General features: G+C 54.2%; 49 protein-coding genes and 2 pseudogenes (1 of these 51 running past the window's edge). 39 read left to right on the forward strand and 12 right to left on the reverse strand.

The window, feature by feature from the left end:
• Window positions 1–684: 684 nt before the first annotated feature.
• From LKX83_RS34400 to LKX83_RS15485, 7 genes and pseudogenes are all read left to right on the forward strand, one after another.
• Entirely contained in the window at window positions 685–1,380 is a 696-nt protein-coding gene (locus LKX83_RS34400; RefSeq protein ID WP_227883185.1) for a glycosyltransferase, read from the forward strand.
• A gap of 122 nt (window positions 1,381–1,502) precedes the next feature.
• Window positions 1,503–1,603, forward strand: a pseudogene (locus tag LKX83_RS34405) (sugar phosphate nucleotidyltransferase); the annotation flags it as partial.
• 58 nt (window positions 1,604–1,661) lie between these two features.
• A complete protein-coding gene (locus tag LKX83_RS15465; RefSeq protein ID WP_227883186.1) occupies window positions 1,662–2,609 on the forward strand; it encodes an SDR family NAD(P)-dependent oxidoreductase in 948 nt (315 codons plus the stop codon).
• Window positions 2,610–2,956: 347 nt separating this feature from the next.
• The gene (locus LKX83_RS15470) at window positions 2,957–4,189 is read left to right on the forward strand and encodes an aminopeptidase (protein ID WP_227883187.1); all 1,233 of its coding nucleotides are present in this window, start codon (window positions 2,957–2,959) and stop codon (window positions 4,187–4,189) included.
• Window positions 4,190–4,863: 674 nt separating this feature from the next.
• The gene (locus LKX83_RS15475) at window positions 4,864–5,907 is read left to right on the forward strand and encodes an aldose 1-epimerase family protein (protein ID WP_227883188.1); all 1,044 of its coding nucleotides are present in this window, start codon (window positions 4,864–4,866) and stop codon (window positions 5,905–5,907) included.
• A gap of 124 nt (window positions 5,908–6,031) precedes the next feature.
• Window positions 6,032–6,418, forward strand: a complete 387-nt coding sequence (locus tag LKX83_RS15480) for a DUF488 domain-containing protein (RefSeq protein WP_227883189.1) — start codon at window positions 6,032–6,034, stop codon at window positions 6,416–6,418.
• 117 nt (window positions 6,419–6,535) lie between these two features.
• Window positions 6,536–8,224: an ankyrin repeat domain-containing protein gene (locus tag LKX83_RS15485; protein WP_227883190.1), complete on the forward strand. Its 1,689-nt coding sequence runs from the start codon at window positions 6,536–6,538 to the stop codon at window positions 8,222–8,224.
• 686 nt (window positions 8,225–8,910) lie between these two features.
• Here the strand turns inward: LKX83_RS15485 and LKX83_RS15490 are convergent.
• Window positions 8,911–9,144, reverse strand: a complete 234-nt coding sequence (locus tag LKX83_RS15490; protein WP_227883191.1) for a helix-turn-helix transcriptional regulator — start codon at window positions 9,142–9,144, stop codon at window positions 8,911–8,913.
• 241 nt (window positions 9,145–9,385) lie between these two features.
• On the opposite strand from LKX83_RS15490, the gene LKX83_RS34705 reads away from it, so the two are divergent.
• From LKX83_RS34705 to LKX83_RS15545, 12 genes and pseudogenes are all read left to right on the forward strand, one after another.
• Window positions 9,386–9,574, forward strand: a complete 189-nt coding sequence (locus LKX83_RS34705) for a hypothetical protein (RefSeq protein WP_465249333.1) — start codon at window positions 9,386–9,388, stop codon at window positions 9,572–9,574.
• Window positions 9,520–9,765, forward strand: a pseudogene (locus tag LKX83_RS15495) (phosphorothioated DNA-binding restriction endonuclease); the annotation flags it as partial. The gene LKX83_RS34705 and the pseudogene LKX83_RS15495, both read left to right, overlap by 55 nt.
• Window positions 9,766–10,011: 246 nt before the next feature.
• Window positions 10,012–11,238 (forward strand): multidrug effflux MFS transporter, encoded by a 1,227-nt coding sequence (locus LKX83_RS15500; RefSeq protein WP_227883192.1) that lies wholly within the window; start codon window positions 10,012–10,014, stop codon window positions 11,236–11,238.
• 247 nt (window positions 11,239–11,485) lie between these two features.
• Window positions 11,486–14,569, forward strand: a complete 3,084-nt coding sequence (locus LKX83_RS15505) for an efflux RND transporter permease subunit (RefSeq protein ID WP_227883193.1) — start codon at window positions 11,486–11,488, stop codon at window positions 14,567–14,569.
• 103 nt (window positions 14,570–14,672) lie between these two features.
• Window positions 14,673–14,912 (forward strand): hypothetical protein, encoded by a 240-nt coding sequence (locus tag LKX83_RS15510; RefSeq protein WP_227883194.1) that lies wholly within the window; start codon window positions 14,673–14,675, stop codon window positions 14,910–14,912.
• A 21-nt stretch (window positions 14,913–14,933) separates the two neighbouring features.
• Window positions 14,934–15,617 carry a response regulator transcription factor gene (locus tag LKX83_RS15515; protein WP_227883195.1) on the forward strand — a complete coding sequence of 228 codons (684 nt, stop codon included), beginning with the start codon at window positions 14,934–14,936 and terminating at the stop codon, window positions 15,615–15,617.
• Complete coding sequence (locus tag LKX83_RS15520) at window positions 15,610–16,977, forward strand: sensor histidine kinase (RefSeq protein WP_227883196.1); 1,368 nt, start codon at window positions 15,610–15,612, stop codon at window positions 16,975–16,977. The genes LKX83_RS15515 and LKX83_RS15520 overlap by 8 nt, the downstream gene beginning before the upstream one ends.
• 306 nt (window positions 16,978–17,283) lie before the next feature.
• Window positions 17,284–19,083: a sensor histidine kinase gene (locus LKX83_RS34410; RefSeq protein WP_227883197.1), complete on the forward strand. Its 1,800-nt coding sequence runs from the start codon at window positions 17,284–17,286 to the stop codon at window positions 19,081–19,083.
• Window positions 19,080–20,168, forward strand: coding sequence for a response regulator (locus LKX83_RS15530; protein WP_227883198.1), 1,089 nt, complete (start codon window positions 19,080–19,082; stop codon window positions 20,166–20,168). The genes LKX83_RS34410 and LKX83_RS15530 overlap by 4 nt, the downstream gene beginning before the upstream one ends.
• Before the next feature lie 128 nt (window positions 20,169–20,296).
• A complete protein-coding gene (locus tag LKX83_RS15535) occupies window positions 20,297–22,027 on the forward strand; it encodes an extracellular solute-binding protein (protein WP_227883199.1) in 1,731 nt (576 codons plus the stop codon).
• 82 nt (window positions 22,028–22,109) lie between these two features.
• Window positions 22,110–23,000: an ABC transporter permease gene (locus LKX83_RS15540; protein WP_227883200.1), complete on the forward strand. Its 891-nt coding sequence runs from the start codon at window positions 22,110–22,112 to the stop codon at window positions 22,998–23,000.
• Window positions 23,001–23,014: 14 nt separating this feature from the next.
• Window positions 23,015–23,902 (forward strand): carbohydrate ABC transporter permease, encoded by an 888-nt coding sequence (locus tag LKX83_RS15545; RefSeq protein ID WP_227883201.1) that lies wholly within the window; start codon window positions 23,015–23,017, stop codon window positions 23,900–23,902.
• Between the two features lie 96 nt (window positions 23,903–23,998).
• Here the strand turns inward: LKX83_RS15545 and LKX83_RS15550 are convergent, their stop codons facing one another.
• Window positions 23,999–25,111, reverse strand: coding sequence for an SGNH/GDSL hydrolase family protein (locus tag LKX83_RS15550; protein WP_227883202.1), 1,113 nt, complete (start codon window positions 25,109–25,111; stop codon window positions 23,999–24,001).
• Window positions 25,112–25,227: 116 nt separating this feature from the next.
• On the opposite strand from LKX83_RS15550, the gene LKX83_RS15555 reads away from it, so the two are divergent.
• The 12 genes from LKX83_RS15555 to LKX83_RS15610 all read left to right on the forward strand — a co-directional run bounded on the left by LKX83_RS15555 (window position 25,228) and on the right by LKX83_RS15610 (window position 34,933).
• On the forward strand, window positions 25,228–26,076 hold the full coding sequence (locus LKX83_RS15555; protein WP_227883203.1) for an AraC family transcriptional regulator: 849 nt from the start codon (window positions 25,228–25,230) through the stop codon (window positions 26,074–26,076).
• Between the two features lie 106 nt (window positions 26,077–26,182).
• A complete protein-coding gene (locus LKX83_RS15560; RefSeq protein ID WP_227883204.1) occupies window positions 26,183–26,662 on the forward strand; it encodes a DUF6530 family protein in 480 nt (159 codons plus the stop codon).
• Window positions 26,663–27,742: 1,080 nt separating this feature from the next.
• A complete protein-coding gene (locus tag LKX83_RS15565; protein WP_370639086.1) occupies window positions 27,743–28,117 on the forward strand; it encodes an MFS transporter in 375 nt (124 codons plus the stop codon).
• The gene (locus LKX83_RS15570; RefSeq protein ID WP_227883205.1) at window positions 28,104–29,207 is read left to right on the forward strand and encodes an AAA family ATPase; all 1,104 of its coding nucleotides are present in this window, start codon (window positions 28,104–28,106) and stop codon (window positions 29,205–29,207) included. Before LKX83_RS15565 ends, LKX83_RS15570 begins: the two co-directional genes overlap by 14 nt.
• Window positions 29,208–29,218: 11 nt before the next feature.
• Window positions 29,219–30,310, forward strand: coding sequence for a vWA domain-containing protein (locus LKX83_RS15575; RefSeq protein ID WP_227883206.1), 1,092 nt, complete (start codon window positions 29,219–29,221; stop codon window positions 30,308–30,310).
• A gap of 235 nt (window positions 30,311–30,545) precedes the next feature.
• Window positions 30,546–31,406, forward strand: a complete 861-nt coding sequence (locus LKX83_RS15580; RefSeq protein WP_227883207.1) for an aminoglycoside phosphotransferase family protein — start codon at window positions 30,546–30,548, stop codon at window positions 31,404–31,406.
• Window positions 31,407–31,529: 123 nt separating this feature from the next.
• Window positions 31,530–31,952, forward strand: a complete 423-nt coding sequence (locus LKX83_RS15585; RefSeq protein WP_227883208.1) for a cupin domain-containing protein — start codon at window positions 31,530–31,532, stop codon at window positions 31,950–31,952.
• 42 nt (window positions 31,953–31,994) lie between these two features.
• A complete protein-coding gene (locus LKX83_RS15590) occupies window positions 31,995–32,411 on the forward strand; it encodes an MmcQ/YjbR family DNA-binding protein (RefSeq protein ID WP_227883274.1) in 417 nt (138 codons plus the stop codon).
• Between the two features lie 187 nt (window positions 32,412–32,598).
• Window positions 32,599–32,985 (forward strand): hypothetical protein, encoded by a 387-nt coding sequence (locus tag LKX83_RS15595; protein ID WP_227883209.1) that lies wholly within the window; start codon window positions 32,599–32,601, stop codon window positions 32,983–32,985.
• Window positions 32,986–33,067: 82 nt separating this feature from the next.
• The gene (locus tag LKX83_RS15600; RefSeq protein ID WP_227883210.1) at window positions 33,068–33,922 is read left to right on the forward strand and encodes an ABC transporter ATP-binding protein; all 855 of its coding nucleotides are present in this window, start codon (window positions 33,068–33,070) and stop codon (window positions 33,920–33,922) included.
• Window positions 33,915–34,568 (forward strand): ABC-2 transporter permease, encoded by a 654-nt coding sequence (locus LKX83_RS15605; RefSeq protein ID WP_227883211.1) that lies wholly within the window; start codon window positions 33,915–33,917, stop codon window positions 34,566–34,568. Before LKX83_RS15600 ends, LKX83_RS15605 begins: the two co-directional genes overlap by 8 nt.
• Window positions 34,568–34,933 carry a GntR family transcriptional regulator gene (locus LKX83_RS15610; RefSeq protein WP_227883212.1) on the forward strand — a complete coding sequence of 122 codons (366 nt, stop codon included), beginning with the start codon at window positions 34,568–34,570 and terminating at the stop codon, window positions 34,931–34,933. Before LKX83_RS15605 ends, LKX83_RS15610 begins: the two co-directional genes overlap by 1 nt.
• Window positions 34,934–35,008: 75 nt before the next feature.
• Here the strand turns inward: LKX83_RS15610 and LKX83_RS15615 are convergent, their stop codons facing one another.
• The 4 genes from LKX83_RS15615 to LKX83_RS15630 form a co-directional block, all read right to left on the reverse strand.
• The gene (locus LKX83_RS15615; protein ID WP_227883213.1) at window positions 35,009–36,520 is read right to left on the reverse strand and encodes an ABC transporter substrate-binding protein; all 1,512 of its coding nucleotides are present in this window, start codon (window positions 36,518–36,520) and stop codon (window positions 35,009–35,011) included.
• 54 nt (window positions 36,521–36,574) lie between these two features.
• Window positions 36,575–37,471, reverse strand: coding sequence for a carbohydrate ABC transporter permease (locus LKX83_RS15620; protein WP_227883214.1), 897 nt, complete (start codon window positions 37,469–37,471; stop codon window positions 36,575–36,577).
• Between the two features lie 14 nt (window positions 37,472–37,485).
• The gene (locus tag LKX83_RS15625) at window positions 37,486–38,445 is read right to left on the reverse strand and encodes an ABC transporter permease (RefSeq protein ID WP_227883215.1); all 960 of its coding nucleotides are present in this window, start codon (window positions 38,443–38,445) and stop codon (window positions 37,486–37,488) included.
• Between the two features lie 195 nt (window positions 38,446–38,640).
• The gene (locus LKX83_RS15630; protein WP_227883216.1) at window positions 38,641–41,910 is read right to left on the reverse strand and encodes an Ig-like domain-containing protein; all 3,270 of its coding nucleotides are present in this window, start codon (window positions 41,908–41,910) and stop codon (window positions 38,641–38,643) included.
• Window positions 41,911–42,274: 364 nt separating this feature from the next.
• Between LKX83_RS15630 and LKX83_RS15635 the strand changes: the two genes are divergently transcribed.
• Entirely contained in the window at window positions 42,275–42,703 is a 429-nt protein-coding gene (locus LKX83_RS15635) for an SRPBCC family protein (RefSeq protein WP_227883217.1), read from the forward strand.
• A gap of 56 nt (window positions 42,704–42,759) precedes the next feature.
• Here the strand turns inward: LKX83_RS15635 and LKX83_RS15640 are convergent, their stop codons facing one another.
• Window positions 42,760–45,126, reverse strand: a complete 2,367-nt coding sequence (locus LKX83_RS15640; protein WP_227883218.1) for a helix-turn-helix domain-containing protein — start codon at window positions 45,124–45,126, stop codon at window positions 42,760–42,762.
• Between the two features lie 396 nt (window positions 45,127–45,522).
• Here LKX83_RS15640 and LKX83_RS15645 point away from each other — a divergent pair, with 396 nt between their 5' ends.
• A complete protein-coding gene (locus LKX83_RS15645; protein ID WP_227883219.1) occupies window positions 45,523–47,139 on the forward strand; it encodes a methyl-accepting chemotaxis protein in 1,617 nt (538 codons plus the stop codon).
• Between the two features lie 244 nt (window positions 47,140–47,383).
• Here the strand turns inward: LKX83_RS15645 and LKX83_RS15650 are convergent, their stop codons facing one another.
• The 4 genes from LKX83_RS15650 to LKX83_RS15665 form a co-directional block, all read right to left on the reverse strand.
• Entirely contained in the window at window positions 47,384–48,535 is a 1,152-nt protein-coding gene (locus tag LKX83_RS15650; protein ID WP_227883220.1) for a glycosyltransferase family 2 protein, read from the reverse strand.
• A gap of 138 nt (window positions 48,536–48,673) precedes the next feature.
• Window positions 48,674–49,330, reverse strand: a complete 657-nt coding sequence (locus tag LKX83_RS15655; RefSeq protein WP_227883221.1) for an SGNH/GDSL hydrolase family protein — start codon at window positions 49,328–49,330, stop codon at window positions 48,674–48,676.
• A 230-nt stretch (window positions 49,331–49,560) separates the two neighbouring features.
• Window positions 49,561–51,306 carry a sulfatase-like hydrolase/transferase gene (locus LKX83_RS15660; protein WP_227883222.1) on the reverse strand — a complete coding sequence of 582 codons (1,746 nt, stop codon included), beginning with the start codon at window positions 51,304–51,306 and terminating at the stop codon, window positions 49,561–49,563.
• 234 nt (window positions 51,307–51,540) lie between these two features.
• Window positions 51,541–51,786 (reverse strand): hypothetical protein, encoded by a 246-nt coding sequence (locus LKX83_RS15665; RefSeq protein WP_227883223.1) that lies wholly within the window; start codon window positions 51,784–51,786, stop codon window positions 51,541–51,543.
• A gap of 343 nt (window positions 51,787–52,129) precedes the next feature.
• On the opposite strand from LKX83_RS15665, the gene LKX83_RS15670 reads away from it, so the two are divergent.
• Both LKX83_RS15670 and LKX83_RS15675 read left to right on the forward strand, forming a co-directional pair.
• The gene (locus LKX83_RS15670; protein WP_227883224.1) at window positions 52,130–53,821 is read left to right on the forward strand and encodes an SWIM zinc finger family protein; all 1,692 of its coding nucleotides are present in this window, start codon (window positions 52,130–52,132) and stop codon (window positions 53,819–53,821) included.
• Window positions 53,822–53,894: 73 nt separating this feature from the next.
• On the forward strand, window positions 53,895–54,146 hold the full coding sequence (locus tag LKX83_RS15675; RefSeq protein ID WP_227883225.1) for a hypothetical protein: 252 nt from the start codon (window positions 53,895–53,897) through the stop codon (window positions 54,144–54,146).
• A 220-nt stretch (window positions 54,147–54,366) separates the two neighbouring features.
• Here LKX83_RS15675 and LKX83_RS15680 read toward each other — a convergent pair whose 3' ends face one another.
• A complete protein-coding gene (locus tag LKX83_RS15680) occupies window positions 54,367–55,131 on the reverse strand; it encodes an ArsR/SmtB family transcription factor (RefSeq protein ID WP_227883226.1) in 765 nt (254 codons plus the stop codon).
• Between the two features lie 151 nt (window positions 55,132–55,282).
• Here LKX83_RS15680 and LKX83_RS15685 point away from each other — a divergent pair, with 151 nt between their 5' ends.
• The 4 genes from LKX83_RS15685 to LKX83_RS15700 all read left to right on the forward strand — a co-directional run.
• Complete coding sequence (locus LKX83_RS15685; RefSeq protein WP_227883227.1) at window positions 55,283–55,834, forward strand: NADPH-dependent FMN reductase; 552 nt, start codon at window positions 55,283–55,285, stop codon at window positions 55,832–55,834.
• A 60-nt stretch (window positions 55,835–55,894) separates the two neighbouring features.
• The gene (locus LKX83_RS15690; protein ID WP_227883275.1) at window positions 55,895–56,161 is read left to right on the forward strand and encodes an ester cyclase; all 267 of its coding nucleotides are present in this window, start codon (window positions 55,895–55,897) and stop codon (window positions 56,159–56,161) included.
• A gap of 79 nt (window positions 56,162–56,240) precedes the next feature.
• Window positions 56,241–56,732, forward strand: a complete 492-nt coding sequence (locus LKX83_RS15695) for an ester cyclase (RefSeq protein WP_227883228.1) — start codon at window positions 56,241–56,243, stop codon at window positions 56,730–56,732.
• A gap of 136 nt (window positions 56,733–56,868) precedes the next feature.
• Window positions 56,869–57,671 carry the 5' portion of a cell wall hydrolase gene (locus LKX83_RS15700; protein ID WP_227883229.1) on the forward strand. The gene runs 181 nt beyond the window's last position, so the window shows 803 of its 984 coding nt (coding positions 1–803); it begins with the start codon at window positions 56,869–56,871; its stop codon lies beyond the right edge, outside the window.

The following is a 57,671-nucleotide window of genomic DNA, read 5'->3' on the forward strand; positions in this document are numbered from 1 at the left end:
CCGTGACTACACCCGTAGAAGCCTGTGTGCCGTTATCTTCGGACAGGGGTTCGACCGCGCGCAGGGAGCGAAGCGGACGAGCACGGCATCTGATTCCACCGCTGCGCTCTGCTTCGTCGAGTAGGCTTCGTCAGCAAATTCAATCAGGAATCATATACTCCCCTCGCCTCCACCATCATCAAAGCCAGCCGCATGAGGCTGGCTTTTTTGCGTGGAGCGAGAGGGACGTCGCTGAAACCGTATCCGAAGGAGGACAGGGGTTCGACCGCGCGCAGGGAGCAAAGCGGACGAGCACGGCATCTGATTCCACCGCTGCGCTCTGCTTCGTCGAGTAGGCTTCGTCAGCAAATTCAATCAGGAATCATATACTCCCCTCGCCTCCACCATCATCAAAGCCGACCGCATGAGGTCGGCTTTTTTGCGTGGAGCGAGAGGGACGTCGCTGAACCCGATTCCGTTCCGCACGGACGGAGCAAAGCGGAGGAGTACGCTCCAAACACTTTGCGTTTACGTATTTTGTCTTTGCTGAATCCTTTTGGATTCGATGATCGAGGAAATTCTTGTGTCGAAACCGGTACAATGCATTGGGTTACAATCGGGTACAGCCGCCGTTGTTTTGTAAAAATGATTGCATAAAATAAAATTGATTCAATTTCATCCATGGGGAGAAAGGGATGGTAATCGTTGGTTTCCATAATCGTTTGTACGGAGCGGCCTTCATTTATAAACAACGTATTCGCGAATTATAAACGGCAAAGTTATAAAAATAAAGAAATGATCATTGTTTTAAATCGGGATGATATGGACATTAACAAGTGGAGGAGAAAAGCGAGTCAATATAAGAACGTGTCTGTTTATCGGGTCCCTCAGAGATATGAGGTGGGCAAATGTTTAAATTATGGCATTCAGAGGGCGAAACATAGCATTATCGCAAAATTCGACGATGATGATTATTATGGCCGCTACTATTTGGCAGAATCCGTCAATAAAATGCGAAGAAAAAACGTTCCCGTCGTTGGGAAAAATGCCAGCTTTATATATTTTGAAGCCAAAAAAGCACTTATGTTATATCGAGGAGGCGGACAAAACCGATATCTGGACAGAATTAAGGGCGGTACGTTGACGTTTAAGAAATATGTGTGGAGGAATGTCAAGTTTAACGAAAAAAAGCTGCATAGTACCGATGTTGCCTTTTTGCGCGGATGCAAAAAAAGAGGATATAAAATTTATTCCGTGTCGAAATATAATTATGTTTGTGTAAGGAGAAAAAATGTAAATTCCCATACGCAAACAATATCCACAAAAGAATACATGGGCAAGTGTAAATTAGTCAGGTATACAAAACGCTATATTCCATATGTAACTAGAAAAGTTTTGTAGCGGCAGGTGCCACGGTCCAGTCCATCTGGGCCGATTTTTTTTTGTCGGATTGTCCAAGCCATTATTGTGGCTGTTCATAAAGTAGTAGCAGACAAAATTGAAGTGAGTAGGAGAAATGTACAATGAAAGGTCTTATACTATGCGCTGGCAAAGGAACAAGACTATACCCTTTTACTCTCGCGTATCCAAAACACTTATACCTGTGGCCAATAGACCTTTTATCAAACGGAACCTGAAGGCATTTCACATGTGTTTAGGGGGGAAGGGAAAGGTGAATCAACATGAAAACGTTAGTCACTGGCGGGGCGGGATTTATCGGCAGCCATCTGGCGGATTCGCTTTTGGCGGATGGTCATGAGGTGACGGTGATCGATCATTTTGACCCTTTTTATAGTCGCTATATAAAGGAACGGAATATTGCTCATCAGCAAGGTTCCGCGAACTACAAATTTATTGAAGCTGATATTCGCGATCGGGAGCGGATATTCGGCATTTTTGATGAAGAAAAACCAGAGGTTGTGGTGCATCTCGCGGCAAAGGCGGGGGTACGTCCGTCGCTCGAGAATCCGCTGCAATATGTTGAAGTCAATATAAACGGTACGGTGCATTTGCTGGATGCGGCTGTTCGGCGCGGGGTGAAGAAGTTTATTTTTGCTTCGTCCAGCTCGGTGTACGGCTTGAATGAGAAGGTGCCGTTTGCCGAAGGCGATCCGATTTTGCAGCAGGCTTCTCCTTACGGCGCGACGAAGGAGGCTGGGGAAGCGCTGTGTCGGAGCTATAGCCATTGTTTTGGACTGCCGATTGTGGCGCTGCGCTTTTTTACGGTGTATGGACCGCGTCAGCGGCCGGATTTGGCGATTCATAAGTTTGCACGGAGCATTTTGCACAACGAGCCGATCACCTTGTTTGGGGATGGCTCGACTTCGCGGGACTATACGTATGTGTCCGATACCGTCAGCGGCATTCGTTCGGCGATCGATTACTGCAGCTCCGGCTATGATGTGTTTAACCTCGGCAATGACAATCCGGCGAAGTTATCGGAGCTGGTCGAGGGTATTGAACGCGTGCTGGGCAAAAAGGCGATCATCCGCTGGCTGCCGGAGCAGGTTGGCGATGTGCCGCGAACTTGGGCGAGTCTTGAAAAGTCGTGGGATTTGCTTGGCTATGCCCCCAAGGTTGATTTGGCTACCGGTTTGCAGAGGTTTGCGGATTGGCTGAACGGCAAATGAACTTACTGATATATGGAAATATGGCCCTAAAATTCAACAAACCCAGTAGCTACTCGGCACTGGGTTCATTTTGCAAATATTAGGGGCAGGGCTCTCCTAAAAAGTGCGGTCCATCGTGAAGAGTAACTAACGATTTGGAATGCTATTTTACCTGAGACCGTTCGGACTTGACAGCCAAGCTTGCTATGCGGCACCCAAAAATAGTACCCTCGGCAGAAAGGTTCGACCGCGCGCAGGGAGCGATAAATGGGGACCCCGCAAAGTTGTGGATTTTGCTTTTTCAAAGCTTGTTTTGTTACTGGCGTTGGTTAAGATATAGTTAGGAAGGATTTAAAAGGAGATCGCGAATGAAGACATTTGAACTGATGTTAAACAAGTATGCAGAATTGGTCATTAGGGTTGGGGTGAATATTCAAGTTGGGCAAGTGCTGATCGTGCATGCCCCGATTGAAACGGCTGAATTAACTCGGTTAATTGTAGCAAAAGCCTACGAGGTTGGAGCGAAATATGTAATTGTGGAATGGGATGACGACGAGATTACTCGAATTAGATATGAGAAGGCGTCGGACGATTCGTTCGATTATTATCCGCAATGGTTGGCAGACAGCATGGTGCATTTTGCCGAAGAGGGCGGAGCGATCCTGCATATTAAGGTGCCTAATCCGGATTTGTTCCAAGGGATCGAATCTTCTAAAGTATCGGCGGCAGTTAAGTCTGCGGCTATCGCAAGAAAGGAATATTCAACGTATACTCGAAACAGTAAAATCAGTTGGTCGCTGATCAAAGCGCCTACTCGCGCGTGGGCAAATAGAGTGTTCGCCGATCTTCCGGAGGAGCAGCGAGTGGATGCGATGTGGGAAGCGATTTTCCAAATGGTACGCGTGAATACAGACGATCCGATTTCCGCTTGGCGTGAGCATATTGATCAATTGAAGCTGAGGCAGAATCTGTTGAATGCGAAAGGCTACAGAAGTCTCCACTTTCGAGCGCCGGGAACGGATCTGCGCGTGGAGTTGCCCGAGAGACATATTTGGCTTGGCGGTGGCGGCGAGAATGAGAAGGGGATATACTTCGTCGCGAATATGCCAACCGAAGAAGTGTATACCATGCCTCATCGTACCGGCGTGAATGGGACGGTCAAGAGCACCAAGCCCCTCAATTTGAACGGCAGACTTGTCGAAGGCATCACCTTTACGTTCAGGGACGGCAAAGTGGCGGCTTATGAGGCCGAGTCGGGTCGGGAACATCTGACCTCTTTGCTGGATACGGATGAAGGTGCATCCTATCTCGGTGAGGTGGCCTTAGTGCCGCATGATTCCCCGATCTCCAATCTGAACAGAGTATTTTACAATACGGGCATTGACGAGAATGCTTCCTGTCATTTGGCGCTTGGAAGTGCTTATCCCGTTAACCTGGAAGGCGGGACGAAGCTATCCGGCGAAGAGCTTCTGGAGCGGGGCGCTAATATAAGTCTTACGCATGTAGACTTTATGATCGGCTGCGCGAATCTTGATGTGGATGGAGAACTTCCTGACGGAACCATCGAGCCTGTCTTCCGACAAGGGAATTGGGCCTTCTAGGAAGACTGTTCGTGATGGATGTTAAGAGGTTGTTGAAGGGACTGCGTTGAGTCTGAGGATGTAACATGAAGAGCAGGAGGGATGACCTCGCTGCTCTTTTATTCGTTCTACTGCGACTGGCTCTGTTTCGTCGAGTAAGCTTCGTCAGCAAGTTCAATCGAGAATCCTATATTCCCTTCGCCTTATCTTTACTGGTGGGTTTTGTTTGTTTATGATTAGTAGAAACCGCCCAATTTTTTCAAATTAAGGATCCCTCACTCCAAGGCGAAAAGCGTTATTGATTTGGCATATTTAAACGTCTTCTGATCAAGCGATGACATCTGTTTATGACGAACTGTACCAACTCCTTCCATGGTGCACCTCACCTCATCTTATGTTCTACGAGAACAGGCTTCGTAGAAGAGTGTCTCCCACCAATGTTTCACTTGTAAGCATAGGAGTCTTCACTTATGGAAGTTCTAAGCGAGATTATAACAAAGAACACCACCAGGCGTATTGTGAAAAATCGACGTTTTTTTGTGGGCGTAGCTTTTCGCGCAAAGAAAAATTCATACACTCCGTAGGCAAACCGTGTTGTTTGTTTTATGATAATGTTCGAATATAACTTTTGAAATGTATTAATCAAACAAATTTATCGAGGACGAGGTCGCTTAAAGCGAGGGAGGGATATGTTAATGCGGCTGTATGGTCGGAACTGGACACGCCGGGAGCTGGAAGCCCGCGTGGGCCATATCGGGCAGATCGGCGGGGTCAGACGGATGACGCTGACGGAAGGGAAGGAAGCGGGAACGGAGATCGTCCGGGTGCGGACAGGAGCTGGACTCGCCTTCGACACCGTTCCTTCCAAAGGACTGGATATTTCGTACACGGAAATATGGGGGGCGCCGGTCTCCTGGCAATCTCCGAACGGCGACGTTCATCCTATGTATTACGAACCGGAAGGAGCGGGGTGGCTCCGAACGGCGTCCGGAGGCCTTCTCATGACCTGCGGTCTTACCCACGTCGGTTCGCCTTCCGAAGACGCTTCAGGAAGCTACGGCTTGCATGGAAGGGCTCACCATACACCGGCAAGGCATGTTTGCCTCCGCGAAGAGTGGATAGGCGACGAGCTGGAGTGGAGCGTGTCCGGCATGGTAGAGGAAACGGCCGTGTTTGGAAGCCAGCTTAGATTGACGCGCGATATCTCCGGCCGACTGGGCGAGAACCGGATTCTCATTCAGGACCGGGTTGAAAATGTCGGCTTTCGCCCAGCCCCGCACATGATGCTCTACCATTTTAACTTCGGGTTTCCGCTGCTGGGGGAACAGACGGTCATCAAGCTTCCTTTCGCCGACAGCGATGCGCGCGACACCCATGCTCCGCTGAGCCACTGTACCACTTGGGAAACGCCAAGAACAGGAGTGTCCGAATCCGTCTACTATCACCATCTCCGAAAAGAAGCCGAAAGTTCGGATGGCATGGCGGAGGCGAGCCTGCACAACCCGGCCTTTCCTGCGGGTGGTACCACGCATCCGGCTACGGTAAAGCTGCGCTGGTCGGCGGATACGCTGCCGATACTGGTTCAGTGGCGGATGCCCGGAGCAGGTGAGCATGTTCTTGGTCTAGAGCCGTCCAATTGCAAAGTGGAAGGTCGCGCCGTGGAATCGGAACGGGGCGGGCCTCTTATGCTGGAGCCCGGAGCGTCTGTCGCTTATCAATTGGAGTTGATCGTATCCTGAATACAGGCGGTGATAGGGTCAGGCTGCCCGACCGGTTTTGCAGCAGGATTGACGTGGCATAAGTCGTTTTTTTTGCTTTATAATAAACATCGGATGAGATCAAGAACGGGTGAGGGTGACAAGGATGATTCGTGTAAAGCGCATCTATGATCCCCTTGAGGAGTCCGATGGAAAGCGGATTCTAGTGGATCGACTGTGGCCGCGAGGCGTTTCACAGGAGAAGGCGGCGATTCACGAGTGGATGAAGGAGGTTGCGCCAAGTCACGAATTGAGGGAGCGGTTTCATCAGCATGGGAACCTCGACGAGTTTGAGGAAAGCTATCGAAAAGAGCTCATGGGGGATGATTCGAAAATTTTGATATTAAAGCAATTGCAGAAATGGTCGGACGAAGGCACTGTAACGTTGCTGTATTCAGCCAAAGACAAAGAGAGAAATCAAGCCGTAATACTAGCTGAAATAGTTCGCGGAATGGATCAAGTTGAAAATACATCTGGGCCATCATCCTCATGAGGATGATGGCCCTTCATTATTTTATTTGATTACCATACTTGTCTTTGACGTTACGTCATTGGTTATGGTTATCTTGAAGGTAATGAGCTGACGGCAAAGGACGGTGGTGTTTTAGTTATGAAGGATGAAATCATGTATTATCGCACCGGCCAGTTTGCGGAGATGTCAGGAGTTACGGCCCGTACGTTACGTTATTATGACCGCATCGGATTATTAAAGCCCAGTGCAATATCCAACGCAGGCCAACGTCATTATACCGATGACGATCTTGTGAAGCTGCAACAAATTGTGACGCTAAAGTTTATTGGATTTTCGCTTGAACAGATTATCAGCATCACGCGGATGCAAGATACGAATGTAAATGCACTCCTGGCCATGCAGCGGGAATGGATGGAGGAAAAAATCGCACACATGCAAAGTGTCGTCCAGGCTATAAAAGAGGCTGAAAGAGTAGCCGGATACGGAGAGGGAAGTTATTCGGAAAAGATTAAAAACATAATCGGAGTGATTGAAATGGAAGCTAACAAAGATTGGCTGCATGAATTTCTAATTGCAGTCATTAACGGAAATGAGGAAAAGGCAAGGACCATTATAACCGCCAATAAAGACATCCCCCAAATCAGCATCTTTGCCGCCGCGGCGCTAGGAGAAGCTGAAATCGTTGGCGATATGTTGATGCGGGATCGCGCTCTTGCTGCCAAGTCGGGAGGTCCGGAAGGCTGGGAGCCGTTACTTTATTTATGCTTCTCCTGTTTTTTAAAGAATCCTTCTCACAACGAACGATTCGTTCAGACGGCCGAGCTGCTGCTTGAACACGGGGCAAATGCCAATGCTTTCCATGTTCAAAAGGATGATTCCTTTAAACGTAAGCTCAGTGCATTATACGGTACGGTAGGAATAGCAGGGAATGCGGCAGTAGCCAAGGTGCTGCTTGAAGCAGGAGCCGATCCGAATGATGGGGAGTCCTTGTACCATGCGGCAGAATTGCCAAGTCATGAATGCTTGGATTTGTTATACCAGTATGGCGTAAATCTAAATGCTACCCCCGCATTATTCCGGAAGCTCGATTTTGATGATTACTTCGGCGTGAAGTGGTTTATGGAACATGGGGCAGATCCGAACCGGACGTTGGGGGACCATGGTACTTCCCTCCACTGGGCCGTCATTCGGGGGCGGTCGCCTTCGACGATCGAGCTCTTGATTCAATTCGGCGCGGAAGTGAATGCAAGCAGGCCTGACGGTAAAACGCCTTATATGTTGGCTGTACGATATGGACGGGCCGATCTTGCCGACATCCTGCGCATACACGGTGCATTCACCGATATCGATAGGATCGACTCTCTTATTGGAGCGTACGCCACTGCGAACAAGGCAGAAGTGTTAAAAATCATAAAGGATGAACCTGTTGCGCTTTCAACCCTGACTTATAATGACAGGATCATGCTTCTGGAATTTGCGGAGCTCAATAAGGCCGAGTCCGTGAATCTAATGCTGGAAACAGGCTTTGATCGTTCGGTAAAAAAAGAAGAAGGAACCGCACTGCATATCGCGGGGTGGTTTGGACACATTGAAACGGTCCGTGTGCTAACTTCGCATGGCGCTTCGCTTTCGAAACGAAACGAATACGGAGGAACGCCGTTGGATAGCACTGTCCATGGTTCCATACATTGTCCTCACCGCCGGCGAGGAACACATGCCGCGGTTGTGGAAGCCTTAATAAAAGCAGGGGCTGCAGTTCCGGAGAAAGCATCCGGATCGAAAGACGTTTATGATGTATTATGCAGGTATGGGGCATCCGAATCCTAATGGCTGCAACCCGCTCCACGGACAGAACGGGCTCCTCGACCGACAGGATGTTTTGCAACTTCGTGGACATCAGACTATGGGTACGCGTGTAGTGAGACGGATGAGGTGCTGGATGCGCACTCAGAGACGATTGACGTGCTGGATGCGCACTCAGAGACGATTGACGTGCTGCATGTACTGAAGCCGATCGGGGTGTGCATGGCAGGAGCGGACAGTTCGATCCGTATAAGGATTAAAGGATAAGAGACCGGTTTGTGACGGTCTCTATTTGTATATTTGGTCTAAAATGAGGATGTATCTGCAGCGAGGATTTCATAGCTATATAGCCGCCTATATATCGTTGGCCGTGTAGGATCCTCCTCTGAGAACAGTTGATTTTAAAATTGAAGTCTAATATTGCTTGCGTATGTAGTTGTGAGAAATAACGGAAAATACGTTAGATATCATCAATATACATCCAATGGATAACTTGTAAAGTTCAGCTGTAAAACCGAATGCAAGATCGAATAAGATCAAAAAAGAAATAAGCCCGCTTAAAACAGAGAATGAGTATATGGCAGAGCGTCCGCTGATCTGGGATCCTCGTTCATCTTTACTTTCACTTTTCCTAAACTTAGTCAAGTAAATCACATTTATCGTGCATGCGATAAGGGCTAGCATCCACACTCCGCTCTCGATCCACTTCATCAGTTCTCATCCTCCTCGGTAATTTCCGTATATTGAAACACTTCATTGACGTCGACTCCAAACAATCGTGAAATCTTAAAGGCGAGTATTAGCGAGGGGTTGTATCGGTTCACCTCGATTGAAGCAATGGTTTGCCTGCTCACACCTAACCGGTCGGCGACTTCTTGCTGGGACCACTTGCGGGTTGCCCGCAAAATATGCAGTTTATTTTCCAACTCTCCGTTAATTTCCATCTGATCACCTCTGATGTCATTGTAATTTATTTTTGTTATACTGTAAATTATTTTTAACATAATGACTAAAATATTATACAACAACTGCGAAGGAGTACTGTGGGGCCATGCTTGTGGAGGAATAACTCAAGAAAGTCTTCTAGTTGTACAACAGGGTAAATGGAGGTTATTTCCTGCTGACTGTCGAATAAAGGGATATCGGCATGCATTACGTCAGCAGACAATCCCAGGGGTATATTAAATGAAAGATGAGGAACTGCGGAAGAGGATCGCTAACCTTTCGATATGGAAAAAGAACGGCCAACGGGCTCCACACAAGCCGTTGCTGCTGCTTCTTGCACTGGCTCAGCTACAGCAGAACCAGACCGTTTTGCGCTTGCTTTGTGCGCACTGCATCACAAACTGTTCGACCGTGGAGTGTTTACGATAACCGGGGAACGGGAAATGCTCGTTGCCGAGGAAGCGCATGGAACGCAAGGTTTCGAAGAGTGGCTGATGAGATTTCATGGAAGACGTATCCGGGCACCTATTCGTCCGATCTATTCGCCGAAGGAAACGTTTATCGAGTGGCATGTTCGGGAGGTATTTAGAGGGCCTGCCAGATATAACATGCTAGTATAAATCGAATATCAAAGACTTTGAAGTGCGGCCGTTTCAAGGTAATCTACCGGGAAGCGGTCTTTTTAGCAAGCACATCATCCCCCCCATCATCTGTTGCCGAAAACGGTACAGTTGTGATAGGATGGACAACAGACTCTACGCTTCGAATCTACAAAGCCTCGTACGATTCGAATGCAATAAATAGAAATATAGAGAAAAAGAGATAAAGAGTTATACAGATGGATAGGAGAATAGGAGCCACACTTGATGACGACCAACAAGAACCGTTCGGCTGTTAGGCTAGCATTGCTGCTAGGCTTGTTTTCGACGCTCGGCCCTTTTACCATCGATATGTATTTGCCGGCGTTTCCGGAGATCGTAAAGCAATTCGATACGACAGCTTCGCTCGTACAGCTCAGCCTGACCGCTTGTTTGCTCGGACTGGGCATCGGCCAGATCGTCATGGGTTCGCTGAGCGACGTCCACGGCAGACGCAACCCGCTGCTGATCTCCATGGCCGTCTATGCCGCGGCCTCGTTGGCTTGCGCGTTGTCCCCGAATATATGGCTGTTGATCGCATGCCGGTTCATACAGGGATTTTCCGCTTCGGCGGGCATTGTCATTTCCCGCGCGATCGCGCGCGACCTGTACAGCGGTCACGAGCTTACCCGATTTTTCTCATTGCTCGTGCTCGTCGGGAATTTGGGTCCGCTCGTGGCGCCGGTTACAGGCAGCGGAATCCTCTCTTTCACGACGTGGATCGGCGTGTTTATCTCGCTGACGCTGCTGGGCATCTGCCTGTGGACGATGACGAAATGGGGGCTGCAGGAGACGTTGCCCGCCGATCAGCGCACGCCCAGCAATTTCGTGCAGCAGCTGCGGAATTACGGCATGCTCTTGCGGGATCGCCAGTTTGTCGGCTACATGCTGGCACAGGGCATTATGATCGCCGGCGTCTTCGCCTATGTTTCGGGAACGCCTTTTATCTATCAAAATATTTACGGGGCATCGCCGACCTTGTTCGCCTTTTTGTTCGGATCGAACGGCATCAGCTTGATCATCGGCTCCCAATTGGTCGGACGGATGACGCACCGCATATCCGAACGCGCCTTTCTGTTGTTCGGCCTATGGCTTGCCTGCTTGGCCAGCATCATGGTCTTGGTGGTGGTCACTGTCCATGGACCGCTTTTCGCCTTGGTGATTCCGCTGTTTTTCTTCGTGGGGGCGATCGGCATTACCTCCACGGCGGCATTCCCGCTTGCCATGGAGAGCCAGAGCCATATGGCGGGCAGCGCCGCCGCGCTGCTAGGCGTCATTCCCTTCTTGCTCGGAGCGGTCGTCTCCCCGCTGGTCGGCATTGCGGGCGAAGACACCGCCGTGCCGCTGGGCGTCATTATTTTGTTGACGAGCCTCGCGGCGATGCTGGCTTACTTCTTTCTGATCAGAAGAAGCCCGGGGGAGCCGCAGCGCGTGGCTTCTTCTAGTGACCTTTGATTGTAGCCATTTCAATTGTGAATATAATAATCCCCTTCTCAGCAAGCATGAAGCCGACCGCATAAGGTCGGCTTTTTTACCGTCTGTCTCACGACTGCAGATAAATTCGCGTGAATGTTTTGCCAAACCCGATGGCGAACCGCCCTAGACGCGTATTTCATCCTCTTCATTCGTCCTCTCCAGTACACACTCCGTACAAATTGGAATTGTATAATGCACTCCAGATAGAGGAGAGGAGAGAACGCAATTGAGCGGGTTGACCAGAATCAGCTTGAAAAATGGCGTTGCAGTCGTTATCTTATGTTTGCTTATATTGGGGTACGGATTCTATTCGGCTACGCAAATCAAGCAGCAGACGTTCCCGGATTTGGAGTTTCCGGCGGTCTTTGTCCAAGTCGTGCAGCCGGGCGCGTCGACAGAGGAGATGGAGACGAGCGTCGCTAGGCCAATAGAAGACAGTATGAAGAGCATTAAGGGCTATGACTCCCTTACCAGCACTTCGTCGGAGAACGCCGCGAGCATCGTGATCCAATTCCCGTTCGGCTCGAATATGGACAAGCTGTCCGGCGATGTGGAAGCCGCCGTCCATAAGCTGAATTTGCCCGCGAATGCGAAAGTCAACGTTCAGCGATTGTCGATTAACGCCCAGCCCATCTATCAGGCCGCGATCTTCTCCGGCAGTGGAGACCCGCAGGCATTGGCGAAGAAGCTGGAGGGAGAAGTCGTTCCCGACATGCAGAAGCTGGACGGCGTCAGCTCCGTCGCCTTGAAGGGGACGACGTCCGAACAATTGAACATCGTCGTTGACCGGGAAAAAGCCGCTCAAAAGGGCATCAGCCTAAGCGCCATCCAGAGCGCCCTGCAGTCGCTGAACTATGCCCTCCCGCTCGGCACGGTCACGCAGGAGGAGACGACCATCCCGATCCGTCTGACAGGCAAAGTCGGCTCGTTAAAGCAGATCGAGGCGTTAAAACTGCGAGCCGCCGGCGCGCAAGGGATGGGGGCCCCTGCTTCCGGATTGCCGGGAAGCGCGGCGAACGGCGCTACCTTGCTGTCGGACATCGCCGAGATCAAGACCGTGACGACGAAGGACCAGATCACCCGCTACAACGGAGAACCTAGCTTCGTTGTCGAAGTCATTAAGGATCAGGATGCGAACACGGCAGACGTCTCCGACGAAGTCAAAGCGCTGTTGGCTTCCTATGAAGACAAGGGCGACATGAAAGTCCATGTCATCTCCGACCAGGGAGACGAGATCAAGAAGTCGGTTGCCGATCTGGTTCGCGAAGGCTTGTTCGGCGCTTTGTTCTGCGTCATTATCATTTTCCTGTTTTTGCGGAATGTTAGAGCGACCCTCATTTCGATTCTTTCGCTGCCCATTTCGATTTTCGCGACGATCGCGATCATGAACCAGATGGGGTACACGCTCAATATTATGACGCTAGGAGGCATTGCCGTCTCGATCGGACGGATCGTGGACGACAGCATTGTCGTGATCGAGAATATTTATAGATGGCGTCAGGAGAAGGGAGACCAGCTCCAAGGCAAAGAGCTGGCTTACAAGGCGACCCGGGAGGTCATCGGCGCGGTCGCTTCGTCTACCGTGGCGACGGTTGTCGTATTTGCGCCGCTTGCCTTTGTCAGCGGGATTATCGGGGAGTTTTTCCGGCCGTTCTCGCTTGCGGTCGTCATTTCGATCCTGACCTCCCTGCTTGTGGCGATGATGCTCATTCCGGTGATGGGGAGCCGTTTCTTCCGCAGCGTGAAGCCGCATCATCAGGTCAGCCGGATGGCCAACGGATTCGAGAAGATCATCCGAGGCGCTTTGAAGCGCAAAGCGATCGTGCTCGGCACGGCTGTCGTGCTGTTAATCGGCTCGCTTAGCATCATTCCGCTGCTGGGGGTGGCCTTCATTCCGGGGGCCTCGATTCCGACGGCAACGATCGATCTTACCCTGCCCTCGAAGAGCGGCATGGAGCAGACCGATCAAGTCGGCGCCCAAGTGGAAAGCTATCTGAAAGGGATGTCCGGCATCGAGAGCTATGAGGTGTCGATAGGCGGCTCGGGGAAAAATCCGTTGCGATCCTCCGGCGGCAAGAACAAAGCCACCGTAACGGCCCAATTCTCGGAAGGAACCGATATGAATCCCATCGTCGACCGATTGAACGCCGAGCTCCCGGCGCTCGTGAATGCGCAAGTGCCGGATACGAAGCTTAACGTTCGGGCAGGTGCGCAGCAAGGGGCGCCGACGGGCGACAATATCGACGTGGGCCTCTATTCCGAGAACGCGGATGAATTGGCCAGCGCATCCAAACAAGTCGAAGATCTGATGAAGCAAAACGGCGACTTGAAGGATGTCTCGAACAATATGGACGAAGTGACGCCGAAATGGGTGCTGACGCTTAATCAGGAAGGCCAAGACGCCAATGTCAGCCCCTATCTGATCATGCAGACCGTAAGCGAATTGCTGCGTCCGGTTGATGCGGGCACGTACAAGCTCGACAACGAAGACCGGGCCATCACTTTGTCCTATCGGCAGCCCATCGCCACCCGAGAGGAATTGGAGAACGTTCAAATCCTGACCGCAAGCGGGATGAAGAAGCTTAAGGATGTCGCCGATATTGCGGAGCAGAAAGCTTGGATCACGGTGAATCATGACGATGGCAAGATGTATGCCAAGATTAGCGGTACGGTCAAAAGTGGCGATCAGGTATCCGTAGTGACCAAGAAAGTCCAAGACGATATCAAAAGCCTGTCGCTGCCAAGCAGCGTAACGCTGAATTTCGGCGGCGGCCTGAAAATGATTAATGAAGGCTTCGCGAGCATAGGTATCGCGATGGCGTCGGCGGTCGCGCTTGTCTTTCTCGTGATGAGCATGACGTTCGGCGGGCTGTTGACGCCGCTTATCATCCTGTGCTCGCTCGTGTTCATTCCGGTCGGTTCGCTTAGCGCGCTGCTGATCACCGGGCAAGCGTTGTCGATGAGCGGGATGATCGGGATGCTGATGCTCGTCGGAATCGTTGTCACGAATGCGGTCGTCCTGCTGGACCGGGTCGAGAAGAATCGCAAGTCCGGCATGCCGATTACCGAAGCGATCGTGGAGGCGTCCAAAACCCGTCTTCGTCCGATTCTGATGACCGCGTTCGCGACCATGCTGGCCTTGGTTCCGCTCGCGCTCTCGGGCTCCTCGACGAGTCTCATCTCCGGCGGTCTGGCGATTACGGTCATCGGCGGGCTGTTTACTTCCACGATTCTCACGCTGGTCGTCATCCCCGTCATTTATGAGATGGCATGGAAACGGCGTAAAGCGAAAGAAATCGAATCATTCTAAGGTTGCGATTGCGGCGAGGACAGATGAGCTTCAACCGAAGCTCGTTTGTCCTTGGTCATGACGGCGGAGCCGTTTTTACTTGAGAAACGGGAGGAGAGGATTCATGATGAAGAAGCGGCTGAATTCGACGGGGACGAAGCCCCGTTTCAAGCTGCTGCGCGCAGCGTCCGTCACGGCTGGCGTGCTGATTGTTCTCATGGCTAGTGTCCTTGGATTGCATGTGCCGGAAAAACAAGGCATCGAGGTCGCATTGATGCCGTTTGTTCTCATCGTGCTTGCGGTCGCCGTATTGCAGGTATTACAAGGATGCAAGCCTTCGCATGGACGCTCCCGCAGCGGATAATGAGGATAGGAGGCTAACCCGATGACCACCGTTATGGTCGTGGACGACGAGGCGCATATCCGGGAGCTCGTCCGGCTGTATCTGGAAGACGAAGGCATGGAGGTCGTAGAGAAGGCTAACGGAGAGGAAGCCTGGCAATATTACAACAATCAAACGGTCGACTTGGTCGTTCTCGACATCATGATGCCCCGCATGGACGGATGGGAATTATGCCGCCGGCTCCGGGAGGCCGGGGACAAGCCGATTCTGATGATTACGGCCAAAGGGGAACCCATGGAGAGGATCAAAGGCTTCCAGCTAGGAACCGACGATTATTTGGTTAAGCCCTTCGAGCCGATGGAACTGGTGATGCGCGTCAAAGCGCTGCTCAAACGATATCGGATCTCGATCTCGAAGATTGTCAAGCTGGGCAGCGTTACGCTTGACCAAACGAGCTATCAAATTCGGTACAAGGATTCCGGGCTTAGCGAAACGATTCCCTTGAAGGAATTCGAGCTGCTCTTTACGCTCGCGAGCCATCCGGGCAAGCTGTTCACGCGCGATGCGCTCATTGAACGAATATGGGGCTATGAATACGACGGGGACTCGCGGACGATCGATACGCACGTGAAGCGGCTCAGAGAACGTTTTTACCCGTATGAGCACCACTTCAAGATCGTGACCCTTCGGGGGCTCGGCTACCGGCTGGAGGTATACAGTGATTAAGTCCCTCTATGCGCGGATGATATTTGCCTTCCTGGGATCCGTGCTGGTCAGCTTGGTGCTGAGCTTTATGCTGAACAGCTCGCTCTACGTTGGCCAGCTTCGAACGTATATGCAGGAGAATCTCATCGCCAGCGGAAAGACGATCATCCAATCGTACAAACAATCCTACCCGAATAACTTGGATGCCTTGCTCCAGGGACTCACTGCGCTTCCGAATTACTCCATACGGCTATTCGACCAAGAGGGAAAGCCGCTGCATGAGACAGGCGCCCCGTCGCAGGACAAGTTCAATGTGAGAGCGGACCAACTCCGCGTCGTGCTGAACGGAGGCGTCTACCGGGAAACCGAGAAGCATGGATTCGAGCACATGACGATCGGCCTTCCCTTCCAGATCGGTGGGAAGCCCTATGCCTTGTTTATCGCCTCGAAGTTTGGCGGCTTTGCGAAAATGCTGTCCGGGTTTTTTCGAAATCTGCTGCTTATCGTTTTGTTCTTCGGCAGCTTGTTCATCGTCGTCTCGGCCCGCTTCATCGTCCGTCCTTTGCAGCATTTGAATCGGGCAACCCTAAAAATGTCCAAAGGCGATTTCAGCATCCGTTTGAATACGAAACGAAAAGACGAAATCGGCCAATTGACCAGAAGCTTCAACCATATGGCGTACGAGCTGGGAATGCTGGAGAAGATCAGGCGGCAATTTGTCTCGGATGTCTCCCACGAGATCCAGTCGCCGCTGACGTCTATCAAAGGATTCACGCAGGCGCTCAAGCATAAGAAAATGGATGAGGCCAGCCGATTGCGACTGCTCGATATCATCGAAGAGGAGAGCAACCGGTTGTCGCGTTTGAGCGAAGATTTGCTTCAGTTGTCTTCGCTGGAATACGAGCATCTTGCGTTGAATATCCGCCCATATCGATTGGACGAGCAAATCCGCAACGTCGTCATTGCCTCCGAGCCGCAGTGGTCGGCCAAGCATTTGGAGATCGAGCTGGCGTTGGCGGAGATCCAAATCCAGGCGGACGAAGACAAGCTTAGTCAGCTTTGGACGAATCTGCTCAGCAACGGCATTAAATTTACGGCCGATCATGGCAAAATCCAAGTAAAGGCCGTCGAGGCCGATGGAGGCGTCGAGATCACAATCACCGACAACGGGCAGGGCATTTCCGAAGAGGAGATCGGCAACATTTTTAAACCCTTTTACAAGGTGGACAAATCTAGAGATCGAGCCGTCGGCGGGAACGGCATCGGCCTGTCTATCGTTAAGCGTGTCGTCGATTTGCACCATGGCGACATTCAAGTGACGAGCCAAGTCGGCCAATGGACGACGTTCCGTGTTTATCTGCCTAAGATCGCAATGAAATAACAACTCCACATTCGCCGCATCCTCAAAACGCTGACCCCTGCGGCCAGCGTTTTTTTGAGTCATACAGAATGTATAAGTTTTATCCTTATCCATATCTGTATGACCTCCGATAAAAACGTGCCGCCATCTTCCTTGAAGACGGCGGAGCCGTTTTTACTTGGGCATGAGGAAACGTTCATCCACCCGAATCCCCCGCCTCCGGCAGGAGATCCCCAAATCGCGCCGAATACTGTTTGCAGTGAAACGTAAGATGAAGTAGAGTGACCGCTTCCGTCAACAAGGGACTTCAACCATGGGGTGATGGGCGTGCGCACCAATCGTTCGATGGATGCTTTGGCGGCAAAGGCCATTCATGGGAAAACCGTTCTCCGCAAATGGCTGCTCAACGTTTTCGGCATTTCCTCGCTCCGCAAAAGAATCGTGGTTTTCCTGACGGCGGGTATTTTGGGCTGCTCCGTGTTAATGGCGGCGGTCTCGTACAACGCCATCAGCACGATGCAGCAGAACAAGATCAAAACCTCCATGGCTTTCGATTTGTACCAGCAATCCATGAAGCTCACCCAAATCTATAACAACCTGCTCCAAGTGACGCAGCAAATGACGCCGGAAGGCAACGTCGGCCACTTGATGGAATCGTACTCCTCCGCCAGCGATTCCTACAGCCGCTATCTCTTGAAGCTCAACATCTCCTACAATATCGGGCTGATCACGTTTTCGAATCCGGCCATGGAGCTGGTGATGTACTACAGCCCCGAAGACAAGCAAGCCGCGTATGCGAATCTGCCGCTGCGCGAAGATTTTGCGATGCGCGCTCTGCCCAACGTGGCCGGATACGCGGATATCCAGTATCAGCCGCCGCATTTGTCGCTATGCAGGTTCAGCGATGACCAAGTTGTTTCGGTTACTCGTGAAATCGCTTTCTCCGACGGCACGCGCAAAGTCATTTACGTCGAGGCCAGATCCGATATCGCGACGGACATCAACGCCCTGTCCAACAGCGTGAACATGCCGTACGTGCTGGTCTTGACCGACCGGGAGGGGGAGGTGCGGTACAGCAGCAACCAAGAGGTCTTTGCGCCCGGCCGGAGCCTGGTCCTGAAGGGAACCTCGGGCACAACGGACGGCTACCTATGGAACCGGGCGGAGAGCGAAAACGGATACGGCATGACCCTCCTGCTTCCCGTGACCAGCTACAATCACGAACTGTACGCTTGGAAAAACCACATGTTTTTGATCCTCGGCCTCGCCTTGTTGATCATGCTGTCGATCGCGCTGCTGCTGCTGCGTCTGATCAACCGGCCGCTGCGCATGTTCGAATCGGAAATGGAGGCGCTCGGCCAGGGCCATATGGACGCCATGTCCTATCGCACGGGCATCTCCGAGTTCGATAGGCTGTTCGACCAGTTCGATCACATGAAGCGGCAGATTCAGCAATTGATCGTCGACGTGGAGCAAAAGGAAAAGCGGCGGCATCAGCTGGAAATCGAGAAGCTCGCCTATCAGATCAACCCTCATTTTCTGATGAACGCGCTGAATTCGGTTCGTTGGCTGGCGGTCATGCATCGGCAGGCGGACATCGACAAGTTCGTTTCCTCGCTCATTTTTTTGCTGAACTACAATTTAGGGAAATCCCAGGAGACGGCGACCCTCCGGACGGAAACGAAGGTCATGCGCGCCTATCTGGACCTGCAGCAAATGAGGTACGACTTCGAAGTGAAGCTGGACCTGGTGGAGGGCAGCTATCTCGATTGCCCGGTCGCCCGATTCATCCTGCAGCCGATCGTAGAGAATGCGGTCTGCCACGGCCTGGACGAACACGGCAAGCTGGAAATCAGCATCTCGCCCGATGAAGCGGCTCATATCGCCACCGTCGTCATTCGCGACGACGGCAAGGGACTGAGCCAGGAGATGCTGGTACTGCTGCGGCGCGAAGCGCCCGATCCACCCGATCCGCAGCAGACGGGCTGGGGGATCGGCTTGCGGTATGTCCGATCGATGCTGAAATCCTTTTACGGGGACGAAGCGCGCCTGCACATCGACAGCACGCCAAGCCTGGGAACGACGGTTACGATGCATCTTCCCTATGGAAAGGAGAATGCGATGTGATTCGCGTCTTGATTGTCGATGACGATAAGCTCGCGCGCAAAGGCCTGATTTCCATCATGCCCTGGTCCGCCCACGGCATGACCGTCGCCGGAGAAGCGGCGAACGGTGCCAAAGCGCTGGAGTTTCTGGATCAGCAGGCCGCAGATCTGCTGTTCGTGGATCTCTCCATGCCCGTGATGTCGGGCTTGGAGCTGATCCAGGCGGCGCGCGGCAAGTACCCGGATTTGCGGTTCGTCATGCTCACGTTTCATGAAGAATTCGAGCATGTGCAGGCGGCTTACCGGATGGGCGTTCTCGATTATATTTCCAAAGCGCGCATGGAGCTGGAAGATAACGAGCAAATCCTGGCGCGCATCCGGCACAAGCTGGCGAACGAACCGGAACACCCGATGACGGTGCCCCCGTCCGCGCAGCCTGCCTCCATCGGCCCAACGGCGGAGAAGGCGGAGCGGAACGCGCCTCCCCCGGACGAAGCGCAATGGCGGAAGCTGGAGCAAGACTGGCGTTCGCCCTACTGGCTGTATGACAAAGCCGTCTTTGATCGCTTGTGCGGGCAAACCGAAGCTTCGAACGCGTCCGTTCGGCGTCTGGAGGGGCTGTTCCTCCGCGTGATCTCGCAGATGGAGGCCGCCCTGCAACTGGAGGCGGAGTTCAGGCTGGAGGCGGAAGACCTCCGGTCGGCGATCGAGCGGATTCGTCAATACCGGAAGCGGATCTACGCGCAGGTTGCGAGATCGACCGATCTGACGGCAACGGCGATCTGCATCCTCAAGGCCGTGCTGTACATTCGCGAGCAAGCGGCGAGGCCGCTGCATGCCGAGGACGTCGCCGAGCATGTGAACATGAGCCGAAGCTACTTTTGCCAAATTTTCAAAAAGCTGACCGGGTCCACGTTTCATGATTATTTGCGGCAAGAGCGGATTCGTACCGCCGAACGGCTCTTGCGGGAGACAGATCGTTCCGTGGCATGGGTGGCCAATGCCGTCGGGTACGGCGACTCGAAATATTTCTCGCACATTTTCTATGAACAAAACCGGCTGCACCCCTCCGAATTCCGCGCCCAGTTCCACAGGGGGGACGATTGATCGCTGCGAATCGATCAAATACCCGCCTTGATCCGCGAATTATCCGATCAACACGATACATCCTTCCGACTTCCGGGAGCAGCCTCCAAGGTACAATGGGGGTGAGCAGATTAAAGGGAGGGATTCGATTGAAAAGAAAGACGGCCAGCGTTCTGCTGGCAGCCGGGCTTGCGATCAGCATGGCAGCTTGTTCTTCCTCCAATTCATCCAACTCGTCCAGCTCGTCCAACTCATCCAACGAAACGAAAGCGCCTTCATCCGAAAGTTCGCCGGCATTGTCGGGAGACGATCTAGCGTTTTACAAATTTCCGAAGCCCGTCGACGTCCACGTCGGCATGGTCGTGGATCCGACAGACAAGACGCTGCCGCAGGGCGACAGCGCCAACAACAACCAATACACGCGTTATCTCAAGGAAAAGTACAACATCAATGTGATCGTGGATTGGACGGCGGCGACCGGCAACGATTACAAGCAAAAAGTCAGTCTGTCCATCGCTTCGGGCAAGCTGCCGGACGGGATGGTCGTCGACGACCGCTCCTTTATGACCAAAGCCGCCAGCTCGGGACTCCTCTACGACATCTCCGACCTATTCCAGCAGTACGCCTCTTCCCAGGTCAAAGAAATCATGGAAAGCACGCAAGGGCGCGCGATGGAGAACGCGAGCTACAAAGGCAAAATGGTGTCGCTCCCCAACATTACGGTCGATACCGACGGCGTCCACATCATGTGGATCCGCAAGGATTGGCTCGACAAGCTGAATTTGCCGGTACCCAAGACGCTAAGCGACGTGGAGAAGACCGCGAAGGCCTTCATCGACAACAAGTTGGGAGGGGCCAATACGATCGGCATCGCCGGCCCGTCCAAGAATACATTCCCTTATGCGACGTTCCTCGTGTCCTCCAACAACATGGGCGGATTCGATCCGGTGTTCGGCGCCATGGACGCTTATCCGGGATATTGGCTGGATAACGGGGACGGCTCGGTCACCTACGGCACCCTGACGGACAGCACGAAGAAGACGCTGACCTTGCTCGCCGATTGGTACAAGAAAGGACTCATCGATCCGGAGGTAGGCACCCGCGACAACGTGGGCGATCCGATCAACGCGAACCAGGCGGGCATCTTCTTCGGCCCGTGGTGGAACGGCGGTTACGGCAACGGGGACTCCTTCAAGAACGATCCGACCGCCAACTGGCAGGCCTATCCCGTGTACTCGGACGATGGCAAATGGAACGCGCATATGAAGACCACGGGAAGCACCTATACCCTGATCAGCAAAAACGCGAAGCCGGACGTCGTCAAGGCCATTCTCGTGATGAACAACGCGCTTGTCCGCGACGAGTCGACGTTCGACCTCTCCGTCGCCGTAGGCTGGTATCCGCTGCGCAACGTCATGGCGGCGGCCAATGAGACGGAATACGAATATGCCGAGCTGCTCAAAGTGCTGAAAGGCGAGACCAAGCCCGAAGATTACAACAAGCCGAACAGCTTGTACAAGTTGATGTACTCGGATGCGAAGAAAGTGCAGAGCGTCGTGAAGGCGCCATTCGACGACCTGAGCGTCAGCAACTTCAACATGACCAACTTCGGCGACTTCCAGCGGATGTACTCGCTCCTGATCGGGGACCGTCCGTACGCGACCACGCCAATCGACAAGAAGGTATACAGCGTCACTTACAATCAAACGCCGACGATGGAAACGAAGTGGGCGAACCTGAAGAAGATGGAGGACGAGACCGTCCTGAAAATCATCCTGGGCCAAGCGTCCGTCGATTCGTTCGACACCTTCGTGAAAAACTGGAAGGCGCAGGGCGGAGACGAGATTACCAAGGAAGTGGCGGAACTTCTCAAAAAATAACGCGCGAAGCTTGCAAAAGGCGTTGGCGGGGTCAATGCCTTTTGCAGCTTTGGAAGCTTTCCGATGATTGGGGGCAACTGCGATGCGGAAAATGGGGCTTCAAAAGCATTATTATTTGATGCTGCTTCCCGGCATGATTTGGTTGATCTTGTTCAGCATCGTGCCGATGTTAGGCATCGTCATGGCGTTCCAAAATTATAATCCGGGACAAGGCTTATTCCGTTCCGAGTGGGTCGGGCTGGATAATTTCAAATATATGTTTCAATTGGGCGACAGCCGAACGGTGATCCTCAACACGTTTATTATCGCGGTCGGCAAGATCGTGCTCGGTTTAGTGGTGCCGCTTGTATTTGCGATTTTGCTCAACGAGCTGACCCACTTGCGGTTCAAAAAACTCGTTCAGACGGTCGTTTACTTGCCGCACTTCCTGTCCTGGGTCATCATGGCGACGATCGTGATCGGCATTTTCGGCTATTACGGCGTCGCGAATACGATCGTTCAGGCGTTCGGGGGGCATCCCAAGCTATTTATGGCGGATGCTGGCATCTTCCGCCAGCTGGTCATCGGGACCGACGTGTGGAAGGAGTTCGGCTACAACGCCATCATCTATCTCGCGGCCCTGACGGGCGTCAACCTGAATCTGTATGAAGCGGCCGCCATCGACGGGGCGAATCGTTGGCAGCTCATCCGGCACGTGACCCTTCCGGCGCTGTCGACGACCGTCGTACTGCTGGGCGTACTAAGCCTTGGCAACGTGCTGAACGCGGGATTCGATCAGGTCTACAATCTGTACAATCCGCTGGTGTATTCGACGGGCGATATTCTCGATACGTGGGTTTACCGGTTGGGACTGCAAAATCTTCAATTCTCGCTCGCGACGGCCGCGGGATTGTTCAAGTCGGTCATCAGCTTCGTGCTCATTTTCATTTCCTACCGGCTGGCGTATCGGTACGCCGATTATACGGTGTTTTAAAGGGGGGATTGGCCTTGGTTCGCAATAAAACGCTAGGCTCCAGGACGTTCGATACAGCCAACGTGGTCCTCCAGGTGTTACTGCTGCTCAGCTGCCTGTACCCGCTCTGGTATACCCTCTGCGTATCCATCTCCAACAAATCGGCCGCGAATGCGGGTCTGGTGACGTTTTATCCGATCGGCTTCTCCTTGACGCCCTACAAGGAAATCATCGGCGACAAGCTGTTCTTCAATTCCTTCTGGATTTCCATCCAACGAACCGTGCTGGGGACGATCTTCTCCATGCTCGTGACCGTTCTGATGGCCTATCCGCTGGCCAGACCCCGAAGAGAATTTAAAATGCGCAATACGTTCATGTGGATCCTGGTCTTCTGCATGCTCTTCAACGGGGGCTTGATTCCCTGGTATCTCACCATCCAGCAATACCATTTGATCAACAGCATCTGGGCGCTGGTGCTCGGCGGCGGCGTGCCGATCTTCAACGTCATCCTGATCATGAATTTCTTCCGCAATCTTCCGAAGGACTTGAACGAAGCGGCTATCGTGGACGGCGCCGGACCTTGGTCCATCCTGTTTCGCGTCTATATTCCCTGCTCGGTCCCCGTGCTTGCGGCGGTGGCTTTGTTCATCAGCGTGTACCACTGGAACGAGTTCTTCAACGGCCTGGTGCTCATGAACACGTCCGACAAATACCCGCTGCAAACTTATATCCAGCAGTTGGTCGTCAATATCCCGGTCGGCACTTCCCTCACCCCCGAACAGTACAAGAAGCTGTCCGAGTTGTCCAATCGGACGCTGAATTCCGCCAAAGTGTTTATCGCCATGGTGCCGATGCTCGTTGTTTATCCGTTCCTGCAAAAGTATTTCGTGTCCGGCATTACGCTGGGGGCGGTAAAGGAATAAGACGCTCGAGGGCGTATGAAATGGTGGAATTCGTTGAGAGCGGCGGGTCTCCGCCAACACGAAAGCCGACCATCCGGTCGGCTTTTTGGCATGCTCTTACGGGTTGATTACCGCCGAGATCGCCTCGGCATATTTTTCCGCCAAAAACCGGTATCCCGCATCGTTCGGGTGAACGCCGTCATAGGACACATATTGGGAGAAGCTGTCGTCGTTCCATTGCTTGGAAAGATCGATGAACGTACAGCCGGACACGCTCGCACAGGCATTCTGAATCGCTTGATTATAAGCCGCGTTATCTTCGTCGGACCGACCCTGAATGGCGATGATGCCGCTGGCGAACAGGGGCGTATTCGGCATCGCCTCTCTCATCGTTGCCAGATACTTCGCATAATCGGCCTGGTACTGCTCGGGCTCGATCCGTCCGACGGCGTTATAGCCGTAGACGGAGAGCACATAATCGGGATTCAGCTGAATGACGTCCGCTTGCACCCGATCCAAAGCGCTGTTCTTGACGGTGGCCGCGGTGGCGACGTCGACGTCGGTCTTGCCGATCCCTTGGTTGATGCTCTCGACACCCAGAAGTTCGCCAAGCACGGGCGTGATGGACGTTAATCCCGTATTGCTGGAGCCCGTTCCGTCAATGTAGCTGTGCCCCATGACGACCAAATTCTTTCTGTCGTCTTCGGGCTTCCGCACGTTGGCATCTTGGCCGACGTACAAGCCGCTGATTTCGCTGTAGTTCGTGAAAACAAACTCGATTTGATGCCACCCCGTAAGATCGTTGAATATCGGGATTTCATTGTTCTCGGAGCCTTTGCCTTTATCGACTGCCAGCTTCCCGTCCACATAGATCGATACCGAGTCAAACGAAGCGCGATGCTTCAGAATGGCGAAAGAGCTGTCCGTTTCGATTTTGGCGCGCCTTCCGTACTGAGGGCGGTCCAAACTCGTCAGCCAGCCTTGCATCACGTCGCCCCAATCCTCCACGTTTATCTTTTTCCACGGGCCATTCGCATAAAGCCAGTCGGGGCTCGTCGCTCCGATCAGCTTCCTTGCCGCCGGATCGGTTGGGACGGAGCTGCCGTCTTGCGCGCCGGATGGGGCTCCGATCGGGGTCTTGCTCTGGCATCCTGCAAGGACAACCAAGCCCAAGATCCCGGCGATGATCCGAAAAAAGATGCTGCGAGTTGCCGTTTCGATTTCCGTCACCTCCTTGTTTCCTTCCGATGTTGAACTTAGTTTATCAACGGGAAAGATGACGTTCCTGTCTTTTTCTGCTGTTTCCCGCTGCCTTCGGAATTTATAATGGAACTGAGGTGATACGCATGGATTGGCCGACACGAATGGAAAACGCGCTGGATTTCATCGAAACCCATCTCATGGAAGAATCGCTATCCGTAGAGACCATCGCGAAGGCCTCGTTTTCCTCTCCCTTTCATTTTCAACGGATGTTTCATATGTGGACCGGCATTACGCTGGGCGAATACGTGAGAAAGCGCAAGCTGACGCTAGCCGCGCAGCAATTCGCCGCATCCTCCGCGAAGGTGGTCGATGTCGCGTTGCAGTTCGGCTACGAGTCCCCGGAGGCTTTCAGCAAGGCCTTCCGCAAAGTCCACGGAGTACCCCCTTCGGAAGCCCGTCAGACGGGCGTTCCCTTAAAAGCGTTCCCGCGCGTTTCTATACAGTTCTCCGAACCGGGAGAGGAACAAATCGATTATCGCATCGTCGACAAAGAAGCGTTCACGGTCGTCGGCAAATCCGCCGAGCTCGTTTGCGGGAACGAAGGCCGCAGCCGACCGTGGTTCTGGAAGGAATGCCGGCTGGACGGCACGCTCGCCAAGATCGAGGCGCTGGAAACGGATATGCCTTTGCTGGGCATTACCGCGAACTTCGATGAAGAATTCACCTACAGAATCGCCAGGGAAGCAGATCCTTCTTCCATGCCGGACGGGTTGATCTCATATACGATTCCGTCGGCTACCTGGGCCATCTTCTCTTGGGTCGGCCCGCTTCCCGATGCGATTCAGAATGGGTTCCGCAGCATCTATCGGGTTTGGTTCCCGGCCACCGATTTCGAGCATGCCGGGTTGCCCGAGATCGAAGCGTATTTACCCGGAGACACCCGGTCGGAAGGCTATCGCTGCGAGGCTTGGATTCCGATTTTAAAGAAATAGAAGCGTGGAACGATTTTCCTGCTCCCAAATTGACTATTGAGTCATGATGGGATATCATAATTTATTTAGTAAATAACTAACTTAGTATGAGGAAAGAGGGAAACCCATGAAAATTCCTACGACCTTGAAGCATAAACCCGTGATTGTCTCCGAAAATTACGAACAGGTGGACGGCCGGCTTTCGAACAACACGGACGCGAAGGGGCTTTCCTTGGGATTGGCGCAATGGAACGATCGAGGCAAGGTCGATATTTCCGCCAAAGTGTGGAGATATACGGGGGAGAAATGGTCCAGACAGTCGGAGGAGCTTCCGCTTCATCGCGTACTCGATCTGTCTATTCTGATTTGCAGGGCCATGGAGCATTTCCGCGAAGCCTACCGGTACGAGAAGCTGTATGACCCGCAAAATCCCGTCATCGACCGGATCGGACTCCAGGGGGATGCGATGACCGTGGCCGTCTGCACGGATAACGACAAGATCAACGAGGATATCAAACTGTTCAACCAAGCTTTAAGCGATGACGGCGAGATGATCGGCGAGCGGCTTCGCACGTTATCGAGTATTTTAAAGGAAATGGGCTATTAACGATTTAAAATATTCCCACGGTTAACGGCTTCCGTTGTAGGATCGCCATTCAAACCCATAACCGATTCTCGGCAAGGAGTAATGCGGTTATAAGGTGAAGACAAAAACAGCGATATCGCTTTTTAGCCGACTTGTAAGGGTGGTGTGAATAGGGTGCGGTGGGTACGAGGGGGGCGATTTCATTTTAACGGTTGCCGCAGCGGTTATTACTGGATAGAGTTGCATTTAAAAATTTTAACGGTTCTGAGAGACGTTATTTCGGGCAAATTAGAGCGTACTAGACGAAAAACCGAAAATAGGCTCGTCAGCAACCGTTAGAAATTGAATCGGAACATTTCGAGACGGATAGGCGCTCATACAACCGTTAGAAAAGAAACCTCCGTTTTTGGGTCCGATTAAGCCTATGACAACCGTTTACCGACCGCCGGAGCAAACCCATTTCGAGGTTCATCGCCCCCTGTGAACGTTCCACCAAACGCCAAAAAACGCACTTGATTTGGCGCGCTTCATTGATATATTTGATGGAACAAGCCTGCAACGTGTTAAAAATCCTACAAACTACTACCTATCAAGTCATCCTCCCCTGACGCCCGGAGTTACGCGGATTTTCCGCATAACTCAGCGCGATTGCAGCACAGTTGCCCGGAGTTATGCGGATTTTCCGCACAACTTGGCGCGATCACCGCGCAGCAGCCCGGAGTTACGCGGATTTTCCGCATAACTCAGCGCGATTGCAGCACAGTTGCCCGGAGTTATGCGGATTTTCCGCACAACTCGGCGCGACCTCCGCGAAACGTACGCCGCCGCCCTAACAGCCCCCATCCCAGTCCCAAAAAGCTCCCCACCTGACGCGGTCCGCCCGGACTGCGTTTTTCTTTGGTCATACAGAATTTATAAGTTTTCACGTCTTCCATTTCTGTATGACCAACGATAAAAACGTGTCGCCGTCTAGGAAGATGGCAAAGCCGTTTTTACTTGCGATGTCCAAAAAGTGGCGATCCAACGGATTGACGAATGAAAATCGATGCGTTATTATGAACTAGTAATTTACTAAATTACTAAATTACTAAATGGCTGCTGATGGCGGGTCTCCTGGTCAGCGCCGCCTGCACCGTCGGCGTAGGCGCCTCCTCGATCGTTTGGATCACCCTTGCCCTCCAGGCGATCAGCGGATTGTTTTATCCCTGCATCCAAATCGGGATCCAGACGCTCATTTTGCGCAATACGGAAGGGGCCTTTATCGGGCGCGTTTCGGGCGCGATCTCTCCGATTTTTATGGGGATGATGGTGATCGGAATGCTGTCGGGGGGCGTTCTGAAGGATACGTTCTCTCTGTCGCTCGTCTACGCGGTTAGCGGCTGCCTGATGATCGCCGGCGCGCTTTTATTGCTTCCCCTCATAGCGATTCGCCATCGTAAAGCTGTCGGGAAAGGAGAAAAACATGAGCCCACTTGAATATCAATTGTCGCCCGGCAGGAAATGGACGGAGGCGGAACAAGCTCAGATTTGGAAAAAGCCGTTATCTCATCAAGAGAGCGAAGAGGAACGGCGCGTCACGCAAGAAATCAAGCGGAACTGGCATCGCGGAGAAATGAAGATCGCCAACATCTTGCTGGAAGGCGACGCCGGTTCCGGCAAGACCCAGCTCGCCAAAGCGCTGTCCGCGAATTTCGGGCTTCCGTATACGAAGGTGACCTGCTTTGCCGATATGGACAAATCGGATATCATCGGCGCCATTTTGCCGATCATTCCCTCCGAAGCCCTGGAGAAGATGGATCCGGTCGATCAAAGCGTTCTTCAAGCATTGTATGAAAGCGACGGCTTTCAAAGCGCGACCGAAGTCATGATGGAGGCGTTGGGATTTCCCCGGGAAGCTGCCGCGCAAAAGCTGAAACAGCTCCTGAAGAACGCGGCGGATCATAGCGGGGGCGAAGCCGTGGAATACCGTTTTTATCCGTCCGAGATCGTCCGAGCTTTTCGGAACGGGTACCTCCTCGAAATCCAAGAGCCGAACGTGATTCGCGATGCCGCGGTATTCATGGCGTTAAATTCGGCCTTGGAGCTGGACGGGAGCATCAACCTTCCGACGGAAGTGATTCGCAGGCATCCGGACTTTATCGCGGTCATTACGACGAACCGCCATTATGCGGGGGCCAGACCGCTGAACGAAGCGCTGCGCGACAGAGTGCAGCATACGGAGAAAATGGACCTGCCGGCCCGGGAAGCGATGATCGAGCGGGCGATGGCCAAAACCGGTTACGCGAACATGCAGGTGCTCGAAGTTTTCGCGGAGGCGATCCGGGTATTGGACAAAACAGCCCGGGCCAACGCCATTAAAGGCGTGGCGGGCATGCGGTCTTACTTCTACTGGGTGGACGCGTTTGCCGGAGGCGCCTCTGCCAGGGCGTCTTTGTATCCTAAGGTCATTTACAAAATCACGACCGATGCGGAGGAAATCCGAATCCTCGAAGAGGCGATAAGATCGCATGGATTGCTTGAGAAGATGGACGAGGCCGAGCTCGGGCTAAAAAAAAACGGGTTTTAGACACGGCGGAAATGGCGATATGGGGAACGATCGAGGAAGCCATGCCCGACTCGAATCCGGAGGAAGAGACCGGGATTGCGTTTAAAAAGGCCGCCGATCAGGAGGAAGGTTCATCCGATTGCGATTCTGACGATACCGAAGCGATGGAGAGTTCCGACACGGGAGAGGACGGGGGGCCCAGGATCCATCAGGCAAACCCCGACGCCATGAAGGATGATGCGCAGCAAAAAGAACGAGAGTTCCGGAAAAAGCTGAATCGGGAATCGCGGGAGATCGTGTCCGATTCGATTCATCGGAACGTCAAGCTCGTTGTTCACCGCCCGGAATATTCGCCGGATCGGAAGCAAGAGTATGTCGCCCTAAGCAAGGAGCTTATGCCGGTCATCCGGGAAATCGCCAGAAAGACGCTTCCGTTGCTGGAGCATGAAGTCTCTGCGGATTTTGCGGGTCGTCAATATGACGGTACCCGATTTCAAGCGGATAGCGTGGCTTACCGGGATTTCAGGTATTTTGCCAAGAAACGCCCGCCGTCGGAGTCCCCCTCCCTCGCGGTCGGCCTGAGAATCGACGAGTCGGCATCGATGGCCGCCTTCGGGAGATTGGAGGCGGCCAAGCGCGCGGTGATCGCGGTCTATGAGTTTTGTCAGATGTGTCAGATCCCCGTTTTGATCTATGGCGATACCGCGGATGTGTCCAGATTGGAGCAAGTGTCGCTATTTGCGTATGCCGATTGGAATCAGACGAGTCCCCATGATCGATTCAGGTTGATGGGCATTCGCGCCCGAAGCAATAATCGGGACGGCATGGCGCTTCGAATCATGGCGGAGAAGCTGGCGGCCGCGCCCCAAGAGACCAAGCTGTTGATCAGCTTAAGCGACGGGCAGCCCAAAGCGATGGACGACTACACCGGCCATTACGCGGCCCGGGACATGCAGCAAACGATAGCGGAATATGAACGGAAAGGTATCACATTTTTAGCCGCCGCGATCGGTCAGGACAAGGAGGTCATTCAGCGCATTTACGGGAACGAGAGATTTTTGGACATGGCCGATCTGAAGACGTTCCCGGCCAAGCTCGTTCGGATCATCGCGCGATATTTGTGAGTTTCATGATCCACGATCCAAATCAGCAACCCGCCAATGATGAAGATTGGCGGGTTCTGATCGTTCGATCATATTTTCCCAGGATTGATTCAATGGCTGCATGGAGAAATGGAGTGGATAGTCGATTAAAACAAAACATTATCTTGTACACCCTTCAAAACCACCATATGATTGAAGAGAATAATTTGGTAATAATACCATTTTATCTAATCGTGGGTCCAAGGGAGAATGAAACATGTTAGAAATAACAGATGTTAACAGCATCATCAATACTCTTTATGAAGAAGGCATAATTGATAACAATGTTATTGTAACTAATAATAAGACCGGATCTACTGATGGTATTGTTTATTTTCTTTCTGAGCACGACGAAACGAAATATGTTCTGAAAATTGACCGTCCGCATCAAATTGCTTTGGCCGAACAATTTCTTGGAACTTATCGGCCCCTTACACTTTTACCTAAAATTCTCTATACTGATCCTTCTAAAGCGTATATCGTGTATACATACATTAAAGGTACAACTCATTATGATCGTGGAATAAAAATAAATTGGTTGACAATCTTAGTTAAAGAACTTTTCAATAATTACGAAAAACATGTACAAATTGATAAGTGGGGAAGGCTAGGATCTCCGATTCAATCTTGGCGTGAGTGGAACTACCGGAGTTTGGTGGATACGAGAAATGATTGGGGAAGCCTGTTATCCATTGAGGATTACAATAGAGTAGCATCAATATTTGAGAACATATCGAAAAATGAAGATCAAAAAGTAAGATATTTGTTGCATGGGGATACTGGAGTGCATAATTTTGTATTTTACGAACGCTCACTGGTTGGTGTTATCGACCCATCACCGATGATTGGTCCTATGCTATACGATTTCACTTACGCTTTTTGCTCTTCCCCAGACGATTTGAACCTAGAAACTTTAATGGCAGCCTTTGATTTGCTCCATCATGAGCCTATTGAAAGATCAATGTTGATTGAAGAAGTAATCTTTCAACTTTATTGTCGAATTGGGATCTGTATAAGATTCCATCCGCATGATTTAGAGGATTACTTAAAAGCGTGGGAATATTGGAAGTCGGTGTAACGGAATCGTTTTGACACAGGCTACATTTTCCACCAGCACCTCTCATATTGTCAAAGTTGAAATCTTAAGAGCAAGCGAGAAAACAGAAGAAGAAATTGCATTATAGTGGGAGGAATAGTTGCTATGACACAAGCTAGTTACTTTGCATCGCTTGTCAATGGAATGCCACTAGAACCAGAAGGTTCAAAGTTAGCCATTGCGGAGTGGACAGCTCCAGGTACTCCCCTAGGAGACACGCCTTTACTTATTGCACCTTTGCACATTCATCATAACAACGATGAAGCCTGGTATGTATTAGAGGGTACTCTTGGTTTTCAAGTTGGAGCTATGAAAATGGAAGTCAACGCTAACGAAGCAGTAGTCGTGCCTCGTGGAACTCCTCATACTTATTGGAATCCAAAGCCGGCAACATCGCGTTATCTCATTGTTATGTCTACTCAAATAAGAACATTGATTGATGAAATCCATGCAACCGAGCCGCGAAATTATGAAAATATGAAAGATCTTTTTAGAAGGTATGAATCCGAGCTGCTTGAATGGTATTAACTAATGAGAAGAGACACGAATAAGGGGGGGTGAAAGTTGGACATGCAATCTTTGTTTGCAGAATCGCCAGCTCATAAAGCTCTATTCGATAAAATAAAATCGTTTTGTCTTTCCTTTCCTGGAACAAGCGAGAGGCTAAGCCATGGCGCTCCGTCTTTTTTCATCGATAACAAATTATCATTTGTACAATACCGCGTTAACCATCATGGAGATGGAAGGATCGCACTTTGGTGTGCTGCTCCTCCAGGCGTTCAATCCTTGCTCGTAGAATCATCGCCCGAGATTTTCTTTATCCCCGCTTATGTTGGACATCTTGGATGGGTAGGAATGAGACTTGATGGCCATGTGGATTGGGAAGAAATATCAAGTGTGATTGGAGACGCATACCTAACTAGATCGCCTAAAAAGTACAAAGATCAAACAAAACAAATCAAACAATCGGAGCTCCCTGAACAATGAAACTAAGCAAACCAGCATAGGAAGCACAAGAGCCCGACCATACCCGGTCGGGTTCTTGCTGCTCCTCCTTTGCGGTGAATCCAAATATAGGCGATCGAACAATTGACTCTGTGCGCCCCTCATGTTATATTGTGCATGCACGATATACACAATTATTCGAAAACCACCATTAAGGACGTGATGAATAGTGAGAAAGTGGAATCAAACCTTTTTTATCGGATCCGTGCTGCTTGTTGTCGGGATCGTTTGGGCGATGACGACACACCGCATGGGAACGACTGAATGGATGTTGCTGCTAGTGGGAGTCGTGTTGGGCATATTGGCGGGAATGGTTCAAGGGTGGGCAATCGCTCAAAAGGAGCATGGAAAAATCAAATCGGGCATGCGGATTTTCTATATCGTTGCAGTAATTATCGTGCTTGTTGCTTTGAAGGTCACCTTGAATATTGCGTTTCCGTCGTATATCGCAACGAGTCAAATCGGAACCTGGCTGTCGATTGTATTTGCCATTGGAGGCCTGCTCCTCGGACGTGCTGTATACCCTCAACCGGTGAACTCGGCTAGGCGGGGGTGATGATCGTCCAACCCGATGAAAGCCGCAGTTGCGCGTGTAAGAAGTATGGCAAGGAATACACCATTTGAAGAGGAGGCAGGGCATGCTGGCGTTAGACATTCGAAACTTAAATAAAACATACAACCATTTTCAGCTCAAAGACGTCTCGTTCCAACTGGAGAAGGGCTATATTATGGGGTTTATCGGTACCAACGGCGCAGGAAAGACAACGACCATCAAATCGATTATGAATATGATTCAGGTGGACAGCGGCGAGGTACACATTCTGGGCAAGAACATGGCCGAACACGAGATCGAATTAAAGCAAGAAATCGGTTGCGCGTTCGGCGACATCGATTTCTACACGCGAAGCAAAATCAAAACGTTGACCGAAGCGATCAAGAAATTTTACACGAATTGGGACGATCAAACCTATAACAAGTATTTGAAAAGGTTCAAATTGGACGAAAACAAAAAAATCGTCGAATTGTCGACGGGAATGAAAGTGAAGTACAGTTTGGCGCTTGCCTTATCCCATGGCGCGAAGCTGCTCATTCTCGACGAACCGACAAGCGGTCTCGATCCGGTCTCCAGAGACGATCTGCTGGATATTTTTCAAGAGCTCGTCATGGATGGCGAAATCAGCATTCTTTTCTCGACCCATATTACCTCCGACTTGGAAAAATGCGCGGATTTCATTACCTTTATCGAAGACGGGCAAATTATCCAAAGCTCCGAAAAAGAAGCCTTTTTGGAATCCTATCGCCTGCTAAGCGGCAGCCAAAGCCAGTTGGACCAGGTAAAGGAGCAGTTGATTTCTTACAAAATCAATTCTTTCGGCTTTACGGGATTGATCCGCTCCGAAGACTTTGATCCCGCATCCGATTTGAAAGCAACTACGCCTAATCTCGAGGAAATCATGATTTACTTCGCGAAAAGGGAGGATATGCATGTATAATCTAGTGATCAAGGATATTAAATTAGGCATACATCCGACGTTCTTCGTCATGCCTTTTTTAACAGGCGCCTTAATGCTTATTCCCGGCTGGATCTATTTTCTCGTCCTTCTGTATTTTTGCTGGATCACCATACCGAACACATTTGGCGGATTTAAAGCGCAGAACGATTTGCTCTTTACCGCGATGATGCCCGTCACCAAAAAAGACATGGTGAAAGCAAGGGTATCCGTCATTGTCATCCTGGAATTGCTGCATATTGTAATCGCCATGCTTTTTGGTATCCTGAACCTGAACCTATACCCGCATTTTGTCTACCACTTCTTCGCGCCGCACATGGCTTTTTGGGGACTCTGTTTCGTCATGCTTGCGATTTTTAACCTGGTCTTATTCCCCATGTATTACAAGACAGCCTATAAATATGGCGGGGCGGTGAGCACGGCCATTGCGGCCGCGATGCTTTTTGCCGGAATCGCACAATGGATCGGAGTCGAGAATTCCGCTGTGGCCGACGCATTCAATGGCGCCGGCGCCCACAATACGGCCCTTCAAATCTCCATCCTGGCCGCAGGAATTGCAATCTTTATTGTATTCACCATGATTGCCTATCGCATGGCGGTCAAACGATTCCTCAAAGTGGAGATATGATGAACGTAGCGATTTCAAACACCTCCGAAAAACCGATTTACCAGCAGCTTTTCGAACAGATCGGCTCGCAAATTTTGAAGGGCGAGCTGGAAAGCGGCTATTGCCTGCCGCCGATTCGGCAAGCGGCTCAGGAGCTTCGCGTTAGCGTCATCACCGTTAAGAAAGCTTGGGAAGAGCTCGAGCGATGCGGGTTGATCAACACGATAACGGGCAAAGGGTGTTTCGTAGCCGAATTCTCTTCCGACGAGATGCTGCAAATCCGCAACGACATGGTTTTGAAGCAAATGGAGAGCGACACGTCTTACTACAAATCCTTTGGCCTCACCCTGGACGAGGTTGTGGAGCTGTTAAAAAAGATATATTAACCGAAGACGACGCCATAGAAAAAACAACCCGCCCTTCCTTGAAGGGCGGGTTGTTTTCGTGTTACGATCCGGGATTCATCCGTTTTTCTTTTTCTCCGCGACCCAGGCGTCCAGCTGCCGCTGAAGCTCCGCCTGAATTTTCTCGCTGCCGGCTTTTTTGAGCTTGTCGAGGTATTGGGGCAAGTACTCGGCCGGGTCGACCGTGCCGGTGAAGAGCAGCGGCTCGTATTCGGCGCGGATGGCGGCGACGTTGGCATTCTCCGCCTTGACCGGGGTGTCGTCGAAGTTGAATCCGAACGTCGGCTGTACGAAGGCCGATGCGTTCAGCTTCTTGGTGACTTCCCATGTATCCGGCGCCTGGCCTTCGATCAGATAACCGTTGAACACGTTGCCGAATACCCAGTTGGAGGCGATATAGCCGCCGTTCGGCTTCGTTTTGACGGTGTTGTCGTCCAGCTTGTCGTAATGCTTGCCTTCGAGGCCAAAGCTGAGCAGATTGAACAGCTTGCTGTCGGTGTTGACCAGCTCGAGCAGCATCATGGCGCGCTCCGGATTTTTGGAGGTGCGGCTGATGGCCGTCAGCGTCGCGATGTTGGAGGTGCGGGTCGTGGTTACGTCCGTCAGCGGGATGCCGATGATGTCCCTTCCGCCGTTTTTGGCCTTGATCTCGGCTTCGTATCCCGGCTTCATCGTGTATTCGATGGACGCGGCGAATTTGCCGTTGTAGCTGCTGTCGATCTGCTTGACCGTGGACGCGTCTTCGTTGATGTAGCCTTTCTCGAACCAGCGGTGCATCAGCTCGACGAACTGTTTGTATTCCGGCGATTCTTCCATCGAGTTCGTCTTGTACGATTCGTCGCCGATCTTGACCCCGTAGTCGTCGTAGCCGTAAAAGAACGGATGGAACTTCGTGAGCGGACCGACGAGCATGAAGGGAACGATGCCGGGTTCGTTTTTCTTGACCTGCTCGAAGAACGGCTCCAGGTCCTCGTACCGTTTCACCTTGGACGGGTCCAGCCCGTATTTGTCCGCATACTCCTTAATCACGTTAATGCCGTAACGGGAGATGACGGTCTGATAGTTCGGCACGGCGTAGATTTTGCCCTGGTGCTTGGTCGCGTCCCAGGTGAACTGGGGGATCGCCTTCTTCGTCTCGGGGGCGTATTTGTCGATCAGCTCGTCGAGCGGCAGGAAGGCGCCCTTTTTCACGTTCTCGTCGTAGTTGAACGCCCAGTTCGCCGTCCAGACGAGATCGAATTTCTCGCCGGCGGCGCTGGCCGTATTCAGCTTGGTCGTGTAGCTGCCGAAGTCGATCGGCTTCAGCTTGACGGTCGCGTTGATTTTCGGCTTGATGATTTTGTTGACTTCGTCCTCGATCAACTGCTGGTCCGGCGACACCTGCGCGACGCCGTAGTACCACGTGAGCGTAACTTCGGGAAGCGCGCCGTCGCCCCCCGACGCGGATGCCGGCGCGGATGCGCCGCCGCTCGCCGAAGGCGAAGCCGTGCCTCCGCTGCCGCTGCCGCACGCCGTCGCGAGCATGGCCAACCCCAACAGGACGATGCCCATGTATCGAGCCCTCTTCATACCCAAACCCCTCCATTTGTCTAATCGATCCCTGTGAAACGATACCCTGAGGAACTATCCTTTCAACGAGCCTACCGTCATGCCTTGCACGAAGTACTTCTGGAAAAACGGAAAGATGAACATCATCGGGCCCGCCACCAGAATGACCAGCGCCATCCGCATCGATTCGTTGGGCAGCTGGCTCATGTCGAGCCCCAGGCTCTGGATGTACTCGCTGTTGTTGCGGAGAAAATCGAGCGTGTTCATGATGCGGACGAGCAGCAGCTGCAGCGGCACGAGCCGGTCGTTGTCGATGAACAGCAGCGCGTTGAACCACTCGTTCCAATAGTTGAAGGCGATGAACAGGCCGAGCGTCGCCAGCGCCGGCGTCGACAGCGGCAGGATCATGCGGAAGAAGATGCGCCACTCGCTCGCTCCGTCGACCTTGGCCGATTCGATCAGCTCGTGCGGGATTTTGCCCATGAACCCTTTCATGATGAGCACGTAAAAGGGAGACAGCATGCCCGGCAAAATGATCGCCCACAAGGAATTTTTCAGGTGCAGGTATTGCGTCATCAAAATGTAGAACGGCACCAGCCCGCCGGAGAAAAGCATCGTGAAGAAGATGTACACCGTCAAAGGAACTCTCAGCCGGTAATCCCTCCGCGAGATCGTATAGGCGACCATGCTGGTGATCAGAAGGCTCAGGACGGTGCCGGCCGCGGTGATGAAGATGGTATTCCCGTAAGCCCGCAGCAGCGCGCCCGGCGTCCGCAAAATAAAGTCGTACGCGATGATGCTGAAGCGGGAGGGGACAAACGAATAGCCGAACTCGACCAGCGCTTTCTCGTCGGTCAGGGAAACGGATACGATCAACAGAAAAGGCGCCACGATCGCGATCGACAGCAGAGCAAAAAACAAATGGGTCATCGCGTTGCCGAATCGGTTGCGTTTCAATGCCGTCTCGCTCATGGATGCGTCATCTCCTACCAAAGCGAATTTTCCTCGTTGATTTTACGGACCGCATAGTTGGCCGCCACCACTAGCGCGAATCCGACGAGCGACTGATACAGCCCTACGGCGGCCGCCATCGAGGTGTCCCCGCTGACGCTGAGCGCGCGATAGACGAACGTGTCGATAATGTCGACCGTGTTGTACAGCAGCGGCGAATTGCCCGATACGAAGAAATGAAGGCCGAAGTCGCCCCGGAACATGCTGCCGATCGTCATAATGAGCAGGATCGTAATGAGCGGAGCCAGCATCGGAATCGTAATCTTGCGCACCATCTGGAACCGGGTCGCCCCATCCATCCGCGCCGCCTCGTAGTAGGACGGATCGATCGCGACGATGCCGGCATAGTAGACGAGCGCCGAAAAGCCGATCGACTTCCACAGATGGGCGATCGTCAGGATGGCCGGCCAGTCGGCCGGCTCGAGGTACCAGCGGACCCGATCCAGGCCGAACGATTCGAGCAGCCGATTGACGAAGCCGTAGTCGTGATGCAGGAAAATTTGTGCCAGGTACATGATGACGACCCAGGAAACGAAGGTCGGCAGAAACATGACGGTCTGATAGTACTTGCTCCATTTCCGCGAGATCTCGTTCAGCAGAATGGCGACGAACAGCGCGCAAAACGTCGTCGCGATCCAAAACCAGACGTTGTAGAGCACGGTGTTGCGGGTGACGATGTACGCTTTCTCGGTCAGGAAGAAAAACTTGAAGTTGGCGAGCCCGACCCACTCGCTGCCCCAGATGCCTTTGTCGTACCGGTAGTTCTTGAACGCAATGATAACACCGAACATCGTCAAATAGCTGAAAACGAAAATATAAATCACCGCCGGGAGCGCGAGCAGGCTTAGCTCCTTGTCGCTGCCGCGAAGCTTCTTGCGGGATTTCGGCTTGTCTTCGGCGATGGCGCCGGGCAAGACGGCTTCGGATTGGCGCATGCGTCCCGTCCTCCTCTCGATCGTATTGGTTCGAATGCGTCCGGTTCGCTTCTCCATCATGGCACGCCCGCCGGCGCCGCCGAAATCTCAAATATCGCATTTCGTATCAAAATGGATCGTCAAATCGGACCATCGTCCCGATTTCCCTATCGGGAGGAGCCGCCCCGGACCATGGGACGGCTCCGAGGAACGACGTTACTTGCCTTTGGCCGGGATCAACTCGATCGCGCCCGATTTCCCGCCGTAGTTGTATACGTTGAAGTACCCTTCCGCCGCGATCGGATTGTTCGCATCGGCGTCCCATTCGTTCAGGATGACGCGCGAGCCCGATTTCAGGATGAACCGTTCTCCGCCGGCCGAACGGATGACGCCGATCTCGATCTCGTATTCGCGTCCGCCTTGGAAGGCGTCGTTGGGGATGATGCGAACCATCGTTTGCCCCGGCTTCCACGACTGGAACTCGATCTGGTCCTCCTTGACGACGATCAGATACCCTTTGTTGCCGTTCACCCAAGTCGGGTCGCCGGTCCGGTCGGAGCGCAACGCGAATCCGTACCAGCCGCCGTCGTACGCGCCGAACTTGGCGTTGAACTTCAGGAGGGCGCTGCCGAACTTCTGGGCTTCGTAGCCGAATACGCCCTCCCCGGCGATCCGGACGTTCCCTTTGCGGAAATCGACCGCGTCCGATTTCGTCCATCCTTTTAGGTCTTTGATGGCTTTGTTTAACGTTTGGACCGGGTAATTCGGCCACGCCCGGACCGTGACGGTCGATTGGGCTTTGATCTTGTTGTTTTCCGCGGAGACGGCCGTCAAGGTCGCCGTACCGGGCTTCAAAGCCGTCACAAGGCCCGCTTGGTCTACGGTAGCGACTTTCGGGTTGCTGGACGTCCACTTGACGTTTTTATTGGAGGCGGCCGGCGGCAAGATGGTGGCTGTAAGCAGGCTTCTTTCGCCCGGCTCAAGCGTCAGCGCAGCCGGGGACAGTTCGATGCCCGTGACCGGCTCGAGGATCTCGTCGGTCACCGTGACCTCCAGTTCGTCCGACAGCGCAGGGTTCGCGGCCGACTTCGCCCGGATGACCGCCACGCCCGGCGCCAGCGCCTGAATGCCGCCGTTCCCGTCGACCTTGGCGATCGCCGGGTCGCTGCTCTCGTACGTTACGGCGCCGGGGTCCGCGTTCCAAGGGATCGGCTCCGCCCGGACGGGGAGCGTTTGACCGAGCTCTACCGTGATCTTGGCGTAGGGGAAGGCGAGACCGGTTAGCTGAACCGCGTCGGGCGCGTGGGTAACGCCGACTTTGCCCTGCGTGCCGATCTGCTCGAACGGAATGTCGACGAAGCCCGGGATCCGGCTGAATACCTCGGCGTCCTTCCGCAGGCGCAGATCGCCGGCGTCCAGGTTCTCGAAGCCCGGATCCCGATCGGTTACCCAATTTCCCGCGTCGTTCAGCAGGTGAAGGACGTCTCGCGCGCCTTGCGCGTCGACCTCCGAGGAGCGCTTGAGCGTCGGGTTGTAGACGACGTTGTTCTGAAAATCGTTGGTGTCCGGATAATAGCGATTCTCCTGGAAGAAGCGGGCGAGCTCCGGATATTTGGCCAAGTAGGGGGTGCCGATAAAGTCGCCGTTGTCTTGAAAAAGCTTCTTCCATTGCGGCATATAGGCTTCGTCGATCTTGTTGCCGGGCGCGTCGCCCAGGAACATCTCCTGGTTGTCGAACGGGACGTACGCGTCGATAAACAAGTTGTTGGTCGCCTTGATGTAGGCGCCGGCGTTGTTTTTGATCGCCGCGTTCCCCATCTTGTAGAAGACGTTCTGCTCGATCGTCAGCCCCATGGTCAGATTGTCCGGATAGACGCCTTCCACGCCCGGCTTGTTTTCGCCGATGTGGTGAAAGTAGTTGCGCCGGACGACCGTTCCTCGTTCCTGCGGGGTCGCGCCCGCGTTCATGTAAATGGCGCCCAGATCGGAAAACAGCTTGCACACGTCGTAGATGTTGTTGTACTCGACCAGATGATCGTTGCCGAAAATCAGGATGCCCGGGTGGGGGGCGTCGTGAATTTCGTTGCCGACCGCCTGATTGCCCACGCCGCGTAGGACGACGCCGGGGTTGTACGCTTTGTTGTAGAAGGCGAAGTCGTGAATATGGGAATTCGCCACCCGGTTGTTGCCGGGTTCGAGCGTCGCCGCGTTTCCACCGTTCAGCGTGACGGCCAGCGCCCCGATATGATGGATATGGGTGCTGTCGATCAGATGGTCGTGGCCGTTCAGCAGGGGGTCCGCCACCGGTTCCATCGCTTTGCTCGCCACGTTGACGAACACGGCGCCGCCCGCGAAATTGCTGATGTCGCAGTGCGAGATCGTCACGTGGCTGCCCCCGATGAGGACGGCCGCCGTGTCCCGGCCGTACGCCAGCTGAAGCTCTTCGAACCGGATATAGGAGGCTCCATTCGTCGTGATCATCGGCTTATTCAGCGTCGTCACCGTAATCTCGCCGTTTCCGGTTCGGAAGTCCGCGTTCGGAAACAGGTACAGCAAGCCTTTCGTGCGATCGATGTAATACTCGCCGGGCGCGTCGATTTCCTCCAGCAGGTTTTCGGCGAAGTGGAAGTCGGGATACCAGTTTTTCTGGATGCCGGACATCTCGCCGTACTGCAGCGTGATCGTCTTCTTGTCGGTATCGATGCTGGCGATTTTGTTGTAGGACCATTCCCAGCTGTAACCGAAGATGCCGTCCAGCCAAATCTCGTCCGCCTGCTTCCAAAACAAGGGACGGTCGTACGTGTACTTGAACGTCCCGCCTCTAGTCTGCAGATCCGGATCGTTCACCGTCGGTCCGGGATCGACGATATCGCCCATCTGGACCGTGCCGGCGTTCGGCCAGCGGGCGAGCGTCATGCCTTGGCCTCCGATGTACAGCTGCATCGGCGCCAGCAGGCTGATATCGCTGGCTTTCCAGTAACCATGTCGGCTGATCTGCCCGTAATCGGTCAAACCCGCGGCCGCCAGATCGAACTGGACGACCTTGCCGCGTGCCGCCGGATCGATGATCCGCTTCAGGACGTCCGGATCGTCGACGGCCTGGAAGCCGGCCCGGTCCAGGTTTGCGCCGCCCGACAGCTGCACCGTCTCGCCCGGGAAGGCGCGATAGACGATGGGGGAGTCGGCGGTGCCCGAATCCGCCTCCGTCAGCTCGAACGACTCGCTTCGCGGGTAAGTGCCTTCCCGGATATAGACGGTCACGCCTCCCGCCGGCAAGCCTCCCCCTTCCTTGAGGACGCGGATGGCATTCCGCGCCGCTTCCAGCGTGCGGAACGGGTCGTTGATTCCACCTGTGTTGTAATCGCTTCCATCCGTAGCCACGTAAAACGTCTTTCCCGTTCCTTCCTGCGCATACCCGCTTGGGGAGGGAAACCATCCCAGCCCCAGCGTCAGCAGCAGCACCGCCGCCCAAAACCGCTTGTTCATCACACTCACGCCTTTCCTCGTTTGGTGTGGATTGCGGTTTCATTGTGGCAAAGGGAGGGGGCGGCGGCTATCCCAAAACGGCGCGAACGTGCCAACCTGCGTATCAGGATTTGCATTTCATCTCAATTTTGCGTCCCGTTCAGCCGGTTTACTTCCCCGAGCGTCGCATTCATGCGGAATTCCTTCGGCGTATGGCAAGTCTCGACCGCTTCGGCGAGCAGCTTGCGCAGGGCGGAGTTAAATCACGATTAATTATCATAGTATTCCTTGACAGGAATATTCTTATTCATGTATATTAAGGATGTAAGGATGTTCGAACGGCAAGGCAAAAAAACTGCACGATCATATTGAGGAGGTACATGACATGGAAACAAGCAATCCTGTGTCCATTACGGTTGAAACTACGATTCATAAGCCGGTTGCAGAAGTGTGGAGCTATTGGACGGAGCCGCAGCATATCATGCAATGGACGTTTGCTTCCGATGACTGGCATGCGCCGAAAGCCGAGAATGATTTGAGAGTCGGCGGGGAATTCTCTACAAGAATGGAAGCTAAAGATGGCAGCTTTGGGTTTGATATTGGCGGTGTATATGATGAGGTGAGAATTAACGAGTTTATTTCTTACACGATGGGCGATGCAAGAAAAGTTGCGATTACTTTTGTAAGCCAAGGAAACGACACGAAAGTCATTGAAACGTTTGATGCAGAAGCCACCAATCCCGTTGAAATGCAACAAGCTGGATGGCAGGCAATTCTGGACAATTTTAAAAAATATAGCGAAGCTTCCAAATAAGTTGGATAAAAGAGATTGTAAAGGAGATGGTGCCATACAGGCATCATCTCCTTTCATCAATTTTGCGTCCCGTTCAGCCGGTTTTCTTCCCCGAGCGTCGCGTTCATGCGGAATTCCTTCGGCGTCATGCCGTACCTCTTTTTGAACAGCGTGATAAAGTAGCTCGCATTGTTAAAGCCGAGATAATCGGCGATCTCCTTGACGCTGAAGCTGCTGGCGTGGAGCATCTCCCGCGCTTTGTCGAGCCGATATCCGTTGATATAGTCGCCGACGGAGACGTTTAAGTACTGTTTGAACAGACGGCCGACGTAGGCCGACGACATTTTGAAATTCGAGGCGACGGATTGCAGGCTCAGGTTGATGTCCAGCGCGTTTTTCTCCACGAATTCCTTGATCGCGTCGACGACGACCTTGTTCTTGTCTTCCTTCTGCGCTTCCCTATCCGCCAGGCACACCTGCACGAGGAAATGCGCAATCTTCTCCTTCATCTCGGCAAGCGTGTCGGAGCGGGCGACATGGGTCCCGAGCGTCTGCATCGCGATGGAATTCGAGTGGGCGGCGAACGTCGGCTCGCGAAGCACCTGCCGGACGACCAACAGGATTTGCTGAACCGCGAACGTCATCTCGTCGTACGGAAAAGCGGAGATTGCATCGAACCATCTCTGGAGCAGCGTCAGGATCGCCTTGTCCTCTCGGGCGCGGATCGCCTCGCCCAGCTTTTTCTCCCACTCCGCGGGAATCGAGACGTCCCGGCAGGCCATGTTGCTCTCCACGTCCTCGGGCGCGATGACGGACCCCGGGCCATACAGCAGTCGGTACATCAGCTGCCGTACCGCCGCCTGGTAGCCGAGGCTGACCGCACCCGGATCGGACACGGGATGATAGACCGCGGCCGAGAAGGTGCGGCGATAATACCGTCTGCAGGTCCCGACCGCTTCGGCGAGCAGCTTCCGCAGGGCGGCCTGCCCGACTCTCCCGGCCGTCGTGCGGACGATGGCGACGAGAAACTCGTTCTTCATGTCCACCACCCGGACCGGGAACGACCTTGCGATCGTCTCTTCCGTAATATTGCATGCCGCGAACCGGAACAGATCGTCCCGGACTTGCGAATGCAGGGCGGGCGGCGAAGGATCCGGCGTCAGCACGGCGACGATCCATTCCGGCTCCGCTTCGTCGCCTTTCGGGAACAAGAGGGGCCATGCCGTACGGCATTCCAGCAGCTCCTCCTCGGTCAACGATTCGCTGTCGGCCATCCATCGACGCAAGTAATAGTCGTTCACGATTTGCTGATTCCGGTTTTCCTCCTCGCGGGCGAGCCGGAGCTTGTTCAGCGTGCTCTCGTACACGCCGGAGATGTAGCTCATCTCGTCGTGCGCCGTTTGGGGTCCTCCGGGCAGCGGAACGAGCGTATTCCGCCTGAACTGGTCGGTCAGCTTGCGGATCGGCTGGTACAGCCGGTTCGCGACCGCGGCGGAGAGCAAGACCGAGATCGCCAGCGCGAGGCCGATCAGCAGAAAGGAAAGGTCGCGAAAAGACTCCACGCGCCCCATCACCGTGTCGTACGGCAGAATGCTCGCGATTTTCCAATCGTTCACGCCGACGTTCATCTCGGAGACCAGGTATTTCTCTCCGCCGATCCGGCGGACCTGGAACAGGTCGGACGCGGATCCGGAGAGGAGCGCCGTTCCTCCGCCCGCCTCCGCCAGCTTTTTCGCGGTTTCGTTGGGATAAGCGAGCGCTTTGCCATCCCGATCGAGCACGACGATGCCGTCCTGGCGGCCGCCGAGGCTGTTCACGTTGGCGATATTGTCGAACACCCACTGCGGCCGGATATTGACGACGACCGCGTTTGGAGCGGCCCCGTTCGCCGGATGGCTCTCCAGGACGAAAAAGGAGAACAAATCGACGTTCGCGTTCCGCTCGTCCGTCTTCATCGGCACGAGTCTTCCCCCGGCCAAGCCGTCGGACTGCCGGAGGCTGCGCAGCGTCATCTCCTCCAGCTCCTTCAAGTGCGTGCGGGACCATAGGCCGGAGCCTCCGATGTACATGCGTCCTTCAACGCCGTTGTAGACGGCGATCGAATCGACGAAGGAGGTGGAGTCGGCGACCGAATCGAGCATGCGAAGCGTTTGAAACTTCGTGAAGGCATCCGGCTCCCTGGCGTTCATTAAATAGATAATGCTTTTGTCGAAGCTCGTCATGATCGCGATATTTTGCACGATTTCGTGCAAATAGTTAATGTTGTATTTGATTTGGGACAGCACTTTCTCGTCGGCATCCCTTTGCGTGTCCAGAACGGCGTTTTTGGAGCTGACATAATAGGCGATGGAGAACAGGACGAGCAGACCGACAAAGGAGAGGTTGAAATAAAGAACGATTCGCTGCCAATATTTCCGGTTTTTGAGCCAGCGCATGATGCCCATCGGAGGAAGCCCCCCTTTCTACTGTAGAAATATCATTTCTGGAATGCGCTTTCCTGTCAATCCGAAAAAATGCGAATCATATCAAAGTCTAAAGAATGGCCTCATTTTGTTATAGGAAGAGCCCATTCGGGATGGACACGACGGGGTTTCATGATCCGTTAACGGTGATTTTCGATGGTTCGTCATCCCTTCGGGCGGCGACTGGAAGGAAAATGCGCAGTGATGTCGAATTTTGTAGAGGTTCTACTGGCAAGTAAAAACGGCTTCGCCGTCTTCCCGGACGGCGAAACGTTTTTATCGGAGGTCATACAGAAATGGATAGGGGTAAAACTTATACATTCTGTATGACCAAAGAAAACCACATGCGCATATTGCTGCCGAAGGAGCACTTCTTCCATGTTCAGAGTTCACAGCCGGTTGGTCTTCAAGCTATCCCTCAGCATCCTCGCTCTGCTGACCCTCCTGTCTTCCGCCCTCATCGTCGTACAAGTCGGCAACACGAAAAAAGCGAGCGAAGAAGCCATCGGCAACTTCAACATGCATATGGCGGAGGCTTACGCGGGGCAGTTCGATACGAAATCGTACGCCGATTTCTTGCAAAATGCCGCAGAGACGGATCTGTACTGGACGATCCGCGAGGAGATGAACCGCTACCGGGAGCGGATCGGCGCGATGTACGTGTATACGGTGCGGATCGACGGTGAGAAGAAGCCGATCCTGCTCGTCGACGGGCAGCCGCGGGGTTCGGATTCGGCGTCGCCGATCGGGGAAGTGACGGATATGCCGGCCGAGGCGGTCGAGGCGGTTCTGGACGGCAAGCCGGCCAAGACGGGGATCATTCGGAACCCGGAGTACGGCGATTATCTTTCGTCCTATGCGCCGCTGCACGATGCGGACGGCAAGGTGATCGGAGCGCTCGGCATCGATACGGACGTCTCGGTGGCGAATACGATTTACCGGGACGTCCTCGGCAAGAGCGCGCCGCTGTTCGCGTTGATGGGGGGCCTCGCGCTCCTCATTTTCCTGCTGATCGTCTGGTTCCTGTCCCGCGCCTTGAGGCCGCTCGGCACCATCGTGAAAGGGGCCGAAGCCATTGCCCGCGGGGACCTGGCGGAGGCCAAGATGCATCTGGAGGCCAGGAAGGTGAAGTCCAAGGACGAGATCGGACAGGCTTACTCCGCCATGCTGGGCATGGCCGAGCGGCTCGGCGTTACGCTGGGAGACGTGGTCCGGGACATGGCCGTCACGGCGCAGCATCTCGTGCAGTCGACGGGTCAATTCGGGGCGGAGAGCGAACGGATGGTCGCGATGAACGAGCATCTGGAACGATCCGCCGGTGAGCTCGCGGACGGCGCGAGGCTGCAGCGGATCGGGGCGGAGGAGAGCGCCAAGTCGATGGGCGAGATCACGGCCGCCATCGGACGGATCGCGCAGGCGTCGGCGTCCGTGACGGAAGCGTCCGGCGAAGCGTTGGATTCCGCGGAACGCGGAAAGGACGCCATCGGCTGGCTGCGGGAGCAGGTGGCGTCGATGGCGGAAGCTGCGGGGCAGACGACGGAGTCGGTGCGGGTCCTGGAGGCCTGCATGCAGGAGATCGAGCCGGCGCTTACAGCCGTCATGGGCATCTCCGATCAGACCAAGCTGCTCGCGCTGAACGCTTCCATCGAAGCGGCGCGGGCCGGGGAGCATGGAGCGGGCTTCGCCGTTGTCGCCGGCGAGGTGCGCAAGCTGGCAGACGCCTCCGCCGTGACGGTCCGGCGCATCGCGGAGCTGCTGCTGCAAATCCGGGACGAGTCGGCGAGGATCGGAGAACGGATGCGTCGGGAAGGCCGGGAGATCGGCAAAGGCGAGGAATTGTCCGGCCAAGCGGAGCGGCTCTTCCGTCTGGCGATGGATCGGTTTGTCCTCGTGAACGGCCAGGTCCAGGAGATTTCCTCCGCTTCGCAAGAAGTATTGGCCGGTTCCGAAGAGGTCGCCGCATCGGCGGAGCAGATCGCGACCATCTCCACGTAGGCGGAGGATCGCTCGGAAGCGCTGCGCGACATGTCGGCGCAGCAGCTCGAGGCGGCCAAGCGAATCGCCGAGGCGACCGAACAGCTGCGGGAACGGAGCGCGAGCCTGGAGTCGGCGGTCGGGAAGTTCAAGCTGTAGGGCTGGAACGGCGGTCGCATCCGCAAATCGCGTCTTTCTACGGCAAAAACCCGCTCCTAGAGCGGGTTTTTGCATGATCGAGAAGGAGCGTTGGAGACGGGACCCGTTACTTCGTCAACCTCTCGGATCTCGCCAGCATATCGCGCAACAAGTGGGCGACAGGGCTTTTCCTGTACCTTGCTTTCCTTTGGATCCATCGCAGCGATCTTTGATAGACGTGTGCCGGCTTTTGCTGATAGAACTGTCGCGCGGCAAGTCTTAATGTCCTTCTGAGCAGCCTGGCCGTCGAGCGCGTGGATTTGGAACGGATGCCTCTGCGCAATACGCGCAGGGTTGTCTTGTAGGCGATGAGATTCTCGGAAGGCTGCAGGAGGGCGAACAAGTTCAATGCCGGGTCCTTGAATCCGTGGGATCGGTACAAGATTTTCACGTTCTCGTCGTTGATCAGAGTTCCTCTCAAGTGGGCGGGATGCTCCTGGTGATAGCCGACGACCGCTTTGATGCAACGAAACGGAATCTTCAAGCGATGCAGCCGATAGCCCAGGTCCCAATCCTCGAGTCCGTAAAGTACGAACTGTTCGTTGAATCCGCCGATTCGCTGCAGTTGACTGCGTCTGATCGCTACGCATCGCGTCACGAACTGCATCCAAGGAGCGACATCCGTTCGAGCGACTTGGTCGATCATTTCCGCGGGCATTTTCGAGGGAATGACGACTTTGGATAAGGCGCCCGTCTGGTGAAGAAGATCTTCAGGCGTAATCAGAGGTACGATCTCGGTTGCGGTTTCGAGAGCGGGATTCCACACTCCGGATGGGGTAAGGATTTGGCGGCAAAGTTCCTTTTCCTCCGGTGAATAGTCGGGATAATAATGCGTATATGCGCTGTCCCACGAGTAGGGGATGCCTGAGATCACCGCTCTGGGATATTTGCGGTTATAGCGGCTTACGATGTCTATGAATTCGGGCAGTACCAAAAAGTCGGCATCGCAAAAAATAATGTACATCCCTGTCGCATGGCGCAGCCCTAAATTCCGAACGGCAGACCGGCCGCGCTGTTCCGAGTGGGCTACATAGCGAAGAGGATAAGAGGCTTGGAAGCCTTCGACCAATTGCCTCGTCCCGTCCGTAGAACCGTCATCGGCCACGATTACTTCGAATCGATCCTTCGGATACGTTTGGGTGTTAAAGGAAACGAGCGTGAGCAGCAGCTGGTGGGCGCGATTGAAGGTCGGGATGATGATGCTGTAGCGGATGGCCAATGCAATCTCTCCATTCCTTTTATTGGGGATGCTTGAGGAATAGCTGTCATGACAACATATTCAGCGGCGCCGAGACGGACTGGTCGAACGTCCTTCATCGGAAATGATTAAATGGAAAAAGCATCATCGCGGCTCGTGCTAGCTCTTGTTCCCCGGATTCGCCATCAAAGGCAGAAGTCCTTGCGCGATCACACGATGGCCGAGATCGTTGGGGTGAACGGGCAGCGATCCGCCTTGCGCATCCTCCAGCCGTCCCGAGCGATATCCGGCAATCAGCTCCGGCTGCCGGCCTTCGAACCAGCGATGGGTGGGCGCCAGGGCGACGCGATGCTGCCCGGCCGCCTGCTGGGTCACGCTGTTGAGCGCAGCGATGGCCTCCGCGGCGATGGCGCTTTTGGGAAAAGGATTGTATTGCGTGCATAAGACGATCGGCGTCGGGCTGACGCTTCGAATCCATTTGAGGATCACGGACAGGTCCCGTTGGTAACGGGCCAGCGTGTCCGGGATGACGCGTTTGTCAGCCCCGCCGAGCATCGATAACCCTGCGAGAACCAGATTGTCAGCGCCGATCCAAATGCTTGTCGCGGTTGAATTTCGAAGCCGTATCGGGTCGATATCCCCCAAGGCGCGAAGCAGATCCGTACTCGTCCACCCGGAGCGGGCCACCACCTGCGAACAGGCGCGTTTGCGCCGGGAACGCAGCATGCCGGCCAGCTGCCGCGGATAGGCATGCGCCGGACAAGTTGCGCCCACGCCGCGAGTGATGGAGTCTCCCAACGCTGTGTACACGAACATTTTGAATACTCCTCGTTTGTCAGTCGTCGCGGTTTCGTTCCGGAATTTCGCGTTTTCTCATAGACGGTTGCTTCATCTTATGGATGATGGCGGCTTCCGGCTTGTGCCTTCATACAGCTTCAGGACAATTCCGCTTGCCGTCGAACCTCTCCTGAGGACAATCGCGCAACGGACCGGAACAAACGACAAAGAGCCCCGAGGGCAGGGCTCTTTGTCGTGCGATGGGCGGGTCACGTCCGAACCGGATACAGGCGCTTCTGCCTGCGCTGTTCCTCGAGCAGCCGCAGCATCCAGGCCTGAATGCCGCGAGTCTCCTCCGTGGCATAGGCGGGAAAGGCGAGATTTCGCGCCTCCGTCGGGTCGGCCGTCAAGTTGTACAGCTCGTATTCGTCGGGCGCCGGCCGGATTTTGATCGGAGTGCCGCCGTGCTGTCCGTAGCCTCTTCCGGACGAACCCGCCGGGACGTCCCGAAAGCCGGGCTCCGACCAGAACCGGCTGTCGTCGAAGTAGCGGGAGAGCTTCCAAATCTCATCATTGTCGTCCCGGTAAAGCGCGACGAGGACGGTCTCGATATGGTTCGGCTGCGCGACGGATGGATAGGGCTGACCCCAAGCGTTCACCTGATGTTGGCCGCGGGTGACATCGTCGTCGGTCATGAAGTAGACGGGCGCGTCGGCCGGCGCGGCGGATGTCGGTTCCCGGAGGAAGGGTGACAAGTCGCGGCCGACCAACGGGCGCGCTTCGCTGAAGCGGTCTTGCAGATTGCGCAGAAGCTCGGCCATATCGAGATTCGCCAGCCCCAGCATCGTAGGCAGCAGATCGACGTGGCTCGTCAGGCGTTGCACCTCTATCGGCGCCGGGAAGAGCAGCCGGTTGTGAATGAGCAGCGGGACGTGCAGGAATTCCTCGTAGGCGCAGTACCACTTTTGATGCAGATTGCCATGCGAGCCGAGCAGATCCCCATGATCGGACGTGAAGATCACGACCGTATCGTCATAGAACGAAGAACGGATGAGCGCTTCGAGCACGCGCTGCATTTGCACATCGGCGTTTTTCTGCAATTGATAGTAAAGCCGACGGTAAAACGGCTCGTCGCTGATCGGTTGCAAGGCGACCGGATACAGATCCCGATAGCTCGCCTGACATCCCGGTTTGGTGTGGAGCGCCTCGTGGCGGGTCGGCGGAGGGGCGACGTCCGGCATCGGCTCCGTCTCGAACTTGAAGACCGGCAGCCGCGCGGTCAGGTCGCCGTACAGAACGATGTCGTGCGGATTCAGGAAGGAGGCGACGATGAGCCAAGGCTGGACGTTCTCGCCCCGATCCCGCAATTGATCGAGGGAGGCGATCAGGTCGGCCGCTTCCGCGCCGTACACGACATCTCTGCCACTCAGGCCGACCGCCGCGGAGGAGGCGGAGTTGCGGGGATTTTTCCCGATCGGGTCCGGGCCGATCCAGCCGCCGAAGCCGAAGGCGTTCAGCCGGTCGGCACCCGCGTAGAGCCGCTCCAGCTCCGGGTCCGGGACACCGGTCAACGGATGATAGCTGGGCACGCTCCGATGGGTGCCGGGCGTGACGATGTCCGCGTTGGAAATATGCCATTTGCCGCGATAGTGCGTCCGGTATCCCGCCGCGCGAAAATAATCCCCCATCGTCGGCACCGTGGCGGGATCCAGCCAATGCATGTCGGAGTCGAAAGATTCTTTGGCGACCCCGACCGTCTGGCTGACGCCGTGAAGAGAGGGATAATGGCCGGTGAACAGCGTCGCCCGGCTCGGGCAGCACGCCGTGCTCCCGATATAGTGTCTGTGGAACTCCGCGCTATGACGCCGAAGCAGCTCCTGAGCGGGAAGATTCCGTCCGCGCCACGCTCGGATCTCCGGGCTCTCGTAGACGGGAGGGTACCGCTCCTCATCCGCGAGCAGGACAAGGAAATTGGGCCGAGCCGGCAAGGGGGACGGACCAGACGAATCGTTCATGGCGCACACACCTTCGGTCAGATTCTTGTTTTAGCGTATGTGGCGAAGCCGGGGAAAAGTAGCGCGGCTAGTCGAAGCCTCCATGTTATGTAGAACCCTGTCTAGGAGGCGAGGTTGGGATTGTTTGGGCCAGCCTTTCGAACCTCAACAGCCTAGCTCGTCCGACTTGGGCGTAAAAAGTAAAAAAAAGATCCCGCTCTATGAACAGCGGAGATCTTGGTTTGATGCGAGCGATTAGAAGAAGTCTCTTCTAAAGAAAAAAGGCGACTCGAAAAATTCGAATGGCTCAAACCGCTCGAACGGCTCGAAGCGCTCGAATCCAAACGGGAAAAATGCTTTTGTGCGCACGGATTTTACGGATTTGCTTTTTGCTTTTGTTTGAACCGGTTTTACGATTTTTTTCGCGCCGGCACGGTTGTTTCTCCGATTACCGTTTGCATGAACGGATTTGGTTTTGAGTTGCTTTTTCGGAGCTGCCATAGGCTCACCTCCTATCTACATATTTGCGGTGCGGGCCGTCAAAAAGGGGGCTCAATAACGGACGATGGAACGCAAAATGATGACCAACAGGATGAAGAGGACAAGAACGATTGCGGCTGCATGCATGCAACTCACCACCTGTCAAGTAAAAGTAAATATTTCATTCTTAACTTATGAGTAGATCATGATATGGCCAGTCCAAAAGCACAGATCCTCCAAAAATCCACATTTGTACAACCTACACCCGCGAACCCCGGCGAACGAAATTCTCTCCTTTGATAGTTGAAGAATATAAAAGAGGTGGTAGTTTTCCTTTATAATCAGGACAAAGGAGGCGATCTGCGTGAAGTTAAATGAGTTTGAGAAGCATGTCCCGCCCGGCGTCCTGAAGCGAGGCAAGGAGTACCGCGATGAGGGCCGTATCGTCGACATAGATGAAGTCGAAAAAGGAATCTATCAGGCCGAAGTGGAAGGCAGCGAGCTGTACGAGATCCAGGTGCGGATCGGCTCGCGAGGCGATATCCAATACCTCGAGTGCGATTGCCCTTTCGATCAGGAGGCGTTCTGCAAACACCAAGTAGCCGTACTGCTGGAGATAAGGTCTATGTTGGATGTCTTAAAAGCCGAGGCTCCGTCCGCCATCAAGGGAAAAACCGCCCAACCGAAGAAGAAGCTTGCCGATCAGCTGGCTGCCTTGAGCAAAGAACAATTGGTTGCGCTGCTGACGGAGTACGCGCAAGACATCCGTGAGGTCAAAGCAAAGCTGGATCTGTACTTCCTGAAATCGAACGACACGGAGGACGTCAAGCAGCTCGTCAAGCTTATTCGAACTTACGTGAAGAGATATGCGGAAAGAGGCGGATTCGTCTCGTATCGCAATGTTCCCCATGCCGTCGAGGGCGCAGAGCTGGTGCTGGATAAGGCGAGACAAGCCCAGCAAGATGGCGAATTCCTTCCGGCCGTTCGAATCGGCTTATGCGTGGTTCAAGAGTTAGCGGACTTGTCGCAGACGAGCGATGACTCGGGCGGGATCATTGGGGGCCTAATCGGGGAAGGCCTTGATCTCATCGCGGAATCGATTGAGTCCGCCGACGCGCTGTCATCGCATGACAAGAAAGGTTTATTGCGTACACTCCTGCAAGCAGCGCAGCTGTCCGTGGTGACGGACTGGCGGGTGGAGCTCCTGGAGATCGCTACGGATCTTGTCGGCGACGTAGACGCTAGACAACAGTGGGAGGCCTGTGTCCAGAGGCTTGAAGCGCATGATGGCTCTCGTGAAGATTCCTATTTCAAGGAAAAGGTTGCCATGCTGAGATATGGTCTGACCCGGCAGATCGATGGCGAACAGCGCGCAGAGACATTCCTTCAAGCGAACATAGGCGTGCCGGATATTCGCGAGGCGGCGATCGAGAATGCAATCGCGCAATCCCGTTATGAAGAGGCATTAAGGTATGCGCAGGAGGGAGAAGTACAAGATACCCAGAAAGGTTACCCGGGGCTCGTTAGCCGCTGGAAAAAGCTGCGGCTGAAAGTCTATCGGCTCACGAACGATCGGGAGCAGCAGCGCGAGTTGACCGAAGCGTTCGTCTCGGAGGGAGACTATGCTTACTACCATCCGTTAAAGGAATTGTACACGCCGGAAGAATGGCCGGACGTCTATGCTAGAGTGCTAACCGCGTTGGAGGAAGAGGGCCGTTGGTACGCCGAATCCACCTATACGAAGGTATTGATCGAGGAGAAGGAGACCGGCAGGCTGTTGGAGTACGTCGAACGCCACCCGGCCTACATTGTCGACTATTACAAGCATCTGATCGGTCCGTATACGGGCGAGGTGTATCATCTTTTTGCGCGGCACATCGAACGCTCGGCGCAGAACGCCTCCAACCGGAAGCAGTACTGGAAGGTCTGCCAGATCATCCGGGAGCTGCAGAAAGCAGGGGGGACGCAAACGGCACAGGTTATCGTAAAGGAATTGAGACTGCGTTATGCGAATCGGCCGGCGATGCTGGATGAACTGAACAAGAGCGGGTTGTGAGGTTGGTCATTCCGTACAAGGATTAGCAGTTTCCACAGCTAGGGCAAACGAGAGCCTCATCGGCCAGAATTGTATGTGCATCACCATCGTCAATCTGGTCGCCGCGCTGCTGGATCATAAGCCTTTCTCCTACAGCATGGCGGCAGCCTTGATCGCCCTCTCCATCCTGATGTTCGATTCCTTGACCGAAATCGAAGCTGCAACGAAACACAGCCAGCCGATCATGCTGCTGCTGAAGGCGTCATTGCCGGCGCTGTACCTGCTCGTGGATGGCCTGCGCTCCCGAAAGGGCGGGAGGCCGCGGCCGGCGCCGTCCGAAGGCTAAACGCATCCAATTGGACCTATCACTCCAACGCGATCGAGGGAAATGGCTTAACCTTATCTAAAACCAAAGTAGCGCTCGAAGGCAAGAGATTAGAAGCGAGTATGATTCCGCATTGGATAAAGCGCATACAAATAGGGACAACGGTCCATACGCTCTAGCCTGCCCCTGTCATGCAACAAAGCAAAGCCAGCCGCACACGGCTGGCTTTGTCTCTCCCCTCTTACTTCTCCATGAGCCCCGTCCCCGTTTCCAGGAAACTCTTCATGCCCGACAGCACGATCGGCAGCCCATTCTCCAGAACTTTGGCCGTGGGCAAGGCTTGCTCGAACTCGTCATGCACGACGGTCACGAGCGTCACGCCGGCATACTCGGCATGCGCCTCGATCTCCCATGTGATCCGGGACGGCACATCGTCTGCCGTGTTCGGGATCGCGAGGAACCGCCAGCTCATTACGAGCTTATTCGGAGGATCCATGTCGAGGATGACTCCTTCGGCCTGCTTCGCATCTTCCTTCCACAGCTCGAAAGGGGCGTTCGCCTCCCAGGTGGACCGGATGGCGCAGTTGAACCAGAATTTCGAGGTTTTCGCCGGATCGGTGAGGGCCTGCCACACTTGCTCGGGCTTTGCTTTGATCGCGATCCGGTTGACATTGCGGGGTTTGCTCTCCATATTCGCCTCACGCTCCAATTCGTTTTGAAGGGATGTTAATCCGATCGCCCAAGGCTCGGCGTATTTGCTTACCCAGCGGTCGTAGATCTGGCGGATGGGCACCGCGTTCAGATAATGCAGTTTTTCCCGGCCGGCCTTCCTCGTGGTGATGAGGCCGGCTTGCTCCAGCAGATTCAGATGCTTCATGACGCCGAATCTGGACATCTCCAGCGGGGCGCACAGATCGTTCAACGTTCGCCCGTCCGATCGGTGCAGCAAGTCCAAGAGCGTGCGGCGGCTGGGATCCGCGAGCGCTTTGAACACTTCGTTTTCCAAAGGGACACCTCCTTTCCGGGGACAGGCTCAAAAATGTTAAACTCCGACTTGACATGTTACCATACGGTAACGTATTATCAATTCAGGCAATGGTGACGATATAGTCACATATTAACACAACCCATCCCCAAGAAGAAAGGTGAAGATGAACATGAAATTGGCTTTGATCGCAGGCAGCAACCGCACGAACGCTTCGAGCACGATCCTCCTTCGGTATATCGCGAGCCTGTTGAAGGCCCGCCGGATCGACGTCTCGTTCACGGACCTGTACGAGCAGCCGCTGCCCTTTTTCACGCCGGACGACTGGGACTTCCATCCGAACGTCCGTCAAATGATCAGCCAGGTCGCGGAGGCCGACGGCCTGATCCTCGCTACGCCCGAATATCATGGTTCGGTCTCCGGCGCGCTGAAGAACGCGCTCGACTACATGAGCGCCGAGCAGGTCGGAGGCAAGCCGGTGCTGTCCGTGAGCGCGGCAGGCGGACCGTTGGGCATCAGCTCGCTTACGCATTTGCAGGCGATCGTACGCAATCTGCATGGCGTGAACGGCCCGGAATGGATCTCGATCGGCTACGGCTCGAACGGCTTTGGGCCGGACGGCGTCCCCCTCGATGCCGGCACCCGGGAGCGGGTAGAGGGCGTCGTCGAAAGCTTCGCGAAGCTGGCGGAGGTGCTGGCGGCGGGTGTCGCGGCGGTGAATTGACGGCAGCGGGCAAGCAGCTCTTTTTTAATCAAAAGGTGACTAAAAGGTAACTAAAATACGATCCGTAAAAGTTTCGCCTCTCAGATCGAGGAAGCGTTCGGCGACCGGCAGTACGTGGTAGACGAAACGTTCGCCCAAGGGGATCGGGTTATCGTTCGTCTTTTGATCTCGGGTACGCATGCGGGGACGTTTGCCGGCCATGCGCCTACGGGCCGCGTCGTGCGCATCACCCAGTTCCGCGAATTCCGCCTGGCGGACGGCGAGGTGGCCGACCATCGCGGCTGGTTCGATACGGGCACGCTGATTCCCCAGCTGCAAGCGCAATGAACGGCGACTAAACCGCAAACACAGGGAATTCAACCCTTGCGTTCTTCCTCTTTAATCCCATTAAAGGAGATGTTGATTCATGAAGACGACGGAACAGCAAAATATCGAGACGGTCACGGCGTTTATCGATTCCTTTTGGAACCGGAGCGACTTTGACAGCACCCAGGAATTCCTGTCCGAGGATTATCGGGAGCTCGCCTATCAATCCAGGGAAGGCTTGATCCAGTTCGCCGGCAAAATACTGGAGGCGTTCCCCGACAAAGTCTACCGCGTCGAAGAGATCGTCGCGCAGGATGACAAGGTGCTCGTCCGCATGACGGTAAAAGGGACGCACCAAGGGGTGTTCTTCGGCACCGCGCCGACGGGCAACGTCATCGACGTCACGCTTTACCGCCAATATCGTCTCGACGGCGGCAAGATCGCCGAGCATCGCGGCTGGATCGACATGGTGACCATGTGGAGCCAGATCAAGGGCTTTTCGCAGGGGCTGCCCCAAAGGTCATCGCGCACCTCGTCAATCCGCCGAAATAGGGAGCAAAATGTTCCTTATCTCTCCGCGCGCCGTCCCTGAGAGCCGCCCGTTTCCCCGTGTTTTCCATGAAAAATCTTTCATTTTTCTGCCAAGTCGCCATCTGGCATGTATAATAGCGAACAGTGCAGCAATAGGAAATTCGAACCACAAAAAGGAGATGACGAGTATCAAACGGTTGCTGAGAACGGCCGCGTTGACCCTCGGGTTGCTTCTGATGGTGGGCACGGGAGCGGCATTCGCGAGCGCGGATCATGCCGTATATATGCAAGGACAAAAAGTCGATCTGAAGCAGGAGCTGTGGACGGAGGACGGCTGGACGTATGCCCCGGTCAAGGAGATCGCGGACGCGATGGGCTGGCAGACGGCCTACGATGCGGACGCGGACCAGATCGCCGTGACCAACGGGATCGACGATACGCTGTCGTTTCGGAACGGCGCTTCGGATTTGACGTTTAACGGCCAAATATACAAGTTCGGCGGGACCGTCAAGCTTAAGGACGGGATCGCTTACTTTCCGCTCCGCCTGCTGGCCGAGGCGATGCATGCGAGCGTAGGATGGCAGGAGCAGGAGAAGATCGCCATCTTGCAAACGGAGGAGAAGTACGCCGTAGCGGACGGCGACACGCTGGCGAGCATCGCGGAGGCGCACGAGACGTCGGTCGAAGCGCTGATGAAGCGAAACGGCCTGGCGGAGGAGACTCTGGTGCCGGGGCAGCTGCTGAAGGTCGTCGTGCCGGAGTTTCTGGAGCCGGAATTTGCCGCCAGAATCGCCTCGGCGGAGGCGAAAGAGAAGGCGGAGACCGCCATGGACGCGGCTGACTTGGAGCTGCTAGCCAAGCTTGTCCAGGTCGAAGCGGGCAACGAGCCGTACGAAGGCAAGCTGGCCGTGGCGAACGTCGTCCTGAACCGCTTGGAGCGAGGCTATTCGGATTCGATCCGGGGCGTCATCTACGCGCCGGGACAGTTCCCGCCGGCCAA

This window comes from Cohnella baijiui (genome assembly GCF_020731285.1).
In the GTDB taxonomy this organism is placed as follows: Bacteria; Bacillota; Bacilli; order Paenibacillales; family Paenibacillaceae; genus Cohnella.

Excerpts from the sequence above, each read along its gene's own strand:
- LKX83_RS15465 (WP_227883186.1), top strand. The coding sequence starts at position 1,662 with ATGAAAACGTTAGTCACTGGCGGGGCGGGATTTATCGGCAGCCATCTG.
- LKX83_RS15470 (WP_227883187.1), top strand. The coding sequence starts at position 2,957 with ATGAAGACATTTGAACTGATGTTAAACAAGTATGCAGAATTGGTCATT.
- LKX83_RS15475 (WP_227883188.1), top strand. The coding sequence starts at position 4,864 with ATGCGGCTGTATGGTCGGAACTGGACACGCCGGGAGCTGGAAGCCCGC.
- LKX83_RS15480 (WP_227883189.1), top strand. The coding sequence starts at position 6,032 with ATGATTCGTGTAAAGCGCATCTATGATCCCCTTGAGGAGTCCGATGGA.
- LKX83_RS15485 (WP_227883190.1), top strand. The coding sequence starts at position 6,536 with ATGAAGGATGAAATCATGTATTATCGCACCGGCCAGTTTGCGGAGATG.
- LKX83_RS15490 (WP_227883191.1), bottom strand. The coding sequence starts at position 9,144 with ATGGAAATTAACGGAGAGTTGGAAAATAAACTGCATATTTTGCGGGCA.
- LKX83_RS34705 (WP_465249333.1), top strand. The coding sequence starts at position 9,386 with ATGAAAGATGAGGAACTGCGGAAGAGGATCGCTAACCTTTCGATATGG.
- LKX83_RS15500 (WP_227883192.1), top strand. The coding sequence starts at position 10,012 with ATGACGACCAACAAGAACCGTTCGGCTGTTAGGCTAGCATTGCTGCTA.
- LKX83_RS15510 (WP_227883194.1), top strand. The coding sequence starts at position 14,673 with ATGATGAAGAAGCGGCTGAATTCGACGGGGACGAAGCCCCGTTTCAAG.
- LKX83_RS15515 (WP_227883195.1), top strand. The coding sequence starts at position 14,934 with ATGACCACCGTTATGGTCGTGGACGACGAGGCGCATATCCGGGAGCTC.
- LKX83_RS15540 (WP_227883200.1), top strand. The coding sequence starts at position 22,110 with ATGCGGAAAATGGGGCTTCAAAAGCATTATTATTTGATGCTGCTTCCC.
- LKX83_RS15555 (WP_227883203.1), top strand. The coding sequence starts at position 25,228 with ATGGATTGGCCGACACGAATGGAAAACGCGCTGGATTTCATCGAAACC.
- LKX83_RS15560 (WP_227883204.1), top strand. The coding sequence starts at position 26,183 with ATGAAAATTCCTACGACCTTGAAGCATAAACCCGTGATTGTCTCCGAA.
- LKX83_RS15565 (WP_370639086.1), top strand. The coding sequence starts at position 27,743 with ATGGCGGGTCTCCTGGTCAGCGCCGCCTGCACCGTCGGCGTAGGCGCC.
- LKX83_RS15570 (WP_227883205.1), top strand. The coding sequence starts at position 28,104 with ATGAGCCCACTTGAATATCAATTGTCGCCCGGCAGGAAATGGACGGAG.
- LKX83_RS15575 (WP_227883206.1), top strand. The coding sequence starts at position 29,219 with ATGGCGATATGGGGAACGATCGAGGAAGCCATGCCCGACTCGAATCCG.
- LKX83_RS15580 (WP_227883207.1), top strand. The coding sequence starts at position 30,546 with ATGTTAGAAATAACAGATGTTAACAGCATCATCAATACTCTTTATGAA.
- LKX83_RS15585 (WP_227883208.1), top strand. The coding sequence starts at position 31,530 with ATGACACAAGCTAGTTACTTTGCATCGCTTGTCAATGGAATGCCACTA.
- LKX83_RS15590 (WP_227883274.1), top strand. The coding sequence starts at position 31,995 with ATGCAATCTTTGTTTGCAGAATCGCCAGCTCATAAAGCTCTATTCGAT.
- LKX83_RS15600 (WP_227883210.1), top strand. The coding sequence starts at position 33,068 with ATGCTGGCGTTAGACATTCGAAACTTAAATAAAACATACAACCATTTT.
- LKX83_RS15605 (WP_227883211.1), top strand. The coding sequence starts at position 33,915 with ATGTATAATCTAGTGATCAAGGATATTAAATTAGGCATACATCCGACG.
- LKX83_RS15610 (WP_227883212.1), top strand. The coding sequence starts at position 34,568 with ATGAACGTAGCGATTTCAAACACCTCCGAAAAACCGATTTACCAGCAG.
- LKX83_RS15615 (WP_227883213.1), bottom strand. The coding sequence starts at position 36,520 with ATGAAGAGGGCTCGATACATGGGCATCGTCCTGTTGGGGTTGGCCATG.
- LKX83_RS15620 (WP_227883214.1), bottom strand. The coding sequence starts at position 37,471 with ATGAGCGAGACGGCATTGAAACGCAACCGATTCGGCAACGCGATGACC.
- LKX83_RS15625 (WP_227883215.1), bottom strand. The coding sequence starts at position 38,445 with ATGCGCCAATCCGAAGCCGTCTTGCCCGGCGCCATCGCCGAAGACAAG.
- LKX83_RS15630 (WP_227883216.1), bottom strand. The coding sequence starts at position 41,910 with ATGAACAAGCGGTTTTGGGCGGCGGTGCTGCTGCTGACGCTGGGGCTG.
- LKX83_RS15635 (WP_227883217.1), top strand. The coding sequence starts at position 42,275 with ATGGAAACAAGCAATCCTGTGTCCATTACGGTTGAAACTACGATTCAT.
- LKX83_RS15640 (WP_227883218.1), bottom strand. The coding sequence starts at position 45,126 with ATGGGCATCATGCGCTGGCTCAAAAACCGGAAATATTGGCAGCGAATC.
- LKX83_RS15645 (WP_227883219.1), top strand. The coding sequence starts at position 45,523 with ATGTTCAGAGTTCACAGCCGGTTGGTCTTCAAGCTATCCCTCAGCATC.
- LKX83_RS15655 (WP_227883221.1), bottom strand. The coding sequence starts at position 49,330 with ATGTTCGTGTACACAGCGTTGGGAGACTCCATCACTCGCGGCGTGGGC.
- LKX83_RS15660 (WP_227883222.1), bottom strand. The coding sequence starts at position 51,306 with ATGAACGATTCGTCTGGTCCGTCCCCCTTGCCGGCTCGGCCCAATTTC.
- LKX83_RS15665 (WP_227883223.1), bottom strand. The coding sequence starts at position 51,786 with ATGGCAGCTCCGAAAAAGCAACTCAAAACCAAATCCGTTCATGCAAAC.
- LKX83_RS15675 (WP_227883225.1), top strand. The coding sequence starts at position 53,895 with ATGTGCATCACCATCGTCAATCTGGTCGCCGCGCTGCTGGATCATAAG.
- LKX83_RS15685 (WP_227883227.1), top strand. The coding sequence starts at position 55,283 with ATGAAATTGGCTTTGATCGCAGGCAGCAACCGCACGAACGCTTCGAGC.
- LKX83_RS15695 (WP_227883228.1), top strand. The coding sequence starts at position 56,241 with ATGAAGACGACGGAACAGCAAAATATCGAGACGGTCACGGCGTTTATC.